At 69.8% G+C, this 54,774-nt stretch carries 49 protein-coding genes and 1 tRNA gene; 29 read left to right on the forward strand and 21 right to left on the reverse strand.

The genetic code is table 11. From position 1 onward, the window contains the following. Positions 1 to 561: DUF5642 family protein (locus CSR00_RS16280; protein ID WP_218014504.1), on the forward strand; the 561-nt coding region annotated here is incomplete at its 5' end. Positions 562 to 584: 23 nt separating this feature from the next. Continuing rightward, positions 585 to 1,253 carry a DUF5642 family protein gene (locus CSR00_RS16285; RefSeq protein ID WP_099023460.1) on the forward strand — a complete coding sequence of 223 codons (669 nt, stop codon included), beginning with the start codon at positions 585 to 587 and terminating at the stop codon, positions 1,251 to 1,253. A gap of 10 nt (positions 1,254 to 1,263) precedes the next feature. On the opposite strand, the gene CSR00_RS16290 is transcribed toward CSR00_RS16285, so the two are convergent. Next, complete coding sequence (locus CSR00_RS16290; protein WP_099023505.1) at positions 1,264 to 1,869, reverse strand: alpha-ketoglutarate-dependent dioxygenase AlkB; 606 nt, start codon at positions 1,867 to 1,869, stop codon at positions 1,264 to 1,266. 30 nt (positions 1,870 to 1,899) lie between these two features. Then, complete coding sequence (gene soxR, locus CSR00_RS16295; RefSeq protein WP_099023461.1) at positions 1,900 to 2,334, reverse strand: redox-sensitive transcriptional activator SoxR; 435 nt, start codon at positions 2,332 to 2,334, stop codon at positions 1,900 to 1,902. Between the two features lie 56 nt (positions 2,335 to 2,390). Between soxR and arcA the strand changes: the two genes are divergently transcribed. Beyond that, the gene (gene arcA / locus CSR00_RS16300; protein WP_099023462.1) at positions 2,391 to 3,596 is read left to right on the forward strand and encodes an arginine deiminase; all 1,206 of its coding nucleotides are present in this window, start codon (positions 2,391 to 2,393) and stop codon (positions 3,594 to 3,596) included. Positions 3,597 to 3,706: 110 nt separating this feature from the next. On the opposite strand, the gene CSR00_RS16305 is transcribed toward arcA, so the two are convergent. Beyond that, positions 3,707 to 5,278 (reverse strand): dolichyl-phosphate-mannose--protein mannosyltransferase, encoded by a 1,572-nt coding sequence (locus CSR00_RS16305; protein ID WP_099023463.1) that lies wholly within the window; start codon positions 5,276 to 5,278, stop codon positions 3,707 to 3,709. Here CSR00_RS16305 and rsmI point away from each other — a divergent pair. After that, positions 5,277 to 6,113 carry a 16S rRNA (cytidine(1402)-2'-O)-methyltransferase gene (gene rsmI / locus CSR00_RS16310; protein WP_099023464.1) on the forward strand — a complete coding sequence of 279 codons (837 nt, stop codon included), beginning with the start codon at positions 5,277 to 5,279 and terminating at the stop codon, positions 6,111 to 6,113. The genes CSR00_RS16305 and rsmI overlap by 2 nt on opposite strands. Here rsmI and CSR00_RS16315 read toward each other — a convergent pair. From CSR00_RS16315 to metG, 4 genes are all read right to left on the reverse strand, one after another. Next, positions 6,083 to 7,357 (reverse strand): aminodeoxychorismate synthase component I, encoded by a 1,275-nt coding sequence (locus CSR00_RS16315; RefSeq protein WP_099023465.1) that lies wholly within the window; start codon positions 7,355 to 7,357, stop codon positions 6,083 to 6,085. The two genes, rsmI and CSR00_RS16315, sit on opposite strands and share 31 nt — an antisense overlap. 52 nt (positions 7,358 to 7,409) lie before the next feature. After that, entirely contained in the window at positions 7,410 to 8,324 is a 915-nt protein-coding gene (locus CSR00_RS16320) for an RNA polymerase sigma-70 factor (protein ID WP_099023466.1), read from the reverse strand. Further along, the gene (locus tag CSR00_RS16325) at positions 8,321 to 9,547 is read right to left on the reverse strand and encodes an NAD(P)/FAD-dependent oxidoreductase (RefSeq protein WP_099023467.1); all 1,227 of its coding nucleotides are present in this window, start codon (positions 9,545 to 9,547) and stop codon (positions 8,321 to 8,323) included. The genes CSR00_RS16320 and CSR00_RS16325 overlap by 4 nt, the downstream gene beginning before the upstream one ends. A gap of 120 nt (positions 9,548 to 9,667) precedes the next feature. After that, positions 9,668 to 11,284 (reverse strand): methionine--tRNA ligase, encoded by a 1,617-nt coding sequence (metG, locus tag CSR00_RS16330; RefSeq protein ID WP_099023468.1) that lies wholly within the window; start codon positions 11,282 to 11,284, stop codon positions 9,668 to 9,670. 27 nt (positions 11,285 to 11,311) lie between these two features. Between metG and CSR00_RS16335 the strand changes: the two genes are divergently transcribed. The 3 genes from CSR00_RS16335 to rsmA all read left to right on the forward strand — a co-directional run bounded on the left by CSR00_RS16335 (position 11,312) and on the right by rsmA (position 14,325). Further along, positions 11,312 to 12,175, forward strand: a complete 864-nt coding sequence (locus CSR00_RS16335) for a TatD family hydrolase (RefSeq protein ID WP_099023469.1) — start codon at positions 11,312 to 11,314, stop codon at positions 12,173 to 12,175. Between the two features lie 132 nt (positions 12,176 to 12,307). Beyond that, positions 12,308 to 13,435 carry a resuscitation-promoting factor gene (locus tag CSR00_RS16340; RefSeq protein WP_099023470.1) on the forward strand — a complete coding sequence of 376 codons (1,128 nt, stop codon included), beginning with the start codon at positions 12,308 to 12,310 and terminating at the stop codon, positions 13,433 to 13,435. Next, on the forward strand, positions 13,432 to 14,325 hold the full coding sequence (gene rsmA, locus CSR00_RS16345) for a 16S rRNA (adenine(1518)-N(6)/adenine(1519)-N(6))-dimethyltransferase RsmA (protein ID WP_099023471.1): 894 nt from the start codon (positions 13,432 to 13,434) through the stop codon (positions 14,323 to 14,325). Before CSR00_RS16340 ends, rsmA begins: the two co-directional genes overlap by 4 nt. Before the next feature lie 38 nt (positions 14,326 to 14,363). On the opposite strand, the gene CSR00_RS16350 is transcribed toward rsmA, so the two are convergent. Then, positions 14,364 to 15,248, reverse strand: coding sequence for a serine/threonine-protein kinase (locus CSR00_RS16350; RefSeq protein WP_176562095.1), 885 nt, complete (start codon positions 15,246 to 15,248; stop codon positions 14,364 to 14,366). Positions 15,249 to 15,297: 49 nt separating this feature from the next. Between CSR00_RS16350 and CSR00_RS16355 the strand changes: the two genes are divergently transcribed. The 11 genes from CSR00_RS16355 (at position 15,298) to CSR00_RS16405 (ending at position 28,099) form a co-directional block, all read left to right on the forward strand. Then, positions 15,298 to 16,254: a 4-(cytidine 5'-diphospho)-2-C-methyl-D-erythritol kinase gene (locus tag CSR00_RS16355; RefSeq protein WP_099023472.1), complete on the forward strand. Its 957-nt coding sequence runs from the start codon at positions 15,298 to 15,300 to the stop codon at positions 16,252 to 16,254. A 345-nt stretch (positions 16,255 to 16,599) separates the two neighbouring features. Beyond that, positions 16,600 to 18,234, forward strand: a complete 1,635-nt coding sequence (locus CSR00_RS16360) for a fatty acyl-AMP ligase (protein ID WP_099023473.1) — start codon at positions 16,600 to 16,602, stop codon at positions 18,232 to 18,234. 508 nt (positions 18,235 to 18,742) lie between these two features. Beyond that, entirely contained in the window at positions 18,743 to 19,696 is a 954-nt protein-coding gene (locus CSR00_RS16365; protein WP_099023474.1) for an efflux ABC transporter ATPase subunit, DrrA-related, read from the forward strand. Next, the gene (locus CSR00_RS16370; protein WP_099023475.1) at positions 19,693 to 20,535 is read left to right on the forward strand and encodes an ABC transporter permease; all 843 of its coding nucleotides are present in this window, start codon (positions 19,693 to 19,695) and stop codon (positions 20,533 to 20,535) included. The genes CSR00_RS16365 and CSR00_RS16370 overlap by 4 nt, the downstream gene beginning before the upstream one ends. Positions 20,536 to 20,596: 61 nt before the next feature. Continuing rightward, positions 20,597 to 21,643 carry an epoxyqueuosine reductase gene (locus tag CSR00_RS16375; RefSeq protein WP_099023476.1) on the forward strand — a complete coding sequence of 349 codons (1,047 nt, stop codon included), beginning with the start codon at positions 20,597 to 20,599 and terminating at the stop codon, positions 21,641 to 21,643. 183 nt (positions 21,644 to 21,826) lie between these two features. Further along, complete coding sequence (locus CSR00_RS16380; protein WP_176562096.1) at positions 21,827 to 22,447, forward strand: helix-turn-helix domain-containing protein; 621 nt, start codon at positions 21,827 to 21,829, stop codon at positions 22,445 to 22,447. A gap of 68 nt (positions 22,448 to 22,515) precedes the next feature. After that, entirely contained in the window at positions 22,516 to 23,562 is a 1,047-nt protein-coding gene (locus CSR00_RS16385) for an ABC transporter substrate-binding protein (RefSeq protein WP_176562097.1), read from the forward strand. Further along, entirely contained in the window at positions 23,559 to 24,395 is an 837-nt protein-coding gene (locus tag CSR00_RS16390) for an ABC transporter ATP-binding protein (protein WP_099023479.1), read from the forward strand. The genes CSR00_RS16385 and CSR00_RS16390 overlap by 4 nt, the downstream gene beginning before the upstream one ends. An 8-nt stretch (positions 24,396 to 24,403) precedes the next feature. Next, positions 24,404 to 25,996: an ABC transporter permease gene (locus CSR00_RS16395; protein WP_218014505.1), complete on the forward strand. Its 1,593-nt coding sequence runs from the start codon at positions 24,404 to 24,406 to the stop codon at positions 25,994 to 25,996. 82 nt (positions 25,997 to 26,078) lie between these two features. Then, positions 26,079 to 27,110 (forward strand): isopenicillin N synthase family dioxygenase, encoded by a 1,032-nt coding sequence (locus CSR00_RS16400; RefSeq protein ID WP_099023481.1) that lies wholly within the window; start codon positions 26,079 to 26,081, stop codon positions 27,108 to 27,110. 29 nt (positions 27,111 to 27,139) lie between these two features. Next, complete coding sequence (locus tag CSR00_RS16405) at positions 27,140 to 28,099, forward strand: isopenicillin N synthase family dioxygenase (RefSeq protein ID WP_099023482.1); 960 nt, start codon at positions 27,140 to 27,142, stop codon at positions 28,097 to 28,099. 12 nt (positions 28,100 to 28,111) lie between these two features. Here CSR00_RS16405 and pth read toward each other — a convergent pair whose 3' ends face one another. The 7 genes from pth to glmU form a co-directional block, all read right to left on the reverse strand. Further along, the gene (gene pth / locus CSR00_RS16410) at positions 28,112 to 28,690 is read right to left on the reverse strand and encodes an aminoacyl-tRNA hydrolase (RefSeq protein WP_099023483.1); all 579 of its coding nucleotides are present in this window, start codon (positions 28,688 to 28,690) and stop codon (positions 28,112 to 28,114) included. 12 nt (positions 28,691 to 28,702) lie between these two features. Continuing rightward, positions 28,703 to 29,353, reverse strand: a complete 651-nt coding sequence (locus CSR00_RS16415; protein WP_099023484.1) for a 50S ribosomal protein L25/general stress protein Ctc — start codon at positions 29,351 to 29,353, stop codon at positions 28,703 to 28,705. Between the two features lie 156 nt (positions 29,354 to 29,509). Beyond that, on the reverse strand, positions 29,510 to 30,382 hold the full coding sequence (locus CSR00_RS16420; RefSeq protein WP_099023485.1) for an oxidoreductase: 873 nt from the start codon (positions 30,380 to 30,382) through the stop codon (positions 29,510 to 29,512). 96 nt (positions 30,383 to 30,478) lie between these two features. After that, on the reverse strand, positions 30,479 to 31,111 hold the full coding sequence (locus tag CSR00_RS16425) for an LpqN/LpqT family lipoprotein (RefSeq protein ID WP_245906134.1): 633 nt from the start codon (positions 31,109 to 31,111) through the stop codon (positions 30,479 to 30,481). 26 nt (positions 31,112 to 31,137) lie between these two features. Continuing rightward, positions 31,138 to 31,497 carry an arsenate reductase (glutaredoxin) gene (gene arsC / locus CSR00_RS16430; RefSeq protein ID WP_099023487.1) on the reverse strand — a complete coding sequence of 120 codons (360 nt, stop codon included), beginning with the start codon at positions 31,495 to 31,497 and terminating at the stop codon, positions 31,138 to 31,140. Position 31,498: 1 nt separating this feature from the next. Beyond that, entirely contained in the window at positions 31,499 to 32,479 is a 981-nt protein-coding gene (locus tag CSR00_RS16435) for a ribose-phosphate diphosphokinase (RefSeq protein WP_099023488.1), read from the reverse strand. A 109-nt stretch (positions 32,480 to 32,588) separates the two neighbouring features. Next, positions 32,589 to 34,067 carry a bifunctional UDP-N-acetylglucosamine diphosphorylase/glucosamine-1-phosphate N-acetyltransferase GlmU gene (glmU, locus tag CSR00_RS16440; RefSeq protein WP_099023489.1) on the reverse strand — a complete coding sequence of 493 codons (1,479 nt, stop codon included), beginning with the start codon at positions 34,065 to 34,067 and terminating at the stop codon, positions 32,589 to 32,591. 158 nt (positions 34,068 to 34,225) lie between these two features. Between glmU and CSR00_RS16445 the strand changes: the two genes are divergently transcribed. After that, positions 34,226 to 35,419 carry a DUF1444 domain-containing protein gene (locus CSR00_RS16445; protein ID WP_099023490.1) on the forward strand — a complete coding sequence of 398 codons (1,194 nt, stop codon included), beginning with the start codon at positions 34,226 to 34,228 and terminating at the stop codon, positions 35,417 to 35,419. A 76-nt stretch (positions 35,420 to 35,495) separates the two neighbouring features. On the opposite strand, the gene CSR00_RS16450 is transcribed toward CSR00_RS16445, so the two are convergent. After that, positions 35,496 to 35,567, reverse strand: a tRNA-Gln gene (locus tag CSR00_RS16450). A gap of 86 nt (positions 35,568 to 35,653) precedes the next feature. Between CSR00_RS16450 and CSR00_RS16455 the strand changes: the two genes are divergently transcribed. The 3 genes from CSR00_RS16455 to CSR00_RS16465 are packed head-to-tail and all read left to right on the forward strand — an operon-like array spanning position 35,654 to position 41,070. Next, positions 35,654 to 36,247 (forward strand): TetR/AcrR family transcriptional regulator, encoded by a 594-nt coding sequence (locus tag CSR00_RS16455; RefSeq protein WP_141564379.1) that lies wholly within the window; start codon positions 35,654 to 35,656, stop codon positions 36,245 to 36,247. A gap of 57 nt (positions 36,248 to 36,304) precedes the next feature. Further along, entirely contained in the window at positions 36,305 to 39,985 is a 3,681-nt protein-coding gene (mfd, locus tag CSR00_RS16460) for a transcription-repair coupling factor (RefSeq protein ID WP_099023492.1), read from the forward strand. Beyond that, positions 39,982 to 41,070: a nucleoside triphosphate pyrophosphohydrolase gene (locus CSR00_RS16465; protein ID WP_099023493.1), complete on the forward strand. Its 1,089-nt coding sequence runs from the start codon at positions 39,982 to 39,984 to the stop codon at positions 41,068 to 41,070. Before mfd ends, CSR00_RS16465 begins: the two co-directional genes overlap by 4 nt. Positions 41,071 to 41,088: 18 nt before the next feature. On the opposite strand, the gene efeB (CSR00_RS16470) is transcribed toward CSR00_RS16465, so the two are convergent. Genes efeB (CSR00_RS16470) through efeU form a run of 3 tightly spaced genes read right to left on the reverse strand, consistent with a single transcriptional unit; the run spans position 41,089 to position 44,547 of the window. After that, positions 41,089 to 42,390 (reverse strand): iron uptake transporter deferrochelatase/peroxidase subunit, encoded by a 1,302-nt coding sequence (gene efeB / locus CSR00_RS16470; RefSeq protein WP_245906136.1) that lies wholly within the window; start codon positions 42,388 to 42,390, stop codon positions 41,089 to 41,091. 52 nt (positions 42,391 to 42,442) lie between these two features. Next, positions 42,443 to 43,561: an iron uptake system protein EfeO gene (gene efeO / locus CSR00_RS16475; RefSeq protein ID WP_099023507.1), complete on the reverse strand. Its 1,119-nt coding sequence runs from the start codon at positions 43,559 to 43,561 to the stop codon at positions 42,443 to 42,445. A gap of 32 nt (positions 43,562 to 43,593) precedes the next feature. Continuing rightward, positions 43,594 to 44,547, reverse strand: a complete 954-nt coding sequence (efeU, locus tag CSR00_RS16480; protein ID WP_099023495.1) for an iron uptake transporter permease EfeU — start codon at positions 44,545 to 44,547, stop codon at positions 43,594 to 43,596. Positions 44,548 to 44,770: 223 nt separating this feature from the next. Between efeU and CSR00_RS16485 the strand changes: the two genes are divergently transcribed. The 6 genes from CSR00_RS16485 to CSR00_RS16510 all read left to right on the forward strand — a co-directional run bounded on the left by CSR00_RS16485 (position 44,771) and on the right by CSR00_RS16510 (position 51,132). After that, on the forward strand, positions 44,771 to 45,538 hold the full coding sequence (locus CSR00_RS16485) for an ABC transporter ATP-binding protein (RefSeq protein WP_099023496.1): 768 nt from the start codon (positions 44,771 to 44,773) through the stop codon (positions 45,536 to 45,538). Further along, on the forward strand, positions 45,535 to 46,653 hold the full coding sequence (locus CSR00_RS16490; protein WP_099023497.1) for a SufD family Fe-S cluster assembly protein: 1,119 nt from the start codon (positions 45,535 to 45,537) through the stop codon (positions 46,651 to 46,653). The genes CSR00_RS16485 and CSR00_RS16490 overlap by 4 nt, the downstream gene beginning before the upstream one ends. A gap of 124 nt (positions 46,654 to 46,777) precedes the next feature. Then, positions 46,778 to 47,602: a class I SAM-dependent methyltransferase gene (locus tag CSR00_RS16495; protein WP_099023498.1), complete on the forward strand. Its 825-nt coding sequence runs from the start codon at positions 46,778 to 46,780 to the stop codon at positions 47,600 to 47,602. Positions 47,603 to 47,897: 295 nt separating this feature from the next. Further along, positions 47,898 to 49,052, forward strand: a complete 1,155-nt coding sequence (locus tag CSR00_RS16500; RefSeq protein ID WP_099023499.1) for a DUF3500 domain-containing protein — start codon at positions 47,898 to 47,900, stop codon at positions 49,050 to 49,052. A gap of 65 nt (positions 49,053 to 49,117) precedes the next feature. Further along, entirely contained in the window at positions 49,118 to 50,398 is a 1,281-nt protein-coding gene (locus tag CSR00_RS16505; protein ID WP_099023500.1) for a HupE/UreJ family protein, read from the forward strand. A gap of 68 nt (positions 50,399 to 50,466) precedes the next feature. Next, complete coding sequence (locus CSR00_RS16510; protein WP_099023501.1) at positions 50,467 to 51,132, forward strand: O-methyltransferase; 666 nt, start codon at positions 50,467 to 50,469, stop codon at positions 51,130 to 51,132. On the opposite strand, the gene CSR00_RS16515 is transcribed toward CSR00_RS16510, so the two are convergent. Further along, a complete protein-coding gene (locus tag CSR00_RS16515) occupies positions 51,129 to 52,175 on the reverse strand; it encodes an IS630 family transposase (RefSeq protein WP_245906139.1) in 1,047 nt (348 codons plus the stop codon). The genes CSR00_RS16510 and CSR00_RS16515 overlap by 4 nt on opposite strands. A 115-nt stretch (positions 52,176 to 52,290) precedes the next feature. On the opposite strand from CSR00_RS16515, the gene CSR00_RS16520 reads away from it, so the two are divergent. Next, complete coding sequence (locus CSR00_RS16520; protein WP_141564378.1) at positions 52,291 to 53,394, forward strand: CopD family protein; 1,104 nt, start codon at positions 52,291 to 52,293, stop codon at positions 53,392 to 53,394. A 131-nt stretch (positions 53,395 to 53,525) separates the two neighbouring features. Here the strand turns inward: CSR00_RS16520 and efeB (CSR00_RS16525) are convergent. Beyond that, on the reverse strand, positions 53,526 to 54,774 hold a 1,249-nt coding region (efeB, locus tag CSR00_RS16525; protein WP_218014507.1), incomplete at its 5' end, for an iron uptake transporter deferrochelatase/peroxidase subunit.

Genomic DNA, 54,774 nt, shown 5'->3' on the forward strand with positions numbered 1-54,774 from the left:
GTTGGGGGGGTCGGGGGGGTTGGGGAGGTCGGGGAGGTCGCCGGGACTGCCGGGACGGCGGGGATCGGCGACCCGGCCGTGGCGTCGGCGCCGGTGGCCCTGTGGGGGTTCCGGCCCGGTTGGACCTCCGACCCGGCGCCGTGCGGGGTGCTGGCAGACCCGGCCCCGCAGCCGCGCGCGGTGCGGGGACTGTCGGCCTCGGGGAGCGGCGGGATCGTCTATGTCGTGGCCACGGCCGGTGCCCATGCCGGTGTCGATCCGGGGCTGCTCGACGGCTGCGGCCGGTGGCGGCTCACCTCCGGGCATTCCGCGGCCACGGTCGAGCTCGTCGGCGCCCCCGAGATCCCCGGCGCGGTCACCGTCGGGCTCTCGGCGTCGATCACCACCGCCGTCGAATCGGGCACGCAGACCGAGGCGCGGGCCCACACCTTCGTTGCCTACCTGCCGGATTCGACGGCCGCGGTCACGTTGATCAACGACCCCGGGTCGCCGAAACCGCCGCTGTCCCCGCGGTACGCCGCGGACCTGCTGGTCGCCACGGTGTCCGAACTGCGGGGCTGAGCGTCCCGGGTAGATTGGCGCCGGTGTTGCTATCCAGGGCCGTACTGAGCCTTGCCTGCGTCGGGCTGCTCGCCGGGTGTTCGTCGGGCGGATCGTCGCCCCAGGAATCCACCGAGACCGCCGACATCGGCAAGGTCACCAGCCTGAAGTCCTCGTTCGGGCCGGAGTTCAAGGTGGAGGATTTCCCGCCGAAGGGCATCGACCCCAAGGAGTTGGCGGCTCAGACGCTGCCGCCCAACATCACCTTCGATCCGCCCGATTGCGAGAAGTTCGCCGCCGGCTCGCTGCCCGACGACCTGAAGGGCAACATGGCGGCGGTCTCTGCCGAGGGCGCCGGCAACCGGTTCGTGGCGATCGCGTTGGAGACCTCCAAGCCGCTGCCGATCACCGACCCCGGCCCGGACTGCCAGAAGGTCAGCTTCGCCGGCGGGCCGCTGCACGGCACCGTGGAGGTGATCCCGGCCCCCGAGGTCGAGGGCGTCCACACCCGGGCCGTGCACCGCGTGCTGCAGACCACCATCAACGGCAAACCGCAGACCGGCGAGGTGTTCAGCTACACCGCGGATTTCGGCGACTACCGGGTGATCGTGACCGCCAACCCGCTGGTGGAGACGGGCAAGCCGCCGGTGCCGGTGGACACCAAGCGTGCCGAGGAGCTGCTGACCTCGGCGGTGACCGCGGTCCGGTCCTGAACCGGGGCCGTCAGCGCACGTCGCGCGGCCGGAACTGGATGCTGATCCGCGCGCCGGTGGGTCTGCTGGTCTTGGGGATCGCGTGTTCCCAGGTCCGTTGGCAGGAGCCGCCCATCACCAACAGGTCGCCGTGGCCGTGCTGGATGCGCAGGGCATGGCCGCCACCGCGGGGCCGCAGCGCGAAGACGCGGGTGGCGCCGAGGCTGACGATGGCGACCATGGTGTCCTCGTCGCGGGCGCGGCCGACGGTGTCGCCGTGCCAGGCCACGCTGTCGTTGCCGTCCCGGTACAGGCACAGCCCGGCGGTGGTGAACGGCTCGCCGAGTTCGCCGGCGTAGATGTCGTTGAGGCGGCGGCGCAGCTGTTTGAGGGCCGGGTGCGGGGCGGGCTCGTTGACCAGGTCGTGGAAGCTCACCAGCCGGGGGACGTCGAGGACACGGTCATACATCTGGCGCCGCTCGGCGCGCCACGGGATGCGGTCCAGCAGTTCCTCGAACAGGCTGGCCGAGTCCGGCGAGGCCTCCAGCCAGCCCGAACGCACGTCGATCCAGGCGCCCCGGCCGATCCGGCGCCGCTCCGCGTGATCGAACAGCGATCCCTGTACCGTCAGTGACACGACACCCAGGATATCGCACACATGTTCGATCTAGAGGCGGGCCGCGCCGGGTCCTTCCCGCGCCAGCACGTCACCGGGGTTGCTCAGCGCGCACTTCCTCAGGCTCAGGCAGCCGCAGCCGATGCAGTCGGCGAGGTTGTCGCGCAGGCGCTGCAGATGCAGGATGCGGTCATCGAGGTCGGCGCGCCAGCCCGCCGAGAGCCGGGCCCAGTCCCTGCTGGTGGGTACCCGGTCGGTCGGCAGCGTCGCCAGCGCCTCGCGCACCCTGGCCAGCGGGATCCCCAGCCGCTGGGACATCCGGATGAACGCCACTCTGCGCAGGGTGTCCCGGGTGTAGCGGCGTTGGTTGCCCGCGGTCCTGCGGCTGGTGATGAGCGATTCGCGCTCGTAGAAGTGCAGGGCCGAGACGGCCACACCCGCGCGGCGGGCCAGCTCGCCGGGGGTCAGCTCCTGCTCGTTCGCCACACCTAAACCATAGTTGAGGTGACTGTCCGCGCCGCGGTGCCGCTACGGTGCTAGGTGTGAGCGACAGGGCGCTGGGGCTGAATTCCGAGGTCGGGACGCTGCGGGTGGTCATCCTGCATCGCCCGGGTGCCGAGCTGCAACGGCTGACACCGCGCAACAACGACAGGTTGTTGTTCGACGGTCTGCCCTGGGTCTCGCGTGCCCAGGAGGAGCACGACGCGTTCGCCGACCTGCTGCGATCCCGCGGTGTGGAGGTGCTGCTGCTGTCGGACCTGCTGACCGAGGCACTCGCCAGCGGCGCGGCCCGCATGCACGGGATCTCCGCCGCCGTCGATGCGCGCCGTCTGGGTCTGCCGCTGGCCCAGGAGCTTTCGGCCTATCTGCGCACCCTCGACGCCGCACCGCTGGCGCAGGTCCTGATGGCGGGGATGACGTTCACCGAGCTGCCGCTGGCCGGCAGCGAGCTGTCGCTGGTGCGCCGGATGCACCACGGCGGCGACTTCGTCATCGACCCGCTGCCCAACCTGCTGTTCACCCGGGACTCCTCGTTCTGGATCGGTCCCCGGGTGGCGATCACCTCGCTGGCGCTGCCCGCCCGGATCCGCGAGACCTCGCTGACCGACCTGATCTACGCCCACCATCCGCGCTTCCTCGGTGTGCGGCGGGCCTACGAGTCCCGCTCGGCGCCGGTGGAGGGCGGCGATGTGCTGGCGCTGTCTCCGGGGGTGCTGGCCGTCGGGGTCGGCGAGCGCACGACGCCCGCGGGGGCCGAGGCGTTGGCGCGCAGCCTGTTCGACGACAATCTGGCCGAGACGGTGCTCGCCATCCCGATCGCCCAGGAACGCGCGCAGATGCACCTCGACACCGTGTGCACGATGGTGGACACCGACGCGGTGGTGATGTACCCGAACGTGGTGGACTCGCTGTCGGCCTTCACGATTCGCAAGGCCGGCTCGGGAGTCACGATCAGCGACGCCGCCCCCTTCGTGCAGGCCGCCGCCGAGGCGATGGGCATCGACCGGCTACGGGTGATCGACACCGGGCTCGATCCGGTGACCGCCGAGCGGGAGCAGTGGGACGACGGCAACAACACCTTGGCCCTGGCCCCCGGTGTCGTGGTCGCCTATGAACGCAACTCCCAGACCAACGCGCGGCTCGAGGACGCCGGGATCGAGGTGCTGCGCATTTCGGCCTCGGAGCTGGGCACCGGCCGCGGTGGGCCGCGCTGCATGTCCTGCCCGGCCGCGCGGGACCTGCTGTAGTACGCGCTGGAGCACGCGCCGTGGGATGCGCCGCGGGATGCGCCGTGGAGACGACACCTGTCCGGGGGAGCCCGGGAGCCGGTGCCGGGGGGCCCGGGGGCCGCGCGGCGTCATCGCCAGCTGGGTAGCCAGATCTCCATGTGCCACGTGGCCTGCGAGATGGGCATGCCCGTCAGGATCGGGAACAGCCAGGCGAAATTGGTGACCACCAGGGCGACGTAACAACACACCGCGATCAGGCCCAACGTAGATCGCTCGGCGGTCTGGCCGGGTTTGTAGAGAATGTCACCGCAGATCAGGGCGATCGCCATGACGAGAAACGGGGCCATCGTGGCGGCGTAGAAGAAGTACATCTGCCGGTCGATGTCGGCGAACCACGGCAGCCAGCCCGCGCAGTAGCCCACTAGCACCACCGCATAGCGCCAGTCGCGGCGCACGACCATCCGCCAGGCCGCGTACAACAGCACCGGCACCGCGATGAACCACATCGCCGGAGTGCCCACGAGCATGACCGCCTTGACGCAGGACGCCGCTCCGCAGCCGGGCACGTTCTCCTGATCGATGGCGTAGAGCACCGGCCGCAGCGACATCGGCCAGGTCCACGGCTTGGATTCCCAGGGGTGGTGGTTGCCGGCGGCGTTGGTCAGCCCGGAATGGAACTCGAAGGCCTTGTAGGTGTAGTGCCACAGCGAGCGGATCGCGTCGGGCGGCTGGTACCAGGCCCGCTCGCCGATGGAGCGGCCCACCTCGTAGCGGTTGACCCCCGTCTCGGAGGCGAACCACATCGAATACGACGCCAGGTACACCGCGGGCGGAATGAGCAGCATCGCCCAGGCCGTCGGGCCGAGGTCACGGCGCAGCGTGCCCAGCCACGGCCGCGGCACCCGGTACTGCCGGCGCGCGGCCACGTCGAGGGCCAGCGACATCACCACGAAGAAGACCACGAAGTACAGCCCCGACCACTTCGTCGCGCAGGCCAGCCCGAGCAGCACACCCGCCCCGAAGCGCCACCAGCGCACCCCCAGCCGCGGCCCCCACGGTGTCTCGGCGATCCGTCCCTCCAGCAGCGCATAGTGCAGCCGCTCGCGGACCTGGTCGCGGTCGACCATCAGCGCGCCGAACGCCGCCACCACGAAGAAGGTCAGAATCCCGTCGAGCAGGGCGGTGCGTGCGGTCACGAAGGAGACGCCGTCGGCCGCCAACAGCACCCCGGCGATCCCGCCGACCAGCGTCGAACGGCTGATCCGGCGCACCGTGCGGGCGACCACCACGATCATGATCACGCCGAGCAGCGCCCCGGTGAACCGCCACCCGAGCCCGTTGTAGCCGAAGATCGCCTCCCCGATGGAGATCAGCTGCTTGCCGACCGGGGGGTGCACCACCAGCCCGAACCCCGGGTTGTCCTCGACGCCGCTGTTGTGCAGCATCTGCCAGGCCTGCGGGGCGTAGTGCTTCTCGTCGAAGATCGGTGTCCCGGCGTCGGTCGGCGACTGCAGGTTCAAGAACCGGGTCACCGTGGCCAGCCCGGCCACGACACCGGACATCACCCAGCCCTGTGCGCGGTCGAGAGGCCCGAAGTCGGCGACGGGAACGAGCGGACCGGGGCTGATCACCGGTGCTGCCCGCTCGGCCGTCACGGGGCTGGCAGCGGTCATCACCGACGATCGTAGGCTGTGCCCCATGAGTGGTGGCCGACTGTTGCTGGGCGCCACACCGCTGGGCCGGCCCGACGACGCCTCGGCGCGGCTGGTCGCGGCGCTGGGAACGGCCGACATCGTCGCCGCCGAGGACACCCGCCGCATCCGGTCGCTGGCCCAGTCGCTGGGCGCGCGGATCACCGGCCGTGTGGTCAGCCTCTACGATCAGAACGAGGACAAACGGGTCCCGGCCCTGGTCGAGGAGTTGCGCGCCGGGGCCACCGTGCTGGTGGTCACCGACGCCGGGATGCCGCTGATCAGCGATCCCGGCTACCGGCTGGTGGCCGCCTGTGTCGCGGCCGGCGTGCCGCTGACCTGCCTGCCCGGACCGTCCGCGGTCACCACCGCGCTGGCGGTCTCCGGGCTGCCGTCGGACCGCTTCTGCTTCGAGGGCTTCGCCCCGCGGCGGGAAAGCGCCCGCCGGTCCTGGCTGGCCGCCCTGGCCGACGAACAACGCACCTGCGTGTTCTTCGAATCCCCGCGCCGGCTGGCGGCCTGTCTGACCGACGCGGCCGAGGTGCTCGGGCGCGACCGGCCCGCGGTGGTGTGCCGCGAGCTGACCAAGACCCACGAGGAGATCCGCCGCGGCGGCCTGGGGGAGCTGGCCGACTGGGCCGCCGACGGCGTGCTCGGCGAGATCACCGTGGTCCTGGCCGGCGCGACACCCGAGGCCGACGTCGACGAGCTGGTGGTCGAGGTCGAGGCGCTGGTCGAGACCGGCCTGCGGGTCAAGGACGCCTGCAAGCACGTCGCCGAGCGTCACCCCGGCGCACCGCCGGCCCGCGAGATCTACGACGCGGTGCTGCGGGCCCGCGGCTGACCGGCCGCGGCCGGCGCCCCGGCGGTGGGGCGCAGACCCAGGGTGGGGGCCGCCTTGTGCAGGCATTCCTGCCATTCCCGGTCCGGGTCCGAGTCGGCGGTGATCCCGCCCCCGACGCCGAGCACCGCGCGCCCGGTGCGGTCGAACTCCACGGTCCGGATCGCCACGTTCAGCTCGGTGCCGGCCGCCGGCGAGGCAAACCCGACTGTGCCGCAGTAGATTCCGCGGCGGTGGGGTTCCCATCCGGTCAGCAGCGTACGGGCCCGTCCCTTCGGCGTGCCGGTCACCGAGGCCGGCGGGAAGGCGGCGGCCAGCAGGTCCGAGGTGGGCAGGGCCGCGGGCACCCGGGCCGAGACCGTCGACACCAGGTGCCACACGCCCGGCGCGGGCCGCACAGCCAGCAGCTCGGGCACGCTGACCGATCCGGTCGCGGCGACCCGGCCCAGATCGTTGCGCACCAGGTCGACGATCATGATGTTCTCGGCGACGTCCTTGACCGAGGCCCGCAGGCCGGCGGGGTCGGCGTGGCGCGGCAGCGTGCCCTTGATCGGGCTGGAGATCACCTCGTCGCCGCGGCGGCGCAGGAACAACTCGGGCGACAGCGACGCCACCGCGCCCCACGGGCCGGCGAGATAGGCCGCCCGCGCCGGGGCGGTGTGGGCGACGGCGTCGGCGAAGAACTGCAGCGGGTCACCGGTGGCGACGCCGTCGAACTGCGTGCACACGCAGGCCTGATACACCTCGCCGTCGGCGATGGCGGCCAGGCAGGCCAGCACGCCGCGGCGGTGCGCCCGGCGGTCGGGCTCCGACCAGTCGATGGCCCAGTGGGCCGCGGCCCCCGGCGTCGCGGCCAGCGCCTTCTCCACCCAGGCCGGCATCGGTGCGCCGGAGAGGCTTTCGTACCACCACTGCGCCCGCTCGTCGCAGCGCAACACGCAGTCCGTCCAGCCGCCCGCGGCGACCGGCACCCGGGGCGGGGCGTCGTCGGCGCCGGGATCGGGGTAGGACAGATAGCCCGCCCAGCCGCCGCCGACCGCGGACGACCCGGTGCCCGGGCAGTCCCCGAACACCTCGGCGGCTCCGGCCGGGGCGGCGCCCAGCGTCGGCGCGATGACCGCCTGCGACCCGAACCACTCGCCGGTGAAGGCCGCGGGCGCGGCGAGACCCCGCCGCGCCGCCGCCGCGCCCAGTGCGCGCAGCACGCCGGTGGCGGGGCCCAGCTCGCCGAGGCGTTCAATGCGCATCGCATCAGTGTGGCACCGGATGCGCTCAGCATCAGATCCGCACCGGCGTTGCTCAGCGGGTGATCTGCCGCGGCACGCCCACGGCGGCCAGCTTGTCCGGGTTGCGCATGGCGTAGAAGTTGGTGATCCGGCCGTCGGTCACCTCCACACCGACGACCCCCTCCAGCCGCTCACCCAGGTAGAGCACGAGCGCGGGAGCGTTGTTGTAGATCGCGGGTTCGACGCGCCCCTCGGGTCCGCCGAGGCGGATCAGGCCCATCACGAGCCGGGCCACGTTGCGCGCACCGACCACCGGGCGCCGCGCCGCGCTGACCTTTCCGCCGCTGTCGGCGGTCCAGACCACGTCGGGTGCCAGCATCGACATCAGCGCCTCGACGTCCCCGGTGGCCGCGGCAGCGAAGAACTCGGTGGTCAGTTGCATCGACTGCCTGGGGTCGACGGGATCGAAGCGCTTGCGCCGCGCCCGCACGTGTTCGCGGCTGCGGTGCGCCATCTGACGCACCGCGGCCACGGACCTGCCCACCGCCGAGGCGATCTCGTCATAGTCGAAGCCGAACACCTCACGCAGGACGAACACCGCCCGCTCGTCGGGGCTCAGCGTCTCCAACACCACCAGCATCGCCATCGACACCGATTCGGCGAGCAGCACGTCGGCGGCCGCGCCCTCGTCGCCGCCGTCGGCCACCAGCAGCGGCTCGGGCAGCCAGGGCCCGACGTACTCCTCGCGGCGCCGAGACGCCGCCCGCAGCGCGTTCAGCGACTGCCGGGTCACCAGCCGGGCGAGGTAGGCCCTGGCGTCGGCCACGGTGGCCAGATCGACCGCCGCCCAGCGCAGATAGCTCTCCTGCAGGACATCATCGGATTCGGTTGCGCTGCCCAGGATCTCGTAGGCGATCGTGAACAACAGCGGCCTCAGGTCGGTGAACCGGCGGGCGTGTTCCTCGGTGCCGGAGGCCTCCTGCCTCACCGAACCTCCACCTCCGGCGCCTGCTGTCCGGCCAACAGGTTTGTGCGCCAGTCGCTTCGCAGCCACCGGTAGGAGCCTGGACGGCGGGCCTCCCGGCGCAGCGACGACACCGTGAACCGGCAGACCTGTTCCTTGACGAACGCGGCGGTACGGCCGCGCAGGTGGACACGTCGCGGGCTGTCGTCGCCGTGGCAGATCTGGATCGCGCCGCCGTGGCGGCCCAGGCTCACGCACTGTCCGGTGAACGCCTGGTTGATCGGCGCCGGGGCCTGGCCGCGGAGGCGGGCCAGCACCGTCTGAGCTGCCTGCGCCGCCAGCGGCATCGCGGCCTGGCAGCTCATCCGCAACGGCAGGTCCGACGGAGCCACCGCGTCCCCGGCGGCCACGATGTGGGGATCGTCCACGCTGGTCAGTGTCTCATCGGTGAGCACGCGGCCCAGTGAATCGGTGCTCAGCCCGCTGGCCGCGGCCAGCCCCGGCACACCGAAACCGGCCGTCCAGACCGTCACCGCCGCGGGCAGTGCGCGCCCGCCGGCCAGGTGCACCACATCCGGTCCGACCGCGGTGACCATCGCCCTGTCCCCGGCCTCGGCCCCATCGAGGACGACGACGCCGAGGTCGTCCAGCCGGCGGGCCACCGATGCGCGGGCGGGCCCACCCAGGGAGGGCCCCAGCGTCGGCCCGACGAGGGTCACCGGGCGGCCGGCCTCGGCGAACTCGGCGGCCGCCTCGATTCCGGTCAACCCGCCACCCACGACGACCACCGGTGCCGCCCGGCCGATTTCGTCCATCCGGGCCCGCAGTCGTTGAGCCTCCTCCCACTCGGCGAGCGGGTAGGCGAACTCCGCGGCCCCGGGCACCTCCCGGGGCACGGCGGCCGTGCTGCCGACTGCATACACGAGGTAGTCGTAGTCCATCGCCGCGCCCGAGGCCAGCTCGATGCGCCGCGCGCCGGTGTCGATCCGCTCGGCGCTGTCGACCGCCAGGGCGATCCCGTCGCCCAGCAGGCCCCGGTAGTCCTCGGCGGCAACCTCGGTGGCGCCGTGGGTACCCGTGCTGGTTCCGACGGCCATCTGATGCAGCCGGATGCGTTCGACGAAGTGCGGGCGGGGATTGACCAGGGTGATCCCGACGCCGGGGCCGGCCGCCCGCAGCCGGTTGGCCGCCAATACGCCGGCGTAGCCGCCGCCGATCACCACGATCCGTGTGTCCTGAGTGTTCATCGCTGCTCCTCTGCCTCGATTGCCTCGATTGCCTCGACCCGGCTCGGGTGGGAGCCGGTCTGACCTCAAGACACCGGGCAGCGGGCGGATGTGACAGATCGCGACGAAGCGTGACTCAGATCACTGCTCGTCGGGCGGCTGGTACCGCGGGAACACTCCGCTGGGAGCGGGCAGCGTGACACCGGGGACCAGCCGCAGCCCGGCGGCGGTGAAATCCCGGGCGTCGGCGGGCTGACCCAGCAGGTCCAGCAGCCTGCCCGCCGAGTCGGGCATCACCGGCTGCACCAGCAGCGCGGCGATCCGTACCGCCTCCATCGTCGTGTAGAGCACCGTGGCGAAGCGCTGCTGGTCGGCGTCGGACTCCGACTTGCGCAGCACCCACGGTTCCTGTGCCGAGAAGTAGCGGTTGGCCGCACCGAGCATCGACCAGATGGCCTCCAGCCCCAGGTGCATCGCCTGGGCCTCGAAATGACCGCGCACGGTGGCCAGCAGCCCGTCCGCCTCGTCGAGCAGGGCGCGGTCCTCGGCGCTGAACTCGGTCGGCTGCGGGACCACCCCGTCGAGGTTCTTGGCCACCATCGACAGCGAGCGCTGCGCCAGGTTGCCCAGCTCGTTGGCCAGATCGGCGTTGATCCGGCCGATGATGGCCTCCTCGCTGTAGCTGCCGTCCTGGCCGAACGGCACCTCGCGCAGCAGGAAGTAGCGCACCTGGTCGACACCGAAGGCATTGACCAGGTCGACCGGGTCGATCACGTTGCCGACCGACTTGCTCATCTTCTCGCCCCGGTTGAACACGAACCCGTGGGCGAATACCCGTTTGGGCAGCTCGATGCCCGCCGACATCAGAAACGCCGGCCAGTACACGGTGTGGAACCGGATGATGTCCTTGCCGATCATGTGCAGGTCGGCCGGCCAGTACCGGCGATAGTCCGCGGAGTCGGTGTCGGGGAAGCCCACCCCGGTCAGGTAGTTGGTCAGGGCGTCGACCCAGACGTACATCACGTGGTCGGGGTGCTCGGGCACCGGCACCCCCCAGTCGAAGGTGGTGCGCGAGATCGACAGGTCGGTCAGGCCGCCGGAGACGAAGCTCATCACCTCGTTGCGGCGCGTCTCGGGTGCGATGAACTCCGGATGGGCCCGGTAGTGCTCCAGCAGCTTGTCGGCGTATCTCGACAGCCGGAAGAAGTAGGTCTGCTCCTCGGTCCAGGTCACCGGGGTACCGGTCTCGGTGGACACCCGGGTCCCGTCGTCGGCCACCGTCGTCTCGTCCTCGGCGAAGAACCGTTCGTCGCGCACCGAGTACCAGCCCGAATAGGAGTCCAGATAGATGTCGCCGGCGTCGTCCATCCGGTGCCAGATCGCCGCCGACGCCTCGAAGTGGTCGTGGTCGCTGGTCCGGATGAACCGGTCGAAGGAGATGTTGAGCTTCTCCTGCAGCCGCTGGAAGACATCGGAGTTTCGGGTGGCCAGCTCGGCGGTCGGGATGCCCTCGGCCGCGGCGGTCTGGGCCATCTTCAGCCCGTGCACGTCGGTGCCAGTCAGGAACCGGACGTCGAAGCCGTCGAGGCGCTTGAACCGGGCGATCGCGTCGGTGGCGATGTACTCGTAGGCATGCCCGACGTGCGGGGTGCCGTTGGGATACGCGATCGCGGTGGTGACGTAGTAGGTGGCCTGGGCGGGGGCGTCGGAAAGGGCGTCGGAGGGGGCGTCGGAAAGGACACGGTCGGGGTCGCTCATCAGGGTTTCACCCTATTGTGTCGGGTTGTGTCCGCGAAAAGCGATAAGCGGTCGGGGCGCCGCGAGCCGCCGCCCCCGCCCGAACCGCTCGACCCGCTTGTCGACGCCCACACCCATCTCGACGCCTGCGGGGCGACGGGGCAGGCCGACGTCCGCGCGATCGTCGACCGCGCCGAAGCGGTCGGGGTGCACGCCGTGGTCACCATCGCCGACGATCTGCAGGCCGCCCGCTGGGCGGTGCGGGCCGCCGAGTGGGACCCGCGCGTCTACGCCGCCGTCGCACTGCACCCCACCCGCGCCAACGCCCTCGACGAGGACGCCAGGGCCGTCCTGGAGGAGCTGGCCGGGCATCCGCGTGTGGTCGCCGTCGGGGAGACCGGCATGGACCTGTACTGGCCCGGACGCCTGGAGGGCTGCGCGGAGCCGGCCGTGCAGCGCGAGGGGTTCGCCTGGCACATCGACCTGGCCAAGCGGGTCGGGAAACCGCTGATGATCCACAACCGCGACGCCGACGAGGACGTGCTCGACGTGCTGCGCGCCGAGGGGCCGCCGGCGCAGGTCATCTTCCACTGCTTCTCGTCGGGTCCGGCGATGGCCCGGGCGTGCATCGACGCCGGCTTCTATCTGAGCCTGTCGGGCACCGTGAGCTTCAAGAATGCCGCTGACCTGCGGGAGGCCGCCAAATTGATTCCTCCGGAGCAGCTGCTCGTCGAAACCGATGCGCCGTTTCTGACTCCGCACCCGTATCGTGGAGCACCGAACGAGCCGTACTGTCTGCCGTACACCGTCCGGGCGCTTGCCGACCTGACGCAGCGGCCGGCCAGCGAACTCGCCCGGCAGTCGTCGGCAAACGCCCGACGGGTCTACGGGATGGGGTCGTCGGAGGGGTGACAGGGTAGGGCGCCGCCGCGTCCCGTGTGCCCAAGTTGCCCGACCCGCGACCGGTTCGTTACCGTCTTGTGATAAATCGCGGGGTCCCCGTGCGCGTGCCCCCGCCTGCACAGCATGTCTGGATTGCTCACCGTGAACCTGTTGACCAAACTGCATCAGTCCCGTTCGCCGCTGCTGCGCGGGGTCGTCGCGGCCATGCTGCTGGCCCTGGTCTTTGCCGGCGGCTACGCGGTCACCGCGCACAAAGAGGTGACGCTGTTCGTCGACGGCTCGCCCCTGACGGTCTCCACCATGAAGTCCCGGGTGATCGACGTGGTGCGGGAGAACGGCTACGAGGTCAGCGACCGCGACGACCTGCTCCCCGCCGGCGACACCGCGGTGCACGACGCCGAGACCATCGTGTTGCGGCGCAGCCGGCCGGTCGAGGTCTCGCTCGACGGCCGGCAGAGCAAGCAGCTGTGGACGACGGCCTCGACCGTCGACGAGGCGCTGGCGCAGCTGCGGATGACCGACACCGCTCCGGCGGCGGCCTCCCGCGGCACCCGCGTCCCGCTGGAGGGGATGGCCTTGCCGGTGGTCAGCGCCAAGACCGTGCAGATCAACGACGGCGGGGCGGTGCGCACCGTGCACCTGGCCGCGCCGAACGTCGCCGGCCTGCTGGACGCCGCCGGCGCCAAGCTGGAACAGAGCGACCGGGTGGTCCCGGCGCCGTCCTCGCCGGTCATCGACGGCATGCAGATCCAGGTGACCCGCATCCGCACCGAGAAGGTCACCGAGCGGCTGCCGCTGCAGCCCGCGGCGCAGCGCATCGAGGACGTCACGATGAACATGAGCCGGCAGGTGGTGGAGGATCCGGGCACCCCGGGCGTCCAGGACGTCACCTTTGCTGTGGCGCGGGTCAACGGTGTGGAGACCGGCCGGCTGCCGGTGGCCAACGTGGTGATCACGCCGGCCCGGGCCTCGGTCGTGCGCGTCGGCGCAAAGCCCGGAACCGAGGTTCCGCCGGTGAGCAACGGGCCGATCTGGGACGCCCTGGCGCGCTGCGAATCCGGCGGAAACTGGGCCATCAACACCGGAAACGGCTACTACGGCGGCGTGCAATTTGACCAGAATACGTGGGAGCGCCAGGGCGGACTGCGCTATGCTGCCCGTGCAGACCTGGCAACTCGTGAAGAGCAGATCGCCATCGCGGAGGTCACGCGGGCACGCCAGGGGTGGGGAGCATGGCCTGTGTGTAGCGGAAGGGCAGGTGCCTCGTGACCATCCGGTTGCTCGGACGCACCGAGATCAGGCACCTGGCCAAGGAGCTCAACTTCCGGCCGCGTAAGTCGCTGGGACAGAACTTCGTGCACGACGCGAACACCGTTCGGCGCATCGTGTCGGCCTCCGGTGTGCACCGCCACGACAGTGTCATCGAGGTGGGCCCGGGCCTGGGGTCGTTGACCCTCGGGCTGCTCGACCGCGGCGCGTCGGTGACCGCCGTCGAGGTGGACCCGGTGCTGGCGCACCGGCTGCCGCAGACCATCGCCGAGCATTCGCACAGCGAGATCCACCGGTTGACGGTGCTCAACCAGGACATCCTGACGTTGACGCGCGCGGATCTGGAGACCGAGCCGACCGCCCTGGTGGCCAACCTGCCCTACAACATCGCCGTCCCGGCGCTGCTGCACCTGCTGGCCGAGTTCCCGTCCATCAAGACCGTGATGGTGATGGTGCAGGCCGAGGTGGCCGAGCGGCTGGCCGCCGAACCCGGCGGCAAGGACTACGGCGTCCCGAGCGTGAAGGTGCGCTTCTACGGCCGGGTCCGCCGCTACGGCATGGTGTCGCCGACGGTCTTCTGGCCCATCCCGCGGGTGTACTCCGGGCTGGTGCGCATCGACCGCTACGAGACCTCGCCGTGGCCCACCGAGGAGTCGTTCCGGCAACGGGTGTTCGAGCTGATCGACATCGCGTTCGCGCAGCGCCGCAAGACCTCGCGCAACGCCTTCCTGGAGTGGGCCGGCTCGGGCAACGAGTCGGCCAGCCGGCTGCTGGCCGCCAGCATCGACCCCGCCCGTCGCGGCGAGACGCTGTCGATTGCGGAGTTCGTGCGGCTGCTGCAGCGCTCCGACGGCGCCGGCGAGTCCTCGGACCACCCCGTCCGGCTCTGAGGCGGGCCGCCACCCCGCCCCTCTCAGAGGCGTCCCGCTCAGCGCAGCGCGCGGGTCAGCGCGTCGACGAAGGCGCGGCAGGACTCGTAGCGTTCCTCGGGATTCTTGGCCAGCGCGGTGGCCACCACCGCGTCGACGGCCCGCGGCAGTTCCGTCCGCTCCGAGATCCGCGGCGGCGGCTCGTGGATCTGCGCGTCGACCAGGTGGGAGGCGTCGGTGCCGGCGAACGGCGGCGCACCGGTGAGCAGCTCGACCGCCGCACACGCCAGCCCGTACTCGTCGGTGGCCGCCGACGGCACCCGCCCCACCAGCAGCTCGGGTGCCACGTAGGGCAGTGAGGCCACCACCTGCACCGGCCGCGGCGCCCGCTCGTGGGTGATGCGCCGGGCCGGATCCAGCGAGAAGTGGGCCGGGCCGGACAGGTCGGTGCCGAGCCGCCTGGCCATGTCCTCGGCGACCGCGTGGGCCACACCGAAGTCGATCAGCATGGCCCCGCACGCCGCGAAATCGCGGAACACCAGGATGTTGGCGGGTTTGACGTCGCAGTGCACGATCCCCATCCGGTGGGCGTGGTCGAGCGCGTCGGCGATCTGCGCCAACGCCGTGAGCCGGTCGCCGCGCGCCGGCAGCGTCGCGGCGTTGCCGCCGTCGACGTACTGCATCGTCAGCCAGTGCGGTCCGAGCCGGTACACGTCGACGATGTGGGGATGCGTCACCCGGGCGGCCAGCCGGTACTCCCGGCGCAGCCGTTCCCGATCCGCCGCCCCGCGGTGCTGCTCGCCGAGCACCTTCAGCGCGACCCGGCGACCCTCGGCGGTGTCCTGGGCGAGATAGACCGTGGCGCTGCCGCCACTGCCCAGCGTCGCCTCGACGACGAAGTCGCCCAGCCCGGTTCCGGCACCGGCCGCGTTGTCAGGGGCCACGCTGTCAGGGTAAGTGTCGGCCGCCGCGGCGCGACGATAGTCTCGTGCGGTGACCGCGTCCGACGGCAGTACCGCGCCCGAATGGGTCCCGACCGGGTCGGTCACCGTCCGGGTTCCCGGCAAGGTGAACCTGTACCTGGCGGTGGGCGACGTCCGCGGCGACGGCTACCACGAGCTCACCACCGTGTTCCATGCGGTCTCGCTGTTCGATGAGGTCACCGTTCGCACCGCGGACGTGATGTCGCTGGACATCGTCGGGGAGGGCGCCGGGCAGCTTCCGGTCGACGAACGCAACCTGGCCTGGCAGGCCGCGGAGCTGATGGCCGAACACCTCGGGCGGGCACCGGATGTGGCGATCAGCATCGCGAAGTCGATCCCGGTGGCCGGCGGCATGGCCGGCGGCAGCGCCGACGCCGCGGCGGTGCTGGTGGCGATGAACGCCCTCTGGGAGCAGGGGGTCCCGCGCCACGACCTGCACACCCTGGCGGCCAAGCTGGGCAGCGACGTGCCGTTCGCGCTGCACGGCGGGACCGCCCTGGGCACCGGCCGGGGCGAGGAACTGGCCACCGTGCTGGCCCGCAACACCTTCCACTGGGTGCTGGCGTTCGGGCGGCGCGGCCTGCCCACCCCGAAGGTGTTCGCCGAGATCGACCGGCTGCGCTCGACCGGGCGGCCGCCGCGCCTGCAGGATGCCGAACCCGTGCTGTCCGCGCTGGCCGCCGGCGACCCGCACCGGCTGGCCCCGCTGCTGGGCAACGACCTGCAGGCCGCCGCGGTGAGCCTGGACCCGGCGCTGCGGCGCACGCTGCGGGCGGGCACCGAGGCGGGCGCGCTGGCCGGGATCATCTCCGGCTCCGGGCCCACCTGCGCTTTCCTGTGCGAGTCGGCCTCGGCGGCGCTCGACGTGAGCAGCGAGTTGTCCGGCGCCGGGGTGTGCCGCACCGTGCGGGTGGCCAGCGGGCCGGTGCACGGCGCGCGGGTGGTCCCCGCCTCCGGCACGGACTGACCGGCCCCGGGCGCGCGTCGGGACACGCCGGCTGTGACTGTGACCCATGCCTCAATGCGCCCGAGAGTTTGGCAGGTACTTAAGAGGAGTTTAAGATAGCGGCGGTGATAGGCAGCGGTCCCGCTTCAGGAACGAGGCAGTTTGCCACCGGCCCCGTCGGTGGTGCTTCGAGCTGCGCGGTTGCCGGCGGACGGACCTGCGCGCGGACTCTGCCAATCCGAGATCTAACCGCAGCGCAATTGTGTGCGCGTGCTACTACTGGACGCCCGTATCCGGGCGGACGATGAAGGCCGGGATCGCGTCATCGAGATCACCCGAGTCGCTCCGGAAGCCGAGGAGGTCCACGTGAGCAGGTTCACCGACAAGATGTACTACAACGCCCGAACCACCACTCGGGGCATGGTCACCGGCGAACCCTACGAGCCGGTGCGACACACCTGGGGCGAGGTGCACGAGCGGGCCCGCCGCATCGCCGGCGGCCTGGCCGCCGCGGGCGTCGGGCACGGCGACGCGATCGGTGTGCTCGTCGGAGCGCCGGTGGAGATCGCTCCCACCGCCCAGGGCCTGTGGATGCGTGGCGCGAGCCTGACCATGCTGCACCAGCCGACGCCCCGGACCGACCTGGTGGTGTGGGCCGAGGACACCATGAACGTGGTGTCGATGATCGAGGCCAAGGCCGTCATCGTCTCCGAGCCGTTCACCGCCGCCATCCCGGTGCTGCAGGAGAAGGGCATCGAGGTGCTGACCGTGGCCGACCTGATGGCCGCCGACCCGATCGACCCGGTGGACACCGATGAGGACGATCTGGCGCTGATGCAGCTGACGTCGGGCTCGACGGGCTCTCCCAAGGCCGTGCAGATCACCCACCGCAACATCTACTCCAACGCCGAGGCGATGTTCATCGGCGCCAAGTACGACGTCGACAAGGACGTCATGGTGAGCTGGCTGCCCTGCTTCCACGACATGGGCATGGTCGGCTTCCTGACCATCCCGATGTACTTCGGGGCCGAGCTGGTCAAGGTCACTCCCATGGAGTTCCTGCGCGACACCCTGCTGTGGGCGCGGTTGATCGACAAGTACAAGGGCACCATGACCGCCGCGCCGAACTTCGCCTACGCGCTGTTCGCCAAGCGGCTGCGCCGGCAGGCCAAGCCCGGCGAATTCGACCTGTCGACCCTGCGGTTCGCCCTCTCGGGCGCCGAGCCGGTCGACCCCGCCGACGTCGACGACCTCATCGACGCGGGCCGGCCGTTCGGGCTGCCGCCCACCGCGATCCTGCCGGCCTACGGGATGGCCGAGACCACGCTGGCGGTGTCGTTCTCCGAGTGCGGCGCCGGCCTGGTGGTCGACGAGGTGGACGCCGACCTGTTGGCCGCGCTGCACCAGGCCGTGCCGGCCACGAAGGGCAACACCCGCCGGCTGGCCACGCTGGGCCCGCTGCTCAAGGACCTCGAGGCCCGCATCGTCGACGAGCACGGCAACCTGATGCCGGCCCGCGGTGTCGGCGTCATCGAGCTGCGCGGCGAGTCGCTGACCCCGGGCTACATCACCATGGGTGGCTTCATCCCCGCCCAGGACGAGCACGGCTGGTACGACACCGGCGACCTGGGCTACATGACCGAGAAGGGTCACGTGGTGGTGTGCGGCCGGGTCAAGGACGTCATCATCATGGCCGGCCGCAACATCTATCCCACCGACATCGAACGGGCCGCCGGGCGGGTCGAGGGCGTGCGCCCAGGCTGCGCGGTGGCCGTGCGCCTCGACGCCGGGCACTCCCGGGAGACGTTCGCCGTCGCCGTGGAGTCCAACTCCTACCAGGATCCCGTCGAGGTGCGCCGCATCGAGCACCAGGTGGCCCACGAGGTCGTCTCCGAGGTCGACGTGCGGCCCCGCAACGTCGTGGTGCTGGGCCCCGGCACCATCCCGAAGACCCCGTCGGGCAAGCTGCGCCGGGCCAACTCGGTGGCCCTGGTCACCTAGTCTCACCTAGCCGCCGGTCGGGTCCACACTTCCGGCCCGCCGGGGCTCCTGTGCTCCTGGCCTGCCGAACTCCACGTTCTGCCGAACTCCACGTTCCTGGCCGCACCGAGCGTGCGCTCAGGACGTGGTACTGCGCTGGTGTTCGGTCTTACCGCATCGAGTGTGCGTTCAGGTCGGGGTGCGGCGCGGGTGTCGGGTTTTACCGCATCGAGTGTGCGTTCAGGTCGGGGTGCGGCGCGGGTGTTCGGTCCTACCGCACCGAGCGTGCGCTCAGGACGGGGTGCGGCGCGGGTGTCGGGTCTTACCGCATCGAGTGTGCGCTCAGGACGTGGTACTGCGCTGGTGTTCGGTCTTACCGCATCGAGTGTGCGTTCAGGACGTGGTGCAGCGCTGGTGTCGGGTCTCCCCGCATCGAGCGTGCGCTCAGGACGTGGTGCGGCCGCGGCCGCGGCCGCGCGCCGCAGAAGTCGTTGGCGCGGAGCCGATACGCGCCGATACGGTGAGCACCATGACCGCACCGGCCATCGAGGCCGTCGACCTGGTGAAGCGCTTCGGTGACCACACCGCCGTCGACGGCATCAGTTTCAGCGTCCCACCGGGTACCGTGCTGGGCCTGCTCGGCCCCAACGGCGCGGGCAAGACCACCACCGTGCGGATGATGACCACACTGTCGGCGCCCACCAGCGGAACGGCACGGGTGGCCGGGTACGACGTGCGCACCGAGCCGGATCTGGTGCGCCGGCACATGGGCCTGACCGGGCAGGCCGCCACCGTCGACGAGCTGCTGACCGGCCGGGAGAACATCCGGATGATCGGCGGGCTCTACGGCATCGGCCGGCGCGAGCTGGCCCGGCTCACCGGACAACTGCTGGAACAGTTTTCGATCGCCGACGCCGCAGACCGCGTGGTGAAGTCCTACTCCGGCGGGATGCGCCGGCGGCTGGACCTGGCGGTCAGCCTGATCGCCGCCCCGCCGGTGCTGTTCCTCGACGAGCCCACCACGGGCCTGGATCCGCGCAGCCGCAGCGACCTGTGGGAGGTGCTGCGCAGCCTGGTCGCCGACGGCACCACGCTGCTGCTGACCACGCAGTACCTGGAGGAGGCCGATCAGCTGGCCGACCGGATCGTCGTGGTCGACCACGGCCGCATCATCGCCGAGGGCACGCCCCTGCAGCTCAAACAGCGCGCCGGCAACACCAGCCTGGTGGTGACGGTGTCGCGTCCCACCGACCTGGGCGCGGCCCGCGAGATCGTCGCGCGCACCGGTGCCGAGGTGTTCGTCGACCGCCCCGCGCGCAGGCTGACCGCCTCGGCCGAGGGCCTGGCCGACATGACCGCCGTCGCCGGCCGGCTGCAGGACAGCGGTATCGAGGTCGACGACATCGGGTTGGCCCGGCCCAGCCTCGACGACGTGTTCCTGTCGCTGACCGGCCACCGGGCCGAGGTCGAGGAGGCCCGATGAGCACCACCACCGGCGTACGGACCGGCGTCAGACCGGCCATCGCGCAGACCTCGCTGGCCCGGCAGACCTGGATCATGGTCAAGCGCAACATGATCCACACCAAGCGGATGCCCGAGATGCTCAGCGACGTGACCACGCAGCCGATCATGTTCGTGCTGTTGTTCGCCTTCGTGTTCGGGGCGTCGATCACCAACACCGGCGGCACGTCCTACCGGGAGTTCCTGCTGCCGGGTATCCAGGCGCAGACCATCGTGTTCTCGGCGTTCGTGGTGGCCGCCGGGATCACCGCCGACGTGGAGAAGGGGATCATCGACCGGTTCCGTTCGCTGCCCATCTCCCGGTCGTCGGTGCTGATCGGGCGCAGCGTGGCCAGCCTGATCCACTCCTCGATCGGGGTCGTCGTGATGGCGGTGACGGGGCTGGCCATCGGCTGGCGGATCCGGGGCTCGGTGGCCGAGGCCGCGCTGGCGTTCGCGCTGGTGTTGGTGTTCGGTTTCGGCGTGATCTGGTTCGGCATCCTGATCGGCTCGCTGATGCGCTCGGTGGAGGCCGTCAACGGGGTGATGTTCACCCTGTTGTTCCCGGTGACGTTCCTGGCCAACACGTTCGTGCCCACCGAGCCGATGCCGCACTGGCTGCGGGTGATCGCCGAGTGGAATCCGGTGTCCTCGCTGGCGCAGGCCATGCGGGTGCTGTGGGGCAACGGGCCGGCGGCGCCGCCGAGCGCGCAGTTGCCGCTGCATCATCCGGTGCTGGCCACCGTGCTGTGGTCGCTGTTGTTGACGGCGGTGTTCGCTCCGTTCGCGCTGCGCGCCTACGCCCGGCGCACCGCGGACTGAGGTGGGCGGGCGGACGGGGGATTCCGCGGCGGCTAGCTGAGTATTGTGTACTATACCTAGCATGGCCGAACAGACCCGCCGCGTCCCGCCCCGCATCGCCGACCACCCGACCGTGCGTGCCGTGACCGCCCGGCCGCGGCACCGGACCCGGCGCGGGGCCATCGACGCGGACTGGCTGCGCGGCGTGTGCCTGCAGGCCGGCGCCGACGACGTCGCCTTCGCCCGGGTCGACGATCCGGCGCTGAGCTCCGAGCGCGAGCACGTCGAGGCCGCGCTGCCCGGGGCGCGCAGCTTCATCTCGCTGGTGGTGCGGATGAACCGCGACAACGTGCGCTCGACGGCGCGCAGCGTGGCCAACCAGGAGTTCCACCGCAGCGGCGAGATCATCAACGAGGCCGCCCACCGGATCACCCGGGCACTACAGGACGCCGGGTACCGCTCGGTGAACCCGTCGGCGACCTTCCCGATGGAGATGGACCGCTATCCGGGGCGCATCTGGGTGGTCGCCCACAAGCCGGTGGCCGTCGCGTCCGGGCTGGGGGTCATGGGCATCCACCGCAACGTGATCCACCCGCGGTTCGGCAACTTCATCCTGCTGGCGACGGTGCTCGTCGACGACGAGATCAGCGAATACGGTGCGCCGCTGGACTACTCACCGTGCCTGGAGTGCAAGCTGTGCGTGGCCGCCTGCCCGGTCGGCGCGATCGGCAAGGACGGCGAGTTCGACTTCCTGGCCTGCTCGGTGCACAACTACCGCGAGTTCATGGGCGGCTTCACCGACTGGGCCGAAACCGTCGCCGACTCCGCCGACGGCGAGGACTTCCGCGAGCGGGTCAGCGATTCCGAGAACGCCTCGATGTGGCAGAGCCTGTCGTTCAAGGCCAACTACAAGGCCGCCTACTGCCTCGCGGTGTGCCCGGCGGGGGAGGACGTCATCGAGCCCTACCTCGACGACCGCAAGGCCTTCATGGACACCGTGCTCAAGCCGTTGCAGGACAAGGCCGAAACCCTCTACGTGCTCCCGGATTCGGCGGCCAAGGCGCATGCCGAGAAACGCTACCCGCACAAGACGGTCAAGGTCGTCGGCAGCGGCATCCGGGGAGTCTGAGGGACCGTTCCGGACAGTTCCGTGCCGATGGGCGGGCCGGCGATGCCGATCCCTCGCCCGGGGGTTCGCTAAGATCCGGCCGAACGGATGGGTGGTTGGGACCGGCCCTGCCCGAGCGGTCTCGGTGGCGCGGTGGAGCCACGCCGGTGCCGCCGGCTTTCGGCACGGCGAGGAGGAGCGACGATGGACGCGGAGACGTCACCGGAGGGCGAGAGTCTTCGCGCCGAGGAGATCGGCCGGGCCGTGCGCGCGCACCGCAAGAGGTCCGGGCTGTCGATGGTTCGCCTCTCCGAGATCGTGGGCGTCTCGCAGTCCTTCCTCAGTCAGCTCGAGAACGGTCGTGTGTACCCCAGCGTTCTGACGCTCTACAAGCTCGCCGAGGCCCTGGACGTCACCGTCGGCGCGCTCCTTAGCCCGTCGCCGATGACTGCCACCGCGGTGTTCTACCGTGCGGGCACCGCCCCCGTGATTCCGCACGGGCACGCGGACGCGTCGGATCTGTCCAGGCTGGTGACGAGTCCGGCCGGCGGCCATATCCTGCTCGGCCTCCATCACCAGATGCGTGGTGCCCAGATCGCCGACGACGTCTACCAGCACAGCGGCGAGGACCTGATCGTGATCCTGCGCGGCGTTCTGACCGTTCACGTCGGCGAGGACGCGTATCTGATGCATCCGGGGGACTCGCTGCACTACGACGGCAATCAGCCGCACTGGTTCGAGAAGTCGGATTCGCCCGAGGTCGAGCTGCTTCTCGTCACCGGCTCACCGCATGGGACGCCGGAACATTTCGTCACGGCCGAGTAACACCGCGGAAACCCGCGACATTAGCGTCACTTATATTCTAGGGTCTCCGGCATTGAATGGAGGCCTCTGTGGACAGACGATTGTTCCTGCGCGACGCCATACGTGTCGGTGCAGCGGTCGCGGCGGTCGCCGCCACGCCCACCCTGGCATCGTGTAGCCGTCGCTCCACCGGCCCGGAGGTCGCCGCGGCCGCCGTCCCGCCGACACCGGCGATCCAGCTGAACTGGATACTGGACTCGTCGTATGCCGGGATGTACGTCGCCAAGCAGCGTCACTACTTTCGGGACGCCGGCTTCGACGGTGTGACCCTGATGGCCGGTGGGGCCGACATCGCACCGGATCCGATAGTCGCGACGGGGAAAGCGGCGCTCGGCGTCTCGGGCCCGTCGATCACCGCACAGGCGCGCAACCAGGGCGCGCCCCTGGTCATCGTGGGAGCCATCTGCCAGATCAACCCCTACACCGTGCTCTCCATGCCGCAGCGGCCGCTGCGTGAACCCGCCGATCTGGTCGGCAAGACCGTTGCCGTCGACGCGGTGTCGATGACGCCCTGGCGAGTGTTCTGCACGCTGAACGACATCGATCCCGATTCGGTCAAGACGGTACCGGCCAACTACGACCTGTCCCTGCTCACCTCCGGAGCCGTGGACGGCTTTCTCGGCTTCACCGCCAACGAGCTGGTGGCGCTGCAGCTGCAGGGAGCAGACCCGGTCTCGATGGGATTCGACGACCACGGATATCGATCGGTGTCGGAGACGCTCATGGTCGACACGGAGACACTGGCCGCCGATCCCGCCGGGGTCAAACGGATGCTGCTCGCGCTGGCCCGTGGCTGGACCGACGTGATCCGCGATCCCGATGCGGCCGCCGATCTCACGGAGTCGTTGTACGGACGCGATCTCGGCCTGGACGTCGCCACGGAGCGGGCCACCTGCCAACAGGTCGCGCGCTCCGCCGTGCCGCGGCCGGGAGCAAGCGGGGTCCTCGACATCCCCGACGGCCGGGTCGCCGAGACCGTGCAGAACATGGCCGCCGGCGGGGTGCACACGACCGCCGAGGAACTGTTCGACCTCGGCCCGATCCGCGAGGTGCACCGAGAGAACCCCGAGCTGTGACCGTCACCGGGAATGTCGGGGAGGTGGACGCGCAGGGGGCGGCACCCGATCCGGGGGTCGTCGGCCTCCGGTTCGATGCCGTGTCCAAGGTCTATCCGGGGACCCGGCCGGTCGTCGCGCTCGAGGGGATCGACATATCCATCGCCCCGGGCAGTTTCACGGCCCTGCTCGGCCCGTCCGGTTGCGGGAAGTCGACGCTGCTGCGCATGGCCGCCGGCCTGGAGGATCCGACCGAGGGATCGGTGTCGGCCCTCGGCCAGTCTCCGCGCGCCCTCGCCAAACAGGGCAGGGTGAGCATCAGCTTCCAGGACGCGGCCCTGCTGCCCTGGCGCACCGTGGAGGCCAACATTCGCCTGCCGCTGGAATCGCGCCGGCAACGCCGCCTCTCGCGCGCCGAGCGGGACCGGCGTATCCACGCGCTGATCGCGATGGTCGGGCTGGAACACTTCGCGAACGCGCACCCCGACCAGCTTTCCGGGGGAATGCAGCAGCGGGTGGCCATCGCGCGTTCCCTGGCCGCCGACCCGGACCTGCTCCTGTTGGACGAACCGTTCGGTGCACTCGACGAGATCACCCGGTTGCGGCTCAATCTCGAACTGCAGCGGATCTGGTCCGGACAGCCCTTCACCACGCTGCTGGTCACGCACTCCGTCGAGGAGGCGGTGATCCTCGCCGACCGGGTCATCGTGATGTCGGCCCGGCCCGGCCGGGTTGTCGCCGACGTGCCCGTCACCCTCGGGTGGCCGCGCAGCGAAGAGGTGCTCGAGACTGCGGAGTTCGCCCGGCACACCCGCCAACTGCGTCACCATCTGATGTTCGGCGGGCAACCATGACGTCGGCGGTGGCCGTGGCGGTTGGGTCGCCGCCGTGGGCGCTCGCCGGGTTCGCCGGGCGGACTGCCAGACGGTACAGCCCCGTCATCGGGATCGCGGTGCTGATCCTGGCGTGGCAGGTCGTCGCGAGCGTCACCGGCAACCCCGCCGTCCCGACTCCGGTCGCGGTGCTCGCCCGCATCGGCCGGGACGGATTCGGTTTCTACTGGGCCAATCTGAGCACCACGCTGGCGGAGACGCTGGCGGGACTGGTCATCGGCAACGTCATCGGGCTCGGGCTGGGCATCGTCGCCGCCTCGCACCGCCTGCTGACCCGGCCCGCCCTGCACGTGGCCATGCTCACCTACACGGTCCCGATCATCGCGGTGGGCGTCATCCTGACGACGCTGTACAGCGGCTCGGTGCCGCGGATCGCCACCGCCGCGATCTACGTCGTCTTCACCACCACCCTCGGCACCGTCGCCGGGCTGCGCGCCTCCAGCCGGCGCTCCCTGGAGTTGATGGAGGCCTTCGGAGCCCGTCGCCCCGCGATATGGGTGAAGGTCCGTATTCCCTCGGCGATGCCCAATATCGCTACCGGACTGAAGCTTTCGGCACCCGCCGCGATGCTCGGCGCCATCGTCGGGTCCTACCTGGGTGGGGACAGGGGAGTCGGCGTCGCGATGGTGGCCGCCCAGCGCTCCGGCGATGTCGAACGCACCTGGGCGTTCGCGGTCCTGGCGACGGTCGTCGCGGCCCTGCTCTACGGGGCGATGGGGTTCGCCACCGGCCGCTTCACGCGCTGGCTTCCGGACATGTCGTCGACACTGTGGTCACAACCACCGATGCGGTGGTATCAGCGGGTGTCGCTCGCGGTGGCCGTTCTGATGCTCAGCCTCGGGCTGTGGACCGCCCTGCTGTACCTCATGGACGTCGACGCCTTCCTGTCCCGAACCCCGCTCGAGGTGGCCGACTACCTGATCCACACCACCCCCGCGGAGCGCGCGGCGTTACTGAGCGCAACGGGTGAGACGCTGGCGCACGCCGCACTGGGGTTCGTTGCCGGCCTGGCCGCCGCACTGGCCACCGCGGCCCTGCTCACGCTGCGCCCGGCGTCGCGCGGCATGGTCATGCCGATGGCGTTGCTGGGTCAGGCGGTGCCCTTCGTGGTCTTTCTTCCGGTCTGCCTCACCGTCTTCGGGCGGGGGTTGGTGTCCATCGCGATCGTCGGGGGACTCGTCAGCTTCTTTCCGGTGCTGCTCAACATCGACGACGCCTTGCGTCGTACCCCCCTGCGCGCCGGCGAACTGCTGGCCTGCTGCGGCTACAGCCGGTCCGCCACGTTGAGGAAGGTTCAACTTCCCTATGCCACTGTGGCTTTGATCGCCAGTACCCGAATTGCGGTTCCCGGCGCGCTCGCCGGCGCGGTTCTCGTCGAGTATCTCGCGCTCGGCAACGGCCTCGGCCACCTCATGGTCACCTCGGTCACGCAGTTCGACTACTCCCGCCTGTGGGCCGCGGTCGTGCTGCTCACCTGCGCATCGGTGGTCCTCGGGGCGACGTCGCGAGTGGTGGAAAGGCGGGTGTGCCGGCGTCTACATCTGCCGGCCGAAGACCTGTGAACCCCCATCGGCCGACGCCGAGGCCGTCGGACCCGTGCACACCGGAAACACCGAACGCCCAAGAGAAAGGACCGAAGTCAGCATGGCAACCTCGCGCGGCATCGACGTACCGATCATCGACCTGGCCCAGACAGCGACACCCGGCGACCGCCGTCGGCTCGTCGAGGCCGTGGACCGGGCGGCGTCCCAAGTCGGCTTCATGCAGGTCGTCGGGCACGGCGTGCCCCACTCCGCGATCGACCAATTGACCCGGGCGATGGACGGGTTCTTCGCACTGCCGGGATCGGTCAAGGCGAAGTACCGCACCGACCCGTCGATCAACCGCGGATACACCCCGACCAGGGCCGAACGGCTCAGCCTCAGCCTGGGCGTGCTCTCGGCGGCCGATCTGTTCGAGGCGTTCAACGTCGGCGCACAATCCGGGGACCATCCCGGTGCCAACCTCCCCGAACGCCACTATCCGGCCAACATCTGGCCCACCGAGGTCGACGGGTTCCGGCGTGCCGTGTCGGGCTGGTTCGACGCCGCGGCGGCGGTGGCGCGGCGGATCACCGGCGTGTTCGCCCTCGCGCTGGATCTGCCCGCCGACCACTTCGCACAGGTCCAGGACCACAGCATCGACGTTCTGCGCCTCAACAACTACGCCGTCCCGGCGGGCGAGGCCGAGCTTCAGGACGGCCAGCTGGGAATGGGTGCCCACACCGACTACGGAATCGTCACGGTGCTGTGGGCGGACGACGTGCCCGGGCTGCAGCTGCTGGGACCGGACGGGGCGTGGTGCGACGTGCGACCCGCGGACGGTGCGTTGCTGGTCAACCTCGGGGACCTGCTGGCGCGATGGACCAACGACCGCTGGACATCCACCATGCACCGGGTGGTCGCCCCCCGCGACGCCGACGGCAACCTCATTCGTCGCAGGTCGGCAGCCTTCTTTCACGACGGCAGGCACGACGCGCTGATCTCGTGTCTGCCCAACTGCACCGACCGGTCCAATCCGCCCCGGTACGCACCCATCACCGTCGAAGACCATCTGGCCGCCAAGCTCGCGGGTTCCCGTGGCGGAAAACCGAACACGGGGGCGGTCGAGGCGCGCCGCCTGACCACCACCCGCTGACCGCGCAAGCGCGGGAAAGGACACTCACCATGGCTACGATCGCAACCGTCGACCTGCGGCAGTGGCGTGCCGGCGGGGCCGCCGCCGACGAGGTCTGCCGTCTTGTCGACGACGGACTTCGCAGGGCGGGTTTCCTTCTGGTCACCGGGCACGGCATCAACCCGGAACTACCCGCGCGGGTCCGCCAGGCCGCCAGATACTTCTTCCGGCTACCCGGCGAGGTCAAGCAGCAGTACGCGTCGACCCAGCCCGGACTGCCGGGCTGGCTGGGTCCGGGCCTGGAAGCCAACGGCTACTCCGAGGGCACGGCGACCCCGCCGGACATGAAGGAGACCCTGGGGTTTCAGGCCCAGACTCCCACCGGGGATCACGACGTCGACCGGCGGTGGTTCAATCCCAACATCTGGCCGGTGGAGATACCTGAACTGCGAGGGCTCTACGAGATCTACCTCGTCTACATGGAACGGCTGACCCACGAACTGCTCACGCTGTGCGCGGTGGCTCTGGGCCAGCGCCCGGACGCTCTGACCGCCCTGGCGCACAACGCAATGTGGTCCTCGAACATCAATCACTATCCGCCACTGACGGTCACCGGCCCGGCGCAGGCCGGGCAGTTCCGGATCGGGCCGCACACCGATTTCGGAACGGTGACGATCCTCGACCGCGAGCCCGGCGCCGGTGGGCTGCAGGTGTACACCGACGAAGCCGGGTGGGAGGACGCTCCGTTCGACCCCACGGCGCTCACCGTCAACATCGGCGACATCCTCGCGTACTGGACCGGTCACCGGTGGCGCTCCGGCCGGCACCGCGTGCTGGCTCCTCCGGTGTCGGCCCCCGACGAGGAACTGATCTCACTGATCTACTTCCACGACCTCTCGCCCGAGGCCAGGGTGGTTCCGCTCGCCAAACCCGTGGCCGTGTCGGACCGATTGGAGCCGGTGGTCGCGGGGGAGTATCTCGCGGCCAAGATCGACGCGATCTCCCTGTAGCCGCACGGGCCGTCACGTCCAGGCGTGCACGGTGTTCTGCGCGGGCTCCAACCCGACCTGCACGAGCAACTCGGCGGCGTCGGCGGCCTGCTCGCAGATGGTGGGCACCTCGGTGCGCTCGGCCGCCGAGAAGTTCTCCAGCACGTAGGCCGCCGGGTCCTTGCGGCCCGGCGGGCGCCCGATGCCGATGCGCACCCGCTGAAAGTCCTTGGTGCCCAGCGCCGCAGCCACCGACCGCAGGCCGTTGTGGCCGCCCTCGCCGCCACCGAGCTTGAGCCGGATCCGCCCGAACTCGATGTCGAGCTCGTCGTGGATGACGACGACGTCGGCCGGGGCCACCGAGTAGAACTTGGCCAACGGGCCCACCTGCCGGCCGGACTCGTTCATGTACACCCGGGGCTTGGCCAGCACCACCGACCTGCCGCCCAGCCAGCCCGTCACCACCTCGGCGCCGGACTTCTTGTGCACCTTGAAGTTTCCGCCGATGCGGCCGGCCAGCAGGTCGGCCACCATGAAGCCGACGTTGTGCCGTGTCTTGGCGTAGTTCGGTCCGGGGTTGCCCAGGCCGACCACCAACAGCGGTTCGGCCACAACCAGTGCCGCCTACTCGGAGTCGGTCTCGGACTCGCCGCCCTCGGCTGCCGCGGGCTCCGCGCCGGCTTCCGCGCCACTGCCCTCGGCCTCCAACTCCTCGCCCGACGGTGCCTCGACGATGTTGACCACCAGCAGCTCGGGATCGGAGACCAGCGTGACGCCCTCGGGCAGCTCGATCTGGCCGGCGGTCACCTGGGTGCCGGGCTCGGTGCCCTCGATGGACACGGTGAACCGCTCGGGAATCGACATGGCCTCGGCCTCGATCTCGATGGCGGTCGCGTCCTGGGTGACCAGCGTCCCCGGGGCGGCGTCACCCTCCAGCTCGACGTTGACCTCGACGATCACCTTCTCGCCGCGGCGCACCACGATCAGGTCGGCGTGCTGGATGTTGCGCTTGATCGGGTGGATCTCCAGCGCCTTGGTCAGCGCCAGCTGCTCGGTGCCCTCGATGTCGAGCACCAGCACCGCGTTGGTGCCGGCGTTGCGCAGCACGGCCGCGTAGTCGTGGCCGGGCAGCAGCAGGTGGCGGGGATCGGTGCCGTGGCCGTAGAGCACGGCGGGCACCAGGCCCTCGCGCCGGGCGCGCCGCGAGGCACCCTTACCGGTCTCGGTGCGCACCGAAACCTGCAGGTCACGGGAAATCTGCTTGCCAGCGGACATGTGTATCGCTCCTGTTATGCCTGGGTAGTATCCGGGGCACGGCGGAGAGGAGCCGATGCGGGCGAACCGCGAAGAGAATTCACAGTCCCCGTCGATAACGGTGGTCGGACCACCCTCGCCGTGACGCGGGATCAGGGTAGCGCACCCGGTCCCTCATCAGGAAATCGCGGACCCGAAGCCGGCCCCCGTGAGCTGCTCGGACAGCTCCCACAGCGCGGCGGCGGTGTCGGCGTTGCGGGCGCGGCGGCTGCGTCCCACCACGGCGGTGGGCCCGGCCATCGCGTAGCGCGGGCCGACGAAGGTGTCCCCGGGCAGGTCGGCGGCCACGGCGTAGAGGGTCTGGCGGGCCCCGAAGGCGGCGTCGGTGGCCAGCTTGTTGCCCACCGTCATCAGCGCGTCGGTGGCCCTGCTGCCGGTGTGGTGCTGCAGGTCGGTCGCCGAATAGCCGGGGTGGGCGGCCAGGGCCCGCACCGGTGAACCGGCCCGGGTCAGCCGGCGCTGCAGTTCGCTGGTGAACAGCAGGTTGGCCAGCTTGGACTGCCCGTAGGCCAGCCACGCCGAGTACGGGCGGGCCTTCCAGTTCAGGTCGGCGAGGTTGATGCGGCCCATGTGGTGCATGAACGAGGACACCGTGACCACCCGCTCGGTGATCCTGGGCAGCAGCAGGTTCGTCAGCGCGAAATGGCCCAGGTGGTTGGTGCCCATCTGGCTCTCGAAACCGTCGGCGGTCAGCGCGTAGGGGACGGCCATCACCCCGGCGTTGTTGACCAGCACGTCCACCGGTGTGTCGATGCTCTCGGCGAACTCCCGCACCGAGCCCAGGTCCTGCAGATCCAGGCGCCGTACCGACACGTCGCCGGACATTCCCGCCGCGGCCCGCTCGCCCTTGGCGGTGTTGCGCACCGCCAGGATCACGGTGGCCCCGGCGCGCGCCAGTTCGGCGGCGGTGATCTCACCCAGGCCGCTGTTGGCGCCGGTGACGATCACCGTGCGGGCGGCGAAGGAGGGCAGGTCGGCTGCGGTCCACATGCCCTCACACTAGCCGCGCCGAGACTGCAGGTTGTGACACCCCGACCTGGGGGAACGTGTCCGAAGATGCAGCCTGGGCGCGGGAATCAGCAGGGTTCAGTGCACCGCGACGGAGAACCCGTCGATGATCCGCTGGATGTCGTCGGACTGCGCCACCGCCTGGTCGGCGCGGCTGGTGACGGTGAACTGGACCAGGTAGCGCTGGAACGCCGGGGCGGGCGTCACCGGGATCACGATGCGGTTGTAGGAGTGCAGCCGGCGGTCCACCACGTTGTAGCTGCCCTCGATCATCGCCGACGGGAATCCGTCGAAGTCGTCGAAGGACTCGTTGAGCTTGGTGAAGCCCGGGGAGAGCAGCGCGTCGGCGGTGGCGTGTCGGATCGCCTCGGCGACGTCGAAACCGCCGTGCAGCCGGAACACCAGCACCATCGCCGTCGGGTAGTCGTTGTTCTTGGCGATCGCCTCGGTCTGCGGCGAGAGGTTGGGATTGGTGTAGGTGCTCCAGCCCCGGGGCCGCGGCACCGTGACGGTCAGGTCCTTCAGTCCGGTCGCCGGCACCGGTTCGCCCTGCACGCCGAGCTGTTCGAGGTACTGCGAGAACGGCACCGGTTGCGCGGCGGCGCTCGACGGCGCCGGTTCGGGCGTCGAGGGGGTGGTGCTCCAGATCGACTGGTAGTCGGGGGTCTGGCCGCCGCAGGCGGTGACCGTCACCGCCGTGGCCAGTGCCACGGCCGCCGCGCACCGGCGGCCAGCCGTCACAGAATCTCGCGGACGGCGTCGATCGGGCGCGCCAGCCGGGTCCCTTTGCCGGTCACCACGAACGGGCGCTCGATCAGGATCGGGTTGGCCGCCATCGCGTCGAGCAGTTCGTCGTCGGAGGCGTCGGCCAGGTTCAGTTCGCCGTACAGGGACTCGCGTTTGCGCACCGCGGTGCGCACGTCGATGCCGGCGTCGGCGATCATCGCGGCCAGCTCGGCGCGGCTGGGTGGGGTCTTGAGGTACTGGATCACCGTCGGTTCGATCCCGTTGTCGCGCAGCAGCTCCAGCGTCTTGCGCGACGTGCTGCACCGCGGGTTGTGGTAGATGGTGGCCGTCTGCTCCGACTTCGCCGGCATCTCAGGCCGATCCGTCGAAAAGGCCGGTGACCGAACCGTTCTCGAACACCGCGCGGATGGTGCTGGCCAGCAGCGGCGCGATCGACAGCACGGTCAGCTGCGGGAACTGCTTGTCCTCGCCGATCGGCAGGGTGTTGGTGACGATCACCTCGCGGGCTCCGCTTTCGGACAACCGGTCGCGGGCCGGGGACGAGAGCACCCCGTGGGTGGCGGCGATGACGACGTCGCCGGCGCCGTCCTCGTGCAGCAGCTTGACCGCGCCGGCGATGGTGCCGCCGGTGTCGATCATGTCGTCGATCAAAATGCAGGTCTTGCCGGTGACGTCACCGACGACCCGGTTGGACTTCACCTGGTTGGGCACCCGCGGGTCCCGGGTCTTGTGGATGAACGCCAGCGGCACCCCGCCGAGGGAGTCGGCCCATTTCTCGGCGACCCGCACGCGCCCGGAATCCGGTGAGACCACCACCATGTCGTGGCCGGCGTAGTTGTCGCGAATGTAGTTGCTCAGCAGCGACTGGCCTCGCATGTGGTCGACGGGACCGTCGAAGAAGCCCTGGATCTGGTCGGTGTGCAGGTCCACCGACACGATGCGGTCGGCGCCGGCGGTCTTGAACAGGTCGGCGACCAGCCGCGCCGAGATGGGTTCGCGGCCGCGGTGCTTCTTGTCCTGGCGGGCGTACGGGTAGAACGGCAGGATCGCGGTGATGCGCTTGGCGCTGCCGCGCTTGAGCGCGTCGATCATGAGCAGCTGTTCCATCAGCCACGTGTTGAGTGGGTAGGGGTGGCTCTGCAGCACGAAGGCGTCGCAGCCGCGGACCGACTCGTCGAAGCGCACGAAGATCTCGCCGTTGGCGAAATCCCGCGCGGTCTGCGCGGTGACGTGGACGTCGAGTTCCTTGGCGACCTGCTCGGCCAGTTCGGGATGGGCCCGACCCGAGAAGAGCATCAGGTTCTTACGGTTGTCGGACCAGTCGGTGCTCACTGTTGCGTCCTCGCCGCTCGGGGATCGATACGGGGCAATGGTACGTAGCGTTGCGGCCACGTCGTGGCCGGGTTACCAGAATGCCAACGCCGGGGGACCGTGGCGGCGTTCACCGCTGGTCGCCGGGGGTGTCGGGCCGTTCGTCGCGGGCCGCGCGCGCGGCAGCGGCCGCAGCGGCCGCAGCACTGTGGGGCCGCTTGCGTTCCACCCAGCCCTCGATGTTGCGCTGGGCGCCCGCCGAGACCGCCAGCGCGCCGGGCGGGACGTCCTCGCGCAGCACGGTGCCCGCGCCGGTGTAGGCGCCGTCGCCGACGGTCAGGGGGGCCACGAACATCGTGTCGGAGCCGGTGCGCACGTGGGAACCGACGGTGGTGCGGCTCTTGGACTCCCCGTCGTAGTTGACGAACACGCTGGAGGCCCCGATGTTGCTGTACTCGCCGATGTCGGCGTCGCCGACATAGGTCAGGTGCGGCACCTTGGTGCCGGTGCCGATCACCGCGTTCTTGGTCTCGACGAAGGCGCCGAGTTTGCCCTCGGCGCCCAGCTGCGTGCCCGGGCGCAGGTAGGTGAACGGACCGACGTCGGCCCCGGCGCCGATGACCGCCGACGTGCCGTGCGTGCGCACCACCGAGGCGGTGTCGCCGACGACGACGTCGCGCAGTGTGGTGTCGGGGCCCACGGTGCAGCGCGCGCCGACCCGTGTCCCGCCGAGCAGTTGGGTGCCCGGGTGGATCACGGTGTCGCGCCCGACCGTCACGTCGACGTCGATCCAGGTGGTGGCCGGGTCCATCACGGTCACCCCGGCGCGCTGGTGTGCGGCGACGATCCGCCGGTTCAGTTCGGCGCTCAGGTCGGCCAGCTGCACGCGGTCGTTGACCCCGGCGACCAGCGCGCTGTCGTCGACGTGTTCGGCGTGCACGGTGTGGCCGTCGTTGCGGGCGATGGCGATCACGTCGGTGAGGTACAACTCGTGCTGGGCGTTGTCCGAGCTGAGCTGGTTCAGCGCCGAGCGCAGCACCGCGATGTCGAAGGCGTAGACCGCGGCGTTGACCTCGGTGATGGCCCGCTGGGACTCGGTGGCGTCGGCCTGCTCGACGATCGCGATGACCTCGCCGTCCTGGGTGCGCAGGATCCGTCCGTAACCGGTCGGGTCGGGCAGGGTCGTGGTCAGCATGGTGACCCCGGCGCCGGCCGCGGTGTGGGTGCTCACCAGGGACGACAGCGTCGCGGTGTCCAGCAGCGGGACGTCGCCGGCGGTGACGACGACCACCCCGGCGAAGTCGGCCGGCAGGGCCGACAGCCCGCACAGCACCGCGTGCCCGGTGCCGTGCTGTTCCTCCTGGATCGCGGTCTGCACCGGCCGGTGCAGCTCGGCGGCCAGCTGCGTGACCGCGGGGGTGATCTGGTCGCGGTAACTGCCCAGCACCACCACCAGGTGGGCGGGCTCGAGCCCGGTGACCGCGTGCAGGGTGTGGGAGAGCATGCTGCGCCCGCCCAGCGGGTGCAGCACCTTCGGAGTGTCCGAGCGCATACGGGTGCCGGCACCGGCCGCCAGGACAAGGACCGCGGAGTCGCCGTGTTCGGTCATGGACCTCTCTTCTCCGTGCGGGCGCCGCAGCCCGCGGCGGCACCACTTTCAGCCTGTCATCTCCTGCACGTCCGCGGCAAAACCACGGCGGGACCGCGCGCCGGACGCTCGTGGACGCTCGTGGACGCTCGTGGACGCTCGTCGCATAGCATGCGCGTGTGGGGATCGGAGGCCAGGACGCCGGGGCGGGTACCGGAGGGGCCGACTCGATCTCCGCGTTCGCCGGCCTCCTGCTGGCCGCCCTGGCCGACCACGGGTTCGCCGACGCCCGCTTCGAGCCGATGCCGTTCGTGGTGAAGTTCGCCGACGACACCCGGGTGCTGCTGGCCGACCGGCTCTACCGCGACCTCGCGGCCGTTCCGGTGGGCGACTGGCCGACCGCGTTGGCCGAGCGGCTGCCGCCCTATCTGCGGCCCACCCCGGACACCTGGCCGCAGGTCAGCGAGCGCCTGCGCTCGGTGCTGCGCCCGGCCAGCCTCACCGGCGCCGCGGCCGCCGAGACCAACCGGCCCTGGATCCGCCCGGTCTGGCCGTTCGTGCACGAGGCGGCGGTGCTCGACCTGCCCGAGGCCGCGTTCCTGGTCACCGAGCGCGACACCGGCAAGTGGGGGGTCACCGGCGAGCAGATGTTCGCCCAGGCGCGGCACAACGTCGCGCTGCTGCACCCCGCCGAGCGACAGGACCAGCAGTTCTTCCAGATGGCCGGGGACGGCCGCAGCTACTGCGATTCGGCGGTCCTGGTGCCCGGCTGGCTGGCCGGCTTCGTCCCCGACACCGGCGGCGCGGCGGGGGCCCGGCCGCTGGCGTTCTTCCCGGGCGACGACTCGATCCTGGTCGGCACCGACGACCCGGAGCTGGTCGGTGCGCTCTTCGAGACCGCCGAGCTGGCCTACCGCGCGGCCCGCTGCCCGGTGTCGCCGCAGGGCTACACCGTCGCCGACGGGCTGATCGTGCCGCTGGACCAGGCCGGACCGCATCCGGCGCGGGTGCTGGCGCTGCGGGCGCGTTCGCTGCTGGCCGCCGCCGAGTACGAGTTCCAGACCGCACGGTTGCGGCAGGCGCCGCAGGCGCGGGCGGCCGCGTTGCAGCTGGTCGACACCGCGCGCGGCCTGTGCACCTGCACCGACTGGCCGCAGGGCGCGCCGGTGGATCTGCCCGAGGCCGACTACGTCCGGTTCACCGGGCCCGGGGAAGCCGACGGATTCGTGGTTCCGTTCCAGGTGGTCACCGACATCGTGGGGCTGCGCCCGGTGCCCGACGTCATTCCGCTGCGCTACCGCGCCGAAGGGTGGCCGGCCGAGCTGGCCGCCGTGCTGCGGGGCCACGCCGTGGACCCGTCCGCGGGAGCCTGACCGGCCGCCGGCCCACCCCCGGGCCCTGTGAGCCCCGTGAGCCCGTGAGCCCTGTGAGCCCCGTGAGCTCCGTGAGCTCCGTCGCCAGGACTCGAACCTGAACTATCTGAACCAAAATCAGAGGTGCTGCCGATTACACCACGACGGACTGACGCCGCCCGGAGTCTATCGGGTCCCGATAGGCTGCATCCCGTGGCAGCTCCGGACAAGGAAGTGCGTGCGCCGCGAGCCAGGATGACCGGCACCGAGCGACGGCACCAGCTCATCGACATCGCGCGGTCGCTGTTCGCCGAGCGTGGCTACGAGGCCACCTCCATCGAGGAGATCGCGCAGCGCGCCAACGTCTCCAAGCCGGTCGTCTACGAGCACTTCGGCGGCAAGGAGGGCCTCTACGCCGTGGTGGTGGACCGGGAGATGTCGGCGCTGCTGGACAAGATCACGTCCTCGCTGACCAACAACCGCTCCCGGGTTCGCGTGGAGCGGGTGGCGCTGGCGCTGCTGACCTACGTGGAGGAGCGCACCGACGGGTTCCGGATCATGATCCGCGACTCGCCGGCCTCGATCAGCTCCGGCACCTATTCGAGCCTGCTCAACGACGCGGTCTCGCAGGTCGCCTCGATTCTGGCCGGGGACTTCGCGCGCCGCGGTCTGGATCCCGACCTGGCCCCGCTCTACGCCCAGGCGCTGGTCGGGTCGGTGTCCATGACCGCGCAGTGGTGGCTCGACGTCCGCGAGCCGAAGAAGGAAGTGGTGGCCGCGCACCTGGTGAACCTGATGTGGAACGGGTTGAAGCACCTGGAGGCCGACCCGCACCTGCAGGACGAGTAGCGCCGAATCCGCCGGGGCGCAGCTGTCTTCGGCCCGCCCTCTAGACTGGACGTCATCATGACCGCACCGGGGTACCTCCATGCCCAGACCCCGATAGCGGGTCTCGTCGAGATGGCGCTGAGCGCGCCGACATTCACCGACCTGGCCGAGCGTGCCGCCGGCCGGCCCGAGGATCTGCGCCTGGTCGCGCCGGTCAACGCCAAGGTGTTCGCCGCCGCGGCGCTGGCCCGGCAGACCCCGCTGCTGGTGGTCACCGCCACCGGCCGCGAGGCCGACGACCTGACGGCCGAGCTGCGCGGGGTGTTCGGCGAGGCGGCCGCGATGTTCCCGTCCTGGGAGACCCTGCCGCACGAACGGCTGTCCCCCGGGGTGGACACCGTCGGCGCGCGGCTGATGCTGCTGCGCCGGCTGGCCCACCCCGACGACGCCCGCCTGGGGCCGCCGCTGCGGGTGGTGGTCACCACGGCGCGCTCGCTGCTGCAGCCGATGGCCGGCGGCCCGGCCGCCGCGGTCAACGCCGACCCGGTGACCCTGGCCGTCGGGGCCGAAACCGGCTTCGAGGAGACCATCGCCCGGCTGGTGGAGCTGGCCTACACCCGGGTGGACATGGTGGGCAAGCGCGGCGAGTTCGCCGTGCGCGGGGGCATCCTGGATTTGTTCCCGCCGACCGCCGAGCATCCGGTGCGCGTCGAGTTCTGGGGCGACGAGGTCTCCGAGATGCGGATGTTCTCGGTGGCCGACCAGCGCTCCATCCCGGAGGTGCCGGTCGACGCGGTGGTCGCGGTGCCCTGCCGGGAGCTGCTGCTGACCGAGGACGTCCGGGGTCGCGCGGCCGCGCTGGCGGCGGGGCGCAGCGGCGGGGACAACACCGTGGTCGGCACCGTCGGGGATATGCTGGCCAGGCTGGCCGAGGGCATTCCAGTCGACGGGATGGAGGCCCTGCTGCCGGTGCTGCAGCCCGACGATCTGACCCTGCTCACCGACCAGCTCGCGGCGGGCACCCCGGTGCTGGTGTGCGACCCGGAGAAGGTCCGCACCCGCGCCGCCGACCTGATCAAGACCGGCCAGGAGTTCCTGGAGGCGTCCTGGTCGGTGGCCGCGGTCGGCGGTGACGCCCCCATCGACGTCGAGCAGCTCGGCGGGTCGGGATTCCGGGGGCTGGCCGAGGTGCGCGAGTCGGCCCGCGCCGCCGGGCATCCCTGGTGGACGCTGAGCCAGCTGCCCGACGAGTCCGCGATCGAGCTCGACGTGCGGGCGGCCCCGTCGGCGCGGGGGTCGGCGGAGAGCATCTCCGGGATCTTCGCGATGCTGCGCGCCCACGTCGCCACCGGCGGGTTCGCGGCCGTGGTGGCGCCGGGCACCGGGACGGCGCGTCGCGTGGTCGAACAGCTGGCCGAGGCGGACATCCCCGCGCAGATGCTGGAGTCCGGAGCGGCGCCCAAGGCCGGGGTGGTGGGCGTGCTCAAGGGTCCGCTGCAGCTGGGCCTGGTGGTGCCGGGCGCCAACCTGGTGCTGATCACCGAGACCGACCTGACCGGCAACCGGGTGACCGCCTCCGAGGGAAAACGGTTGGCGGCCAAGCGGCGCAACACCGTCGACCCGCTCGCGCTGACCGCCGGCGACCTGGTGGTGCACGACCAGCACGGGATCGGCAAGTTCGTCGAGATGACCGAGCGCACCGTCGGCGGCGCCCGCCGCGAGTACCTGGTGCTGGAATACGCGTCGTCCAAGCGGGGCGGCGGGGCCGACCGGCTCTACGTGCCGATGGACTCCCTGGACCAGCTCTCCCGCTACGTGGGCGGTCAGGCGCCCAGCCTGAGCCGGTTGGGCGGCAGCGACTGGACCAACACGAAGACCAAGGCGCGCAAGGCCGTCCGGGAGATCGCCACCGAGCTGGTGGCGCTCTACGCCAAACGCCAGGCCGCGCCGGGCTACGCCTTCGGCCCGGACACCCCGTGGCAGGCCGAGATGGAGGACGCCTTCGGGTTCACCGAGACCGTCGATCAGATGACCGCCATCGCCGAGGTGAAATCCGATATGCAGAAGCCGGTTCCGATGGACCGGGTGATCTGCGGCGACGTCGGCTACGGCAAGACCGAGATCGCGGTGCGCGCCGCGTTCAAGGCGGTGCAGGACGGCAAGCAGGTCTCGGTGCTGGTGCCCACCACACTGCTGGCCGACCAGCACCTGCAGACCTTCACCGAACGCATGGCCGGCTTCCCGGTCACCGTCAAGGGACTGTCGCGGTTCACCGACCCGGCCGAATCCCGTTCGGTCATCGAAGGATTGGCCGACGGCAGCGTCGACGTGGTGATCGGTACCCACCGGCTGCTGCAGACCGGGGTGCGTTACAAGGACCTCGGGCTGGTGATCGTCGACGAGGAGCAGCGCTTCGGGGTGGAGCACAAGGAGCACATCAAGAGCCTGCGCACCCACGTCGACGTGCTGACCATGAGCGCGACCCCCATTCCGCGGACCCTGGAGATGAGCCTGGCCGGCATCCGGGAGATGTCGACCATCCTGACCCCGCCCGAGGAGCGCTACCCGGTGCTGACCTACGTCGGCCCGCACGACGACAAACAGGTCGCGGCCGCGCTGCGCCGCGAGCTGCTGCGCGACGGACAGGCGTTCTACATCCACAACCGGGTGCGCTCCATCGACCAGGCCGCCGCGCGGGTCCGCGAGCTGGTCCCGGAGGCCCGCGTGGTCGTCGCGCACGGGCAGATGCCCGAGGAGCAGCTCGAACGCACCGTCGAGGGGTTCTGGAACCGCGAATTCGACATCCTGGTGTGCACCACCATCGTGGAGACCGGGCTGGACATCTCCAACGCCAACACCCTGATCGTCGAGCGCGCCGACACCTTCGGGCTCTCCCAGCTGCACCAGCTGCGCGGCCGGGTGGGACGCAGCCGCGAACGCGGCTACGCCTACTTCCTGTACCCGCCGGAGCTGCCGCTGACCGAGACCGCCTACGACCGGCTGGCGACCATCGCCCAGAACAACGAGCTCGGCGCCGGCATGGCGGTGGCGATGAAGGACCTGGAGATCCGCGGCGCCGGCAACGTGCTGGGGGTCGAACAGTCCGGCCACGTCGCCGGGGTGGGTTTCGACCTGTATGTGCGGCTGGTGGGCGAGGCCGTCGAGGCGTACCGGGCCGCCGCCGACGGGCAGACCGTCGCCGGGGCCGAGGAGCCCAAGGAGGTCCGCATCGACCTGCCGGTCGACGCCCACCTGCCCCCGGACTACATCGGCAGCGACCGGCTGCGCCTGGAGGGCTACCGCCGGCTGGCCTCGGCCGCCGACGAGGACGAGGTCGGTGCCGTCGTCGAGGAGCTGACCGACCGCTACGGCGAGCTGCCCGAACCGGCGCGGCGCCTGGTCGCGGTGGCACGGCTGCGGCTGCTGTGCCGCCGCTACGGCGTCACCGAGGTGTCGGCGACGGGGTCGGCGGGCCAGCCCTCCACGCTGCGGCTGACGCCGCTGACGCTGCCCGACTCCGCGCAGCTGCGGCTCAAACGGGTCTATCCCGGCGGCCAGTACCGGGCCACCACGTCGACGGTGCAGGTGCCCATCCCGCGGGCCGGCAGCGGAATCGGGGCGCCGCGCATCCGCGACCTGGAGCTGGTCCAGATGGTTGCCGACCTGATTTTGGCGCTAGACGGGAAACCGCAGGGTGAAGTTGATATAACGGCTGTGCCCGGGGGGCCCGCGGGCGAGCGTGAAGGGGACGGACGATGACGGTGATCCTGCTCGATCCCCGCCGGCCCACGCTGGTGCCCGTCGAGGCCCTCGAGCTGCTCGCCGGCGACGTGCAGTACACCGAGGAGCTGCCGGTCAAGGTGCCCTGGTCGCTGCCGTCGGCGCGGGCCGTGCACACCGGCGAGAACGCACCGGTGCTGGTGTCCTCCGATCCCGCGCACCCGGCGGTCGCGGCGCGCATCGCCGCCGGTGAGCGGGTGATCGCCGCGCCCGAGCCGGCGGCCGGGGAACGGCTGCTCGACGCGGTGGCGGTGATGGACCGGCTGCGCACCAACGGGCCCTGGGAGAGCGAGCAGACCCACGAGTCGCTGCGCCGCTACCTGCTGGAGGAGACCTACGAGCTGTTCGACGCCGTGCACCGCGGCGACGCCGAGGAGCTGCGCGACGAGCTCGGCGACGTCCTGCTGCAGGTGCTCTTCCACGCCCGCATCGCCGAGGAGGCCCCCCAGCACGCGTTCACCATCGACGACGTCGCCGACGCGCTGGTGCGCAAGCTGGCCCACCGGGTGCCCACGGTGCTCGGCGGCCAGGAGGTGTCGCTGGCCGATCAGCTGGCCCAGTGGGAGGAACGCAAGAGCGTCGAACGCGCCGCCAAGGCCGCCAAGGCGGGCGCGGCGGGGCTGTCGGTGATGGACGATCTGCCGACCGGGCAGCCGGCGCTGGCGCTGGCGCAGAAGGTGATCTCGCGGGCCCGTCAGGCCGGCATCCCCGCCGACCTGATCCCGTCGGACATGCTGGCGATCGCGCTGGCCGAGCAGGAGGACGCCGAGAACACCCTGCGTTCGGAGGTGCTGTCGTTCATGGACGACGTCCGCGCGGTCGAGTCCGAGGTGGCCGTGCGGCGCACCGGCGCCGCGCTGGAGGGGGAGGCGGGCGCGCCGCACCCGATCAGCCCCGAGGAGTGGCGCGCGGCCTGGCCGTCGGACACCCCGCAGCGCGTCGCGCCGGAGGAACTGCACCCGGTGCCCGGCCACGAAGACCTGGACGAGACCGGCACCGCCGAGGAGACCGGCACCGCCGAGGAGACCGGCACCGCCGAGGAGGCCGGCGCCGCCGGCAGCTGAGCGCGCGGGCGGCCCCGGTCAGCCGAACAGCGTCGAACCCCAGTAGGCGTCGCGGTCGCCGGCCGGGATCCCCGGGGGGATCGCGAACAGGCCGGTGCCGGTGTGGGTGATGTACTCGTTCATCGCGTCACTGCGCGACATCTCGGCCTGCATCGGGATGAACTGGGTGGCCGGGTTGCGGTTGAACGCGATGAAGAACAACCCGGCGTCCAGGTGCCCGAAGCCGTCGGTGCCGTCGGTGAAGTTGTAGCCGCGGCGCAGGATCCGGATGCCGTTCAGGTGCTGGTGGGAGACCACGCGCACATGGGCGCCGACGTCGATCAGCGGCTGGTTCTCGTCGTCGACCATGTCCAGGTCCAGTTCCTGGAACTCCTGGGTCAGCCCGTTGGGGGCGCCGGAACCCTTCTGCCGGCCGATCACCCGTTCCTGCTCCAGCAGCGTGGTGCGGTCCCAGGGCTCGATGCGCATCCGGATGCGCCGGGTGGCCATGTAGGTGCCGCCGGTCAGCCAGTCCGGGCCGTCGCCGGGGTTGACCCACACCTGCTCGGTCAGCAGCTGGGTGTCCTCGGCCTTGATGTTGTTGGTGCCGTCCTTGAAACCGAACAGGTTTCGCGGCGTGGACTGGTCGCGGGTGGTCGACGAGGTGCGCCCGAAACCGAGCTGGGAGTACTTCACCGCGGCCACGCCGAAGGCCACCCGCGCCAGGTTGCGCACCGCGTGCACCGCCACCTGCGGGTCGTTGGCGCAGGCCTGGATGCAGATGTCGCCGCCGGAGCGCGCCGGGTCCATGGTCTCGTTGGGGAACTTCGGCAGATCCTCGAGCAGGTCGGGTTTCTGGTCGCCGAGGCCGAACCGCGGCTTGCCGTCCTTGACGAAGAACGACGGGCCGAAGCCGATCGTCAGCGTCAGCTGGGAGGGGGGCAGGCCCAGCGCCTCGCCGGTGTCCGACGGCGGCGCATAGGGGTTCAGGCCGATCGCCCCGTCGCGGAACGCCTCCTCGCCCTGCGTCATCCGCTCGGCCATGTGCGTCCACTCGCGCAGCAGCTGCACGAGTTCGGCGCGGTCATCGGTGATGACGTCGAAGGTGGCGAAGTGCATCCGGTCCTGGGCCGGGGTGACGATGCCGGCCTGATGCACCCCGCGGAACTCCACCGGGCCGGTCAGTTCGGTGTGCACCGAGCTGGCCGCCGAGGCGCGTCCGGCCATCACGCCGGCGCCGGCGGCACCGGCCACGGCGGCTCCGACGCCGGCCGCGCCCAGCAGCCTGCGCCGGGAGAACCCGGTGCGCGTGGACGCGCCGGGTTCCCCGGTGGCGGTCACCGGGTCCTGTCCGGTCCCGGGATCGCCGGGGCCGGGGGAATCGCCGGGGAAATCACTGTCCTGCGATGACACCTTGAACCTGACTCACTTCCTTGCTGAGCGCGTCGATGGCGCGCGACAGCTGCTGGCGCTGGTCCTCGGTGACGGTGTCGTAGAGCACGAATCCGTCACCGGCGCGGAGCTTCTGCAGCAGCGCCTCGACCTCGCCGAAGCGCTGGTCGACCCGCTTGCCCAGGTCGGGGTTGCGCTCGTCGAGGATCGGGCGCACCGAGGCCACCGCGGTCTGGCTGCCCTGCACGTTGGCGTTGAAGTCCCACAGGTCGGTGTGGCTGAAGATGTCCTCCTCGCCGGTGATCTTGCTCGTCGAGATCTCGTCGAGCAGTCCCTGGGCGCCGCCGGCGATCTGGGTGGAGTCGATCTTCCAGTCCGGGGCCTTGACCCCGTCGTTGAGTTCCTTGACGTCGGCGACCAGCTGGTCGGCGATCTGGTTGGTGTCGGGCTGCAGGCCGTCGACCCACAGGTCCTTCTCCAGGCGGTGGAAGCCGGTCCACTTCTGGCCGGGTTCCAGGTCGGCCTCGCGCAGGTCGATCCGCGGGTCCAGGTCGTTGGGGAAGGACTCGGCGACCGGCTCGATGCGTTCGTAGTAGGTGCGCGCGATCGGGAACTGGGCCTTGGCGGCCTCGATGTCGCCGGCCTTGATCGCGGCGACGAAGGTTTCGGTGGCCGGCACCAGCGCGTCGGTCTGGCTGTTGACGTAGCGCTTGTAGCTGTCGGCGGCCTCCTTGAACTTGCCCTCGGTGTCGATCTGGACCGCCTCGCCGGTGACCGTGTAGTCCGCGCGGATGCCGTCGCCGACCATGCCGGGCTTGCACGCGGTCTGGTAGGTGCCGGGCTCACCGAGCTGCACGATCAGCTTGCGCTGCAGGCCGGGGGAGACGTTCTCGACCTCGCCCATCACCCGTTCGCCCTCGCCGTAGACGTAGAACTCGGTGACCTTGCTGCCGTTGTTGGTGATCAGGAACGTGTTGGCCCCGGTGGTGCCCTCGGTGGACGACAGGGTGCACTCGGTGTCGGAGGCCTCGACGGTCACCGGCTCCTTGGCGCCGTCGGCGCCGCCGGCCGAGTCGGACTCCTTGGCGGTGCAGCCGGCCAGGCCGGCGCCGGTCAGCATCGCGGCGGCGGCGAGGAAGGGCAGAGTGCGGTTCACGTGGTCGACCTTTCGGGTGCGTTCTCGGGGGTGTTCTCGGGTGCGTTCTGGGGGAGGTCCGGTGTGGGGGAGTCGGCGGGCTTGGCGGATCGGTTGGGCCGCAGGAACAGCGTGAGCACGACGGCGATGTAGGCCAGCCAGCAGAGGAACTGCAGCACGGTGGGGCTGGGGTCGATGTTGAACACGCCCTGGATGACCTCGCCGTACCAGGCTGACCAGTCGAACCAGCCGGTCATGTCGAAGGCCTTGTTGCCCAGCCCGGGCAGCCAGCCCACGGTCTGCAGCGCCTTGACCCCGTAGGCCAGGATCCCGGCGGCGACGACGATGAGGAACACGCCCGTGTACTTGAAGAATTTCGCCAGGTTGATCTGCAGCGCGCCGCGGTAGAGGCCGTAGGCCAGCGCCGCGGCGATCGCGACGCCGATGACGAGCCCGACCAGCGGCCAGGCCGTCTCGGCCTGGGCGTAGCCGACCATGAACAGCGCGGTCTCGAAACCCTCGCGGCCCACGGCCAGGAAGGCCAGCGTCAGCACGGCCACGGCGCCGGTCTCCAGCGCGGCCGACATCTCCTCGCGCAGCTGGCCCGACATGCCGGCGGCGGCCTTCTTCATCCAGAGCACCATCGTGGTGACGATGACGACGGCCACCAGCGAGGCGACCCCGGCGATGGCCTCGGCGGCCAGATCCTGCACCGTGTTCTCGCCGAACTGGATGACCAGGAACACCCCGACCGTCATGGCGACGGCCGCTCCGACACCCAGCCATACCCACTTCAGGGCGTCGCGGCGGTCGGATTTCACCAGGAAGGCCACCAGAATGGTGACGACGATGGCGGCTTCGAGGCCCTCCCGCAGCCCGATCAGCGCGCTGCCGAACATCTGCGAGGACACGCTGGGACCCGCGGCGAGCAGGGACAACGCTGTGCTGGAGATATCACCGGCGGCAGTCATCCGTTAGTCCTCGCTCCGAGACGTCACTCACCCAGCTTTGCCTGTCCAATGCTAGGTGTGGCTCACCTTAACAGTGGGCCAGATGGAACGGTAAAAGCTTGCCGATGTCTGTTCGCTCGCGGGGTCGTGGGCTGGGCATCCATCAACGCGGTCAAACCCGAGGGCTCTCTTAGGGCACAAAGTCCCTACCGTCTTGTGGTTAGGCTTACCTAATATCGACCGGGTGCGTGTGTCATTGGAACTGAGCAACGTCGATGTGTCCGTGGCGGGGGTCCCGATCTGCCGGCAGGTGGACCTGACGATCAACGGCGGTGAGACCCATGTGCTTTTCGGCCCCAACGGGTCTGGGAAGTCCTCGCTGCTGGGTGCGGTCATGGGGCTGCCTCCGTACGAGGTCACCAGCGGCGAGGTGCGTTTGTTGGGCACCGAGATCACCGGTTTGGGGGTGGACGAGCGCGCGAAGCTGGGATTGGGGTTGGCGTTTCAGCGGCCGCCGGCACTTCAGGGGGTGTCGTTGCGTGATCTGGGCCGATCGTTGTCGGCGGTGAACGAACTGACCGCTCAGGCTCACCTGTTGGACTTCGAAGGCCTACTGGATCGCGATATCAATGCCGGATTCTCCGGCGGGGAGATCAAGCGCTGGGAGATCCTCAAGCTCTATCTTCAGCGACCGCAGGTCTGTCTGTTCGACGAACCCGAGAGCGGCGTGGACCTCGAACACATTGCCGCGGTCGGTGCCGGGATCCACCAGTTGTTGCGTCAACCCGACGGCGAGGGGCAGCGCCGGTCGGCGTTGGTGATCACCCACACCGGGTTCATCCTCGACTACCTCAAGGCCGATGTCGGCCACCTGATGGTCGGCGGGCGGCTGGTCCACTCGGGGGAACCGTACGCACTGTTTCAGCACATCAAGGCTCACGGGTACACCGTGCCCGGCAACGACGACCGACCCGAAACCGACAAGCACATCACGCGAGGAGTGCACCGATGACATCGATTGACGGCACCACCGGATCCCTGACCGAGAACGAGGTTCGCCCCCTGCGTGAGATCGGCTACAGCGCCGAACGTGAGCACTCCGGTACCTGCGTCATCGTCGACAACGAGCTGCGGCGCATCTCGGTGCGCGACGACGGGGTGGAGATCTGGCCGATCGCCGAGGCGCTGCGCCGTTACCCGTGGGTGCAGGATCTGATGTTCAACCTGATTCCACCCGATTTCGACGACCTGGTGCGCGAGTTCGCCGAGTCCACCCAGGAGCGTGTGGGCCACTTCATCTGGGTGCACGAAGGGGTCACGCTCGGCAAGCCGCTTCAATCCTTCACCCTGTTGGAGACGCCGCAGGCGCGGCAGTTCGTGCACAACATCACCGTGGTGGATCGCAACGCCACCATGACGATGTTGTCGGGGGCGGCGGTTTGGGGCCAGACCCACACGGGCCATCACGTCTCGATCTCGGAGACCTATCTGCGCGAGGGTGCCACCTGCAGCTCGGTGTCCATCGAACGTTGGGCCGATGGGATGACCGTCGACAGCTATGCGCGCGCGCATCTGGCGGCCGGTGCCCACAGCACCGATACCGCCATAGCCCTGTCGGGTCTGCGCAGCCACTACTGCAACAGTGCAACCGTGCTGGAGGCCGATGCGAACTCCAATGACCAACTGGTCGTCTACGCTCCCGGCGGCACCACGCGCACCATCGAGTCCGAGATCCGCCTGACGGGGGCGGGTGCCAACGCCGAGAGCCTGACCCGGATGGTCACCGGGGACGGCACCATCGTCAATCGGTCCGAACTCACCGGTGAAGCCCCGGGGGTGCATGGCTACCTCGGCTGTGACGGGCTCAAGCTCACCGACGGCGGCGAACTGCGGTCCTCGCCGTCGCTGGTGGCCAAGTCCAGCGACGCCCAACTGTCCCATGAGGCCTCGATCGGCATGATCAGCGCCGACAAGATTGCCTACCTGATGTCGACCGGGCTCAGCGAAGAGGACGCGCGCACCCTGATCGTGCAGGGTTTTCTGGACCTCGACGCACAACGCATTCCGGAGGTGTTCCGCAGGGAGGTCCAGGACATGGTGGCCGCCGCGAAAACCGGCTTTATGTGACCATGCCCCTCCGGGGGTGGTGGTCGCCGGAGGTGAACGCCCCTCACCAACGGAGTTAGGCTACCCTAATATCGATGGAGCTGGTGTGTCCCCGGGGTATGCACCGTGAGTCGGAGGAGCGTCCGTGGGCAAGATCGAGCCGGAGCTCGGCGCCGTGCAGGAGACGTTGTTGATACCGCTCTACGGCAGGGCGCGTGACGCCGCTTCGGGCCATCCGGTGCTCGGTGATCGACGTGCGGCCGAACTCGTCGAGGGCATCGACTACGACTTCACCCGTTTCAAGGGCCCATCGTTGCCCGGGTCGGTGCTCCGTACCTCGGTGTTCGACGGCTGGGTGCGCGACTTTCTCGACGAACATCCCGCCGGGACGGTCGTTGAGCTCGGGGCCGGTCTGAACACCCGGTTCGACCGGCTCGACAACGGTGAGGTCCACTGGTTCGACCTCGATCTGCCCGATGCGATCACACTGCGCAGGCGGTTCTTCGCCGATCGGGGCCGAAACACGATGCTGGCGGGCTCGGTCCTCGACACCGACTGGTTCGAGTCCGTCGCCGCCGCGCCCGGCCCGTACTTCTTCGTCTGCGAGGCGGTCCTGCTCTACCTCACCGAACAGCAGGTGCGCAGGGTCGTGGCGCAACTCGCCGAGCGCTTCGACGGATCGTTGCTGGCCTTCGATACCGGCGGTCGGGCGATGATCGAAAACCAGGACCGCAACGGAGTGATGAAATCCATGGCAGCTCGGATGCAATGGGTTTGCGAAGACCCACATGATCTGGAGTCCTGGGGCGTGGAATTGCTCGACACGCGCACCTTCGCCCATCCGCAGCCCGATGTCGCCAGATCCTGGCCGGCGCGCTACCGCTACGGCAACAGGCTACTTGCTCGACTCCTGCCGAGGGTCGTCAACGCCTACAAGCTCAACCTCTTCCGATTGCGGGCCCGGTCGTAGCGGCCTCGTGCCCGCGCTTACCTGCGTCGGCGGCCTTGCCGACCCGTTGATCCCTTCCGGGACCCGGAGCTGACTGCCTGGACTACGAGTTCGAAGACTCACGTGGTGACGCTCGTGCACCACGCATCGAACTCGATCTGCCCACAGTTGGCGCACATGGTCATCCAAGCCTGCGGCGATAGCGTCGAGCCGTGCTGCGCCGTCGGCCCCTCCTTGGCCCGCTGAAATACCAAGCGCGAAGGCATCTTCTGGTCGGGTTGTCGTCGGAGTGATCGTGTCCACAGATGAGGGAAGTATGCGTAGAGAATATTGGGCATTCGGAAGCTTCGGCCTGGCAGTGGCGCTTGTCGTGGGGGGCTGCACCTCGGACTCACCGTCTGCCACGTCGCCCACGCTCGGCACGTCATCCGCGGCCGCGGCGGGGTCTCCGTCAGGGGGGCCGGGCGACCGGCAACCGATCGCAGCGGTTGATCTGAACACCGATGGCGTGAGCCCTGGGGGAGCCAACACCGCAGACGTCGTGGCCGCAACGAACACCTTCCTGGCGTTGCTGGATCAGGAGCAGCGCGACACTGTGGAATACGACTTCTCCGACAGCCAAGCACGGCAGACCTGGTCGAACTATCCGGCCGGCACGGTGCCGCGCGAGGGAATCGCGCTGGCCGATCTGACCTCCGAGCAGTTGGATGCGGCTTACGCGGTGCTCAAGGTGGCGCTCAGTGGCGTGGGCTACCAACAGGATCGGGACATTCAGGCGGCCGATGACTTTCTTGCCGGTCTCGGTGGCCGAGGGGCCGACATGTTCAGCAGCGTGAAGGACTACTTCATCGCCGTCTACGGGAAGCCTTCGGAAGACCGACCGTTCATGGTCCAGTTCGGTGGCCACCACCTGGCACGCAATCTGACCTACAACGGCGACGATGTCAGCCAGACGCCGCAGTTCGTCGGTTCCGAACCGACCTCGTTCGACGTGGACGGAGTGACGGTGAGGCCGGTCGGGGCCGAATCGTCAAGTATGTTCGCCATGATCGACGCGCTGACGGATCGGCAGCGCGGCGCCGCCGAGATCACTTCGGGAACCTTCGATGATCTGCTGATGGGGCCGGGTAAGGACTCCGGCACCTTCCCCACTCCGGAGGGGCTGCCGGTCTCCGACCTGGACGCGACTCAGCGGGCGGCCGTCCTGGCCGCGATCCGGACCTATGTCGGGGATCTCAGTACCGACGCTGCCACGAGGCTGCTGGCGGAATACCAATCGGAACTCGACGACACCCGGATCGGCTGGTCGAACAACAGCGGCCCGACCGACGAGAACAGCTACATCCGTATCGACGGGCCCAGCGTGTGGATCGAGTTCATCAACACCCGCAGTAACAGCACACCAAACATCCACTACCACTCGGTGTATCGCGACAAGAACAACGACTACGGCAGCAGCAAGCCGAGCTGACCATGGCGGATGGCCCGCGTCCCGATCGTCGCAGCCTCCGGTCAATCCGCGATGTCCTCGCGGGCATGGCCGCGGCGGCGCTCGTCCTGATCGCGAGTTGCGCGTCCGCGGCTGCCCACCCCCTGAGCACCACGGCTATCCTGCTCGACCTGGGTGCCGCCGACCGGGTGACCGGCCAGATACAGTTGCCGATCGATCGGATGGCGCTTGCCCTCGATGAGCCGCTGACCGCCGCCACCGTCGCCCAACCGCAGACTCTCGAAGAGCTGCATTCCTATGTGGCGGCACACATCGGGGCGACACAGCCCAGCACCGGCGCGGCCTGGGGTGTGAACCTTCTGAACGGCCGCGTCGGCGTCATCGACGGTGTGGGCCACCTGATCTTCGACATCACCCTTGACCCGCCCGAGGCAACGGCGCTGGGTGATTTCGACCTGCACTGCGACGCGATCGTGCATCACCTGCTGTCTCATCGGATCTTCGTGGCCACCAGAACCACCCCGGCCGAGGATTACGTGACGCTCGGGGTCTTGGACTGGCAATCGCATACCATCACCGTGGCCCGTCACCACAACCCCACGGCCGCGCAGTTCTTCGTCGCGGCCATCGGACTGGGCATCAAGCACATCGCCGAGGGTGCAGATCATCTGCTGTTCCTCATCATGCTGCTGCTTCCCGCTCCCCTACTGGCACGGCGGGGCCGATGGGTGTGTACCAACAACCCGCGTCGCAGCACCCTTCGAGTCGTCCACGTGGTGACTGCCTTCACCGTGGGGCACTCGGCCACCCTGGCGCTGGGTGCCGTGGGACTGGTGCACCTGCCCAGTCGCCTTGTTGAGAGCCTGATCGCGCTGTCCATCCTGGTGTCGGCGGTCCACGCGATCAAGCCGATCGTTCGCGGTGGCGAAGTCTGCATCGCTGCAGGTTTCGGCCTGATGCACGGACTGGCATTCGCGGCGCTGCTCGGCCAACTCGAGCTCGGCCGCGATTCACTGGTAGGTGAGCTTCTCGGATTCAACGTGGGCATAGAACTGACCCAACTGATGATCGTCGCCCTGATCATGCCCTCGCTGTGGGTCTTCAGCTGCACTCGGGCCTACCCGCTGGTGCGCACACTTCTGGCGGTTCTCGGGGTCGTACTCGGGGCCTGCTGGCTGAGCGAGCGGATCGCCCTCACGCGGGTCGACCCGTCTCAGGGTGTCTCCGAAGCGCTCACCGGCCATCCGTTGATTGTGGCGGGGTCCTTGGCGGTGGCGGCCTCGAGTACCTGGATGATCCCGGCGCTGCGGTTGCCGACGACGACCACCGAGCCGAGTCGCAACCCAGGGGTAGCTTGCCGCGAGTGATGTCGGGCGTCGACACACAGCAGATTCTTACGTCCGTCAAAAGCACGGAAGTTAGTTAGCCTGAAGCGATGGTGACCTCGTTGGATCGTGATCCCGTGTCCGGTGCGCTGGCCGACCTGTACGAGAAAGCCCAAGCCCAACGGCGCAACGCCGGGCCGGGTGGCCCGCATGCCGGCCTGCACCGGTCGCCGGACGCCAGCGCACAGGAGCGCGCCGACGCCGCCGCCGAGATCTACATGCCCGTCAGAGCCACCACGGGACGGCTGTTGTACTCCCTGGTGCGGGCCACCAAGCCGGCAACGGTCATCGAGTTCGGGATGTCCTACGGGATCTCGACGCTGCACCTTGCTGCCGCGGTACACGACAACGGGTTCGGACGGGTGGTGACCACCGAAATGAGCGCCACGAAGATCGCCGCGGCCTCACGGACCTTTTCCGCCGTTGGACTCGACGACGTCATCACCATCTTCGAGGGCGACGCGCGTGAAACACTCAGCGCGGTGACGGGGCCGGTCGGAGTCATGCTCCTCGACGGATGGAAGGAGATGTACCTTCCGGTACTTCAGCTCGTCGAGCGCCATCTCAGCGCCGGCGCGCTGATACTGGCCGACAATGCCGACAGTGCGGGCGCGAAGACGTATCTCGACTACGTGCGGGATCCGGGCAACGGCTACATCAGTGTCAACATCCCCGACAAGCAGCGCGACAGCCTGGAATTGAGCTGTCGATCCTAGTGGTCTGTCTGTGATTTGATCTGGTTAAGGGTGGCTCTGCCGCGTTGGACTTTGGCGATGATGTCCTCGGCGGTGGCTTTCCAGATGAAGGGTTTAGGGTCGGTGTTCCACTGCGCAGCCCACCTGGTGATGGCTTCGGTGAGTTCAGCGACGCTGGTGAACACGCCTCGGCGCAGCCGTTTGTCGGTGAGTTCCTTGAACCAGCGCTCCACGAGGTTCACCCAGGAACTCGAGGTCGGGGTGTAATGCAGGTGCCAACGGCGACGGTCCTTGTGCGCCAGCCACTTCGCGATCTCGGGGGTGGAATGCGCCGAGAGGTTGTCGAGCACGACGTGCACCCCGAGACCACGGGGGACGCTGGCGTCGATCTGCTTGAAGAACCGCAGCACGTCAGCGTCGGTGTGCCCCTTGCGCAGCTCGGTCAGCACCTCCCCGGTGGCGAGGTTCATCGCGGCGAACAAGTCGATGGTGCCGTTGCGTTTGTAGTCGTGGGTCATCGTCCCGGCTCGGCCGGCCTTCATCGGCAGCGAGGGCTGGGTGCGGTCCAACGCCTGACACTGCGTCTTCTCATCGAAGCTGAACACCACCGCCCGCGCCGGCGGGTTCACATACAGCCCCACGACATCGACGAGTTTCTCCTCGAACCGCGGGTCGTTGCTGACCTTGAAGGTCTCAACCTTCCAAGGCTTGAGATTGTGATCAGCCCAGATCTTGGCCACCGCATCCTTGCCGATGCCGACGCGCGCCGCCAACGTCCGGGTCGACCAGTGCGTCGACCCGTCAGCGGGTCGCTCCTTATGCGTGATGCGCAACACCTCAGCGACCGTGCCCGCCGGCAGGCTCGGCTTGCGTCCCCGGCCCTTGGCGATCCGACCAACACCATCGACACCGTGTTCACCGAACCGAGTGCGCCAGCGGCGCACCGTATCGGAGTCCACCCCGCTGCGCCGGGCGATCTCCTCGTTGGCCACCCCATCACAGGCCCACAACAGTGCCCGCGCCTGCACCACCTGCCGATGCGGCAACGACGTCGAGGCCGCCATCTTCTGCAACTCCGCGCGCTGGGCATCGCTGACCGGCAACGGGGCAGCTGTCACAACAGGCATACTACAAACTACCTCACTAATTCACAGACGGACCACTAGCAAGGAGAGTTCTGTGCCAGAGTCCGCGCCGCCCACACCGGCATTGTCGGAGATCCTCCTCGAAGTTCTCTACTACCTCAGTTTGTCGGTGCCTGCGGCGATCGGTATCACGGTGGCGGCATTGGCCATTCCCGAAGCCCGCGGCGGTGTCGTGTCACGGCGAGTCCGGGCCCTGGCGGCCCCGGCGGCGGTCTTCGTCATCGCGGTGGCGGTTCTGCAATTCCTCAGTGCTGTAGCTCGATTCGGGCACACCGGGCTTGTCGGCGCGGCCAGTATGGGTGTGGTTTCGGAGTTTGTGGCGTCGCCGCCGTCACGGGGCAGTGCCGGCGGTGCGACTACACTGGCACAATTCGGTATCTTCGTGCTGGTTGCAGCCGGCCTGGTCGGGATGCGGTCCCGCGATTCTCGCGGGTTGGCCATCGCCGTCACTGCGATCACCGTGATCGGCGCGATGATTCCCCACATCCCTACTTCTTTTTCGCCGATCGACGGTCTGGTACGCAACGTGCTGATCGCCGCCCATATTCTCGGAATGATGTTCTGGGTGGGTGGTTTGATCGTGTTGGCCGCCGCCGGAATCATCGGGCGCCGAACCCGCGGTGGCCTCGACACCGATGCACGTGCTGCCCAGGACTGGATCCAGATCTGGGAACGCTTCACCGTCGTGGCGCTGTATTCGGTCGGCGCCTTGCTCGTCAGCGGAGCGTGGCTGAGCTGGACGCACGTCGGCACCCCGAGCCAGCTACTGACCACCGCATACGGGCGCTATCTGGCGATCAAGCTTGTCCTGGTCTTGGCGCTGCTGGTAGCCGGGGCCTACAACACCCGGGTACTGATCCCGCGAATCCGCGCGGCGCAGCACGGTGGCGACGCCCACACCGTGTTTCACCTCGCCGTCAGACATTTCCCGGTCGTCGTCGTCGCCGAGTCCGTCGTCACGGTCGGCATCCTTTTCGTCGTGCCCTTCCTCCGCGGGTCCGCGCGCACCGAAGCCGGATGGCCGGGTGCAGGACCGTTCGACCTCACCGTCTTCGCAACCGGTCTCGGGCTGGTCGCGCTCACCGCCGTGGCACTGTGGGCGGGCACCCGAACCGCCCCGAGGTCCCGCACCCCGTAGATCCCGTCGGTACGTCGACAAGAGCGGGAAACCGGCGGCTCAACACCGCCGAATCGACCTGGCCGAACCGACCCCGCACGGGACAGGAAATCGACCTTTGTCCGACGACGCCGGGCGGAAGGCGATTCTGTTCAGCTGAACAGTGCCTGTCCGATGTATCGACCCGGTTCGGGTGGGGGTGGAACCGCGAAGATGGCCGAACCTACGTGGCGGATGTATTCGTTGAGTAAGTCGTTTGCGCCGAGCCGATTCTGAAGCTTGATGAAGTTCGCCGGATCGTTCTGATAGCAGATGAACAGCAGGCCGGCGTTGAGTTGGCCCGTCGGGTCCAGCCCGTCGGTGTAGTTGTACGGACGGCGGCGGATCATGACGCCCTCGTTGTTCTCGGGCGCGGCGAGCGCGATGTGTGCCAGCGGATCGATGACCAGGTCACCCGCACTGTCCCTGGCGCCGAAATCGGGGGTGTCGAATTCCGCTTTGCCCGTCAGCGGCGAGCCCTCCTGTTTGTACCGTCCGAAGATGGTCTGCTGATCGCCGATACGGTCACTATCCCATGTTTCAAGCAGCATCCTGATCTTGCGGACCACCTGGTAGGTGCCACCGTTCATCCATGGTTGGTCGCTATCGGCGATCCACACGTACTCGTCGTATTGCTCGTCGGTGCTGACATTGCGGGTCCCGTCCTTGAATCCCATGAGGTTTCGCGGAGTTTCCTGCCCGGGACCGGCCGACGCGCGGCCGAAGCCCAGCGCCGCCCAGGATGGTGTGACAGTGCTTCGGCCTATCCGGGCGAGGTTGCGGGCGGCGTGGTAGCACACCTGGGGGTCGTCGGCGCACGCTTGGACCGAGAGGTCGCCCCCGGTGAGCTTGGGGTCCAGGTAGTCACCGTTGAGCGGTGGCAACTCCTGCAGCAGGGCGGGTCGGCGCGCGGCGAGGCCGAAGCGGTCCCCGAACACCGCAGGGCCGAGTCCCATGGTGACGGTCAGGCTGGCGGGACTGAGGCCGAAAGCCTCGCCCGTGTCGGCCGGGGGAGCGAGTTCGCTGGACGGCTGCACGGTGCCGACCGGGTGTCCCTCCTGCATGACTGCCGTGGCCGCCGACCAGCGGGCCAGCAGCGTCTGCAGATCCCTGCGGGTCGCGCCAGAAGCCAGGTTGAAGCTCATGAACACGCAGTAGCGTTGCGGATCGGTCGCGACGCCGGCCGGGTGGGCCTGCCCGTAGAACGGGTAACTGCGATCGAGGTCGACGATGTCTTGTCCGTCGCTGTGAGTCGAGGAAGCCTGTGCCCACCCCGCGAAGCCGCCCCCCGCGGCGCCCAACGCCAGCCCGCCCACACCGCCCCAGAGGGCGCCGCGGGGGGCGGCTTCGCGGGGTGGGCAC

It is taken from the genome of Mycolicibacterium palauense (assembly GCF_002592005.1).
Lineage (GTDB): Bacteria > Actinomycetota > Actinomycetes > Mycobacteriales > Mycobacteriaceae > Mycobacterium > Mycobacterium palauense.

Bases quoted from the DNA above. Each gene is read 5' to 3' on its own strand.
- rsmI (WP_099023464.1), top strand. From the start codon at position 5,277: ATGAGTGGTGGCCGACTGTTGCTGGGCGCCACACCGCTGGGCCGGCCC.
- CSR00_RS16455 (WP_141564379.1), top strand. From the start codon at position 35,654: ATGACCGGCACCGAGCGACGGCACCAGCTCATCGACATCGCGCGGTCG.
- efeU (WP_099023495.1), bottom strand. From the start codon at position 44,547: ATGACTGCCGCCGGTGATATCTCCAGCACAGCGTTGTCCCTGCTCGCC.
- CSR00_RS16380 (WP_176562096.1), top strand. From the start codon at position 21,827: ATGGACGCGGAGACGTCACCGGAGGGCGAGAGTCTTCGCGCCGAGGAG.
- CSR00_RS16365 (WP_099023474.1), top strand. From the start codon at position 18,743: ATGACCGCACCGGCCATCGAGGCCGTCGACCTGGTGAAGCGCTTCGGT.
- mfd (WP_099023492.1), top strand. From the start codon at position 36,305: ATGACCGCACCGGGGTACCTCCATGCCCAGACCCCGATAGCGGGTCTC.
- CSR00_RS16375 (WP_099023476.1), top strand. From the start codon at position 20,597: ATGGCCGAACAGACCCGCCGCGTCCCGCCCCGCATCGCCGACCACCCG.
- CSR00_RS16510 (WP_099023501.1), top strand. From the start codon at position 50,467: ATGGTGACCTCGTTGGATCGTGATCCCGTGTCCGGTGCGCTGGCCGAC.
- CSR00_RS16325 (WP_099023467.1), bottom strand. From the start codon at position 9,547: ATGAACACTCAGGACACACGGATCGTGGTGATCGGCGGCGGCTACGCC.
- arsC (WP_099023487.1), bottom strand. From the start codon at position 31,497: ATGCCGGCGAAGTCGGAGCAGACGGCCACCATCTACCACAACCCGCGG.
- CSR00_RS16420 (WP_099023485.1), bottom strand. From the start codon at position 30,382: ATGTGGACCGCAGCCGACCTGCCCTCCTTCGCCGCCCGCACGGTGATC.
- efeO (WP_099023507.1), bottom strand. From the start codon at position 43,561: ATGCTGACCGGCGCCGGCCTGGCCGGCTGCACCGCCAAGGAGTCCGAC.
- CSR00_RS16505 (WP_099023500.1), top strand. From the start codon at position 49,118: ATGGCCGCGGCGGCGCTCGTCCTGATCGCGAGTTGCGCGTCCGCGGCT.
- metG (WP_099023468.1), bottom strand. From the start codon at position 11,284: ATGAGCGACCCCGACCGTGTCCTTTCCGACGCCCCCTCCGACGCCCTT.
- CSR00_RS16400 (WP_099023481.1), top strand. From the start codon at position 26,079: ATGGCAACCTCGCGCGGCATCGACGTACCGATCATCGACCTGGCCCAG.
- CSR00_RS16370 (WP_099023475.1), top strand. From the start codon at position 19,693: ATGAGCACCACCACCGGCGTACGGACCGGCGTCAGACCGGCCATCGCG.
- CSR00_RS16305 (WP_099023463.1), bottom strand. From the start codon at position 5,278: ATGGGGCACAGCCTACGATCGTCGGTGATGACCGCTGCCAGCCCCGTG.
- glmU (WP_099023489.1), bottom strand. From the start codon at position 34,067: ATGACCGAACACGGCGACTCCGCGGTCCTTGTCCTGGCGGCCGGTGCC.
- CSR00_RS16415 (WP_099023484.1), bottom strand. From the start codon at position 29,353: ATGTCCGCTGGCAAGCAGATTTCCCGTGACCTGCAGGTTTCGGTGCGC.
- CSR00_RS16465 (WP_099023493.1), top strand. From the start codon at position 39,982: ATGACGGTGATCCTGCTCGATCCCCGCCGGCCCACGCTGGTGCCCGTC.
- CSR00_RS16500 (WP_099023499.1), top strand. From the start codon at position 47,898: ATGCGTAGAGAATATTGGGCATTCGGAAGCTTCGGCCTGGCAGTGGCG.
- CSR00_RS16490 (WP_099023497.1), top strand. From the start codon at position 45,535: ATGACATCGATTGACGGCACCACCGGATCCCTGACCGAGAACGAGGTT.
- CSR00_RS16405 (WP_099023482.1), top strand. From the start codon at position 27,140: ATGGCTACGATCGCAACCGTCGACCTGCGGCAGTGGCGTGCCGGCGGG.
- CSR00_RS16515 (WP_245906139.1), bottom strand. From the start codon at position 52,175: ATGGCGGCCTCGACGTCGTTGCCGCATCGGCAGGTGGTGCAGGCGCGG.
- CSR00_RS16315 (WP_099023465.1), bottom strand. From the start codon at position 7,357: ATGCGCATTGAACGCCTCGGCGAGCTGGGCCCCGCCACCGGCGTGCTG.